Raw genomic sequence first — 55482 nt, forward strand, 5'->3', positions numbered from 1 at the left:
GCCGCCTCCGGTTCCCAGCATTTCCGCTGGTCTCCCTCTCGGCGACTTAGAAAACAATACACCCACCACGCCCCCACCGCAAACCCACCCCCACACACCCCCACCACCACCCCAAAACCCCCAAAACCCGCGGCCAAACGCGGGCCCGGGCACCCAATCCGGGGCTCCGGCGTCGTAAGTGAGAATTGTGCGGTGCGTCACCGTGGCTCGGGGCGGACACAGACCTCCGTGGTGGGGCAGGCGGCCACGCGGCAATTGGCAGCCGCCCCGGCCCGGGCGCCGGCCCACCATCGGCGTTAAACGCAAGAAGGGCCGGCAACCAAACGGTTGCCGGCCCTTCTCAAGCCACTGGCTTCAGGAGTACTGAATTACCAGGAAGACTTCGTGATGCCCGGGAGCTCACCGCGGTGAGCCATGTCGCGGAAGCGAACACGGGAGATACCGAACTTCTGGAAGGTACCGCGGGGACGGCCATCGATGATGTCGCGGTTACGCAGACGTACCGGAGAGGCGTTGCGGGGCAGCTTCTGCAGGCCGAGGCGAGCAGCTTCGCGTGCTTCGTCGGTTGCGTTGGCGTCAACCAGGGTCTTCTTCAGTTCGAGGCGCTTTGCAGCGTAACGCTCGACGATGACTTTACGCTGTTCGTTCTTAGCGATCATTGACTTCTTAGCCATGTGTTTAGCGCTCCTCTCGGAATTCGACGTGCTGGCGGATTTTGGGGTCGTACTTCTTCAGAACCAGGCGGTCCGGGTCGTTACGACGGTTCTTGCGCGTCACGTAGGTGTAGCCCGTGCCCGCGGTCGACTTCAACTTGATGATCGGACGTACGTCCTTATCCTTTGCCATTAGAGCTTCACTCCTCGTGCCAGGATTGCGGCGACGACTACGTCGATGCCACGTACGTCGATGGTCTTGATGCCACGAGCAGAGACCTGCAGCGTGACGTTACGGCGCAGGGACGGAACCCAGTAGCGCTTCTTCTGGATGTTCGGGTCGAACCGGCGCTTGTTGCGGCGGTGCGAGTGCGAAATGCTGTGTCCAAAGCCCGGCTCGGCTCCGGTCACCTGGCAGTGTGCTGCCATGACGACTCTCCTCAAAAAATAAATGAAACGGCTAACAGAGTTCCTGCTGACCGTGCGTTAGGCGGCGTCCGCATCCGGCTCCCTCCCCCAACCATCGGTTCCGCGGGATTCAGTCAGACGGCACAAACCGGCTGGTTCCTCACTGCGGCGAAGATTGTGGGCCACGGGCACTTGGCGTTGGCGGTCCGTGGACAGCCATTGCGAAGTGCCGGGATGCTGGGCGAAATACAGGAATGCGCGCAACTTGAGCCCCTAACTACCGGCCACCAAGACCGTCGATTTCTCAGACAGGTCCTGCCAACCGGAGCAATTGCACACGCTCCGCGCCACCTAGCGCCTACCAAGTCTACGAGTTCGACGAATTAAAGACCAATCCGGCGCTGAATGGTGTATAGGGACTGCCCCGCAGCCGGTCCGCACAGACGGCATGGTCTCTTCCCAGGTCATATGCCGGGCGAAGTATTTTCACAGCCAAATGATAGGCGGCGAGGAGATTCTGGCTCTATGAACACACAACTTCTGACGAGCCGTCCCGGGGTTCGCCGCAGCCCCCGTGGCGCTGTGAACCCGTTCGACGGGCAGCATCGGCGGCGGTTGCTGCGGGCGGATCTGCTGACAGTCCTCTTCTGGGCGTCCGTGGCCGGCGCGGTCGCATTGTGGCTGGCCGACGGCGGGGCCGCCGGCTTCACGTCGGCGTCCGGCTCCTTCACCGCGCTGGGGATTGTGGCGGGCCTCGCCGGGATGGACCTGGTCCTTCTCATGCTGCTGCTGGCGGCGCGGATTCCACTGATCGACAACACAGTGGGCCACGACCGCGCGCTGGAGTTGCATCGAAAGCTGGGAAAGCCCGCCTTGTACCTCCTGCTCGCCCACGGGATCCTCATCGCGATCGGGTACGGCATGGCCGAAGGGCTGGATCCTGTCAGTGAGGCGGTTGCACTGTGGGTCCTGGTGCCCGACGTGTGGCTCGCCTACATCTCCATGCTCCTGTTCATCGCCGTCGTGGTCACCTCCCTGGTGGCGGTCCGACGTCGGTTCCCTTACGAATTCTGGTACGCCGTCCACCTTCTGACCTATGCGGCTGTCCTGACGGCCCTCCCCCACCAGTTCAGCGTCGGCGGCCTCTTTGCCGAGGGCACCTGGCAGCGCTGGTACTGGCTGGCGCTGTGCATCGGGACCGGCGCCGCCTTGGCGTATTACCGGGTGGCCCAGCCCCTGGTGGCATCGTTCCGACACCAGCTGACGGTCAAACGGGTAGTTCCGGTGGCCCCAGGCGTGGTGAGCATCGAGATGTCCGGCCTGCGACTGGACCAGTTGGCGGGCAGCGGCGGCCGGTTCTTTATCTGGCGGTTCCTGGCTCCCGGGTTGTGGTGGCACCCGCATCCGTTCAGCCTGTCCGCCGATCCCGTGCAGCTCGACGCCGCCGGCCAGGGCACACTGAGGATCACGGTCCGCAACCTGGGCCGGGGTTCGGCCCAGCTCGCGTGGCTCAAGCCCGGCACCAAAGTGGCCCTGGAGGGCCCGTACGGGCTGTTCAGCACGGCGGCACGGAGCCGCAACCGTGTGGTCATGGTCGGCGCCGGGATCGGCATCACCCCGGTCCGCGCCCTGCTTGAGAGCACTCCGTTCCAGCCCGGAAACGCCACCGTCATTCTCCGCGGTCACAGCGAATCCGAGCTGTACCTGGGCCAGGAAATACTCGAACTTTGCCAGCGGCGCGGAGCCACGCTGTTCCACCTGACCGGCCCCCGCCCGGCCGGAGTCCGGACCTGGCTGCCGGAGAACTCCGCACGCGCCGGCCATCGGCTGGCCAGTTATGACCCCAATATCGCCGACGCCGACATATACGTCTGCGGCCCCGCCGCCTGGGCGCAAAGCGTGCTTGGGGACGCCCGCGCAGCCGGCGTCCGGGAAGATCAGCTCCACTACGAAAGGTTCGACTGGTGAGAACCCGCGCAGCAGTTTCAGCAGCCCTCGCCTCCGCCGGCATCCTCATTGCAGGCTGGCAGGCGGGCGTCCACGTTGCCGATACGGGCAGCACCGTCGCGAGCGCGGCGGCCGGCACTACCGGCAGCACCGGATCCACGGGATCATCCGGCTCGAGCGGAACGTCCGGCTCAACGGGTTCGTCCGGTTCAACGGGTTCGTCCGGTTCGTCGAGCGCGACCGGCACCACGGGAGCCTCGGCCAAGGCCGGGGGGACGTATGCCGGCTCCGTTGTCCAGACCCGGTTCGGCTCCGTCCAGGTTCAGATCACGGTTCAGGGCGGAAAGATCACTGACGTCACGGCGCTCCAGCTGACCGACGCTGAACGCAAGTCCGTGCAGATCAGCAACCGGGCGGCCCCGCTCCTGCGCGCCGAGGTGCTCCAGGCCCAGTCCGCGGACGTGCAGACCATCAGTGGTGCGACGGTGACGTCGGACGCGTATTTGAACTCCCTGCAGGCGGCCCTCGATGCAGCCAACCTCTGAGCGGGGCGGATCGGCCCTGAGGGCCAGGACTTTTGGCTCCATGGGCACCGTCGTCAGCCTGACCATTCCTGCCAGAGCCATCGGTGACCGCGAACTCGACGCCGCAACTGCCGCCGTCGAACGGGTGTTTGCCGGCTCGGATGAGACCTTCAGCCTGTACCGTCCCGATTCCGAGGCCAGTCGGCTGGCGCGCGGCGAGCTGTCGCTTCGGGACTCATCCGCCGGGATGCGGGACCGCTATGCGGATGCTGTGGGCTGGCGGCTCATGACGGAGGGCGCGTTCTCCCCGGAGCGGCCCGACGGCGTGCTGGACCTATCCGGGATTATCAAGGGCTACGCAATCGGGCAGGCCGGGGAGGCGCTGCGCATCCGGGGAATCACTGACTGGTGCCTGAATGCCGGTGGTGACGTGCTGGTGATGGGCTCGCCGGTTCCGGGCAGCGGGGCCTCGTGGGCGGCCGGAATTGCTGATCCGCTGGACCGCTCGGCGCTGCTGTCCGCCTGCGAGCTGGGCGGGCGGGGCGGCTGGAAAACAGGCACCCGGCGCGCCCTTGCGACGTCGGGCTCGGCGGAACGGGGTGACCACATCTGGACCGCGGGCTCCCGGGGCGCCGAGTTCATTCAGGTCTCCGTGGCCGCTGCAGACATTGTCACGGCCGACGTGCTTGCGACGGCGATCGTCGCGGGCGGGACCGAGATGCTACACCGGGCCACGGACGGCTGGGAGATCGATGTGCTGGCCGTCCGCCGCGGCGGGGAACTGCTCGCGACGCCGGGATTTCGTACCTAGCTTGCCGTTCTCTGACTTAGCGGTTTAGAGGTGTGTGAGCCGGCCGTATTTTGGCTCCAGGCCGTCGCCGGAGGACTTGCCGGTGACGCGCCGGACAACCCACGGGCCGGCGAATTCGCGCACCCACCGGGCATTCGCCCGGATGGCGTCCACCCGGCTCAGTTCGGGCACCGGGGTCATGGGCGGGACGTCGATCGAGTGCTCGTGCGCCAGGACGGTGAGGACGCGCTTTGCCATGTTCGCGTGGCCGGCCGGAGACATGTGCATCCGGTCCGTGGCCCACATGCCCCAGTCGTAGTACTCACTGAAGCGCCAGTAGTCGACCAGCAGGGCGCCGTGGTCCCCGGCGATTCCGCGCACCAGCTCGTTGTAGATGGCCGTGCGGCCGCGCATGGTGCCGAAAATCTTGGAGCCCCGCGCGTCGAAACCGGTGAACATCACCACGGTGGCGCCGGCGGCCGTGAGCTTGCGGATGCCGGCGTCGTACTCCGCCAGCAGGTCATCGATATCGACCTTGGGCCGGAGGATGTCGTTGGCGCCGGCGTAGATGCTGACCAGGGTGGGTTTGAGTGCGACGGCGGCATCCACCTGTTCGGCCATGATCTGGCGGAGTTTCCTGCCGCGGATGGCAAGGTTCGCGTACCCGAAGCCGGGATCGGCGGCGCCGAGCACCTCTGCCACCCGGTCCGCCCAGCCCCGCACGCCGTTGGGCCGGGTGGGGTCGTCGTCGCCGACGCCTTCGGTGAAGGAGTCGCCAAGGGCCACATAGCGGGACGTGAAATCCATGGGTCAAGTCTGCCAGCAGTTGCCGCGAGCAACAAAGACGGGACGGCCCGGCGGCGGCGTGCAGCTGCAGCGCTCAGCGTTCGCGCAGGATCCAGTGGTCGTCGTCGAGGCGGGCCACGATCTTCTCGCCGATCCGGGCCAGGTCCGCGACGTCTTTGGGACTGAGGGCATCCATGAACAAAGACCGGACGGCCTCCACATGGCCAGGGGCGAGCCTCACGATGGTCTGCATGCCTTCATCGGTCAGGTGAGCCGTCGTGACGCGGGCGTCGCCGGGGTGCGGCCGGCGCTCGAGCCAGCCGCGGTTCTGCAGCTTGGTGACCACATGGGAGAGCCGGGACAGCGAGGCGCTGGTGCGCGCGGCGAGCTCGCTCATGGGCAGGAAGCGCCCCTCGGCCTCGGAAAGCATCGCCAGCACGTTGTAGTCGAAGAGGGAAAGCTTGCCCGCGGCATGGAGCTGGGTGTCCAGGGCGGCCGGCAGCATGGTGTTGATGCTGAGCTGGGCGAGCCAGGCCCGGCGTTCATCGGCGTTGAGCCAGCGGGGTTCGGTCATGGCTACATTCTAGGAGACTGGAAGCTTGACGATTCAACTTCAAGCTGGGAATTCCTTAAATGTTCCCGCCTGTCCCCGGCCAGCTACCGGTAGGCTGGCCGCATGTACGTAGTCTCCCTGACCTACAAGGTCCCCGACGACATTGTGGAGTTCCATCTCCCGGCCCACGTTGAGTGGCTACAGGCGGCCTTCGACGACGGCGTCTTCATGGTCGCGGGGCGAAAAATCCCCCGCACCGGCGGCCTGTTGCTCTCCAATTCGGACCGGGCCAGCCTTGACGCCGCCTTGGCCAAGGACCCGTTCTACGTCAATGGCGTGGCCGACTTCGAGGTCATGGAGTTCCATGCCAACAGGGTGGCTCCGGGCTACGAGAACCTGCTGGATTCAGAGGCGCCCTCTTAAGCCCGGCGTCAAAACTTCGGCCCGGCGTCAAAGCTCGGCGCGTGACGCTTTCTCCATCAGCTTCTTCAGGCCGCCCTTCCGAGGGACCTTGACCGGCGACGGCCAGCGCGGGCTGAGCCGGTCGCCGAGGGTGACGCCGCGAAGCTTGCGGCCAAAGAGCGGCAGCACCCAATCGTGCAACCAGCGACGCTGCCGCCGTTCCCACTCCCGCAGGCTCAACCTGGCCGGCGGCTCCCAGTCCAGCGGGCTGATCTTATGGGGAACGCCCAGATGGTCCAGCACTTGGCCGGCGAGATATTTGTGGCCGGCCTTGGACATGTGCAACCGGTCCAAATCCCACATTCGCGGGTCGTGGAATGCGTCGAAGCACCAGTAGTCCACCAGCACGGCTTCGTACTTCGCCGCAATCTGCCGGACGCGCCGGTTATAGAGGGTGTTGCGTCTCTTCAGTGGTTCAAGGACGGCCGATACCTTGACGTCGAAGCCGGTGAACAGCACCACCGTGGCACCCGTCGCGGCGAGCCGGGCCACAAGCGCCTCATACTCGGCCATCAGCTCATCCATGTCGGTGCCAAAGTCGAGGATGTCGTTGCCGCCGGCGTACAGGGTGACCAGCGTCGGTTCCATGGCCAGGGCGGGCTCGAGCTGTTCGTCGATGATGTGGCGGAGCCGTTTGCTGCGGATGGCCAGATTGGCGTAATGCCAGCCCGGCTGTGCCTTGGCCAGCTTCTCCGCGACGCGGTCCGCCCAGCCGCGCACACCGTTGGGCAGCGTCTTACTCCGGTCCCCCACGCCCTCGGTAAAGGAATCCCCCAAGGCAACAAAGACCCGCCGCCCGCCTCGATCCGGAAGCAAAGGAAAAGAACCCACCCCGGCACCCTAGCGGCCGCAAAAAGCCGGAAGGGAAAGAGCGGATGAACCCAAGGTGACTGACCCGGGAGCCGCCTGAGGGTCTACAGCTCGGCTTTGCCCTGCCGCCAGTAACCCATGAACGCAACCTGCTTCCGGTCGATCCCCACGTCCCGCACCAGATACCGCCGCAGCTCCTTGACGGTGCCCGCTTCGCCGGCGATCCAGGCGTAGAAGGGAAGCGCCCCTGCGGGCTTGTCAGGGTTCTTGCCGGCTCCGATCGCCGCGGCGTCCATCCGTGCGGGGGTCTCCCAGAGGATGTCCTGGTCCACGTTGACGTCATCGGGTTCCGGGCCGGCGCCGCCCGCGGCAGCCTTGATGCCCACCCAGCCGGGCTCGGGAACAGCGGCGCGGACGGCTTCCTGCAGGAGTTCGCCGTGCGGACGCGAGCGGCCGATCGAGGCGCCACGCGCCAGCCAGGTGATTTCGACGCCGGCGTCCGACTTAAGGTCCAAGAAGTCGCCTCCCTCGGGGACCTCCAGGAACGCATGCCCGCTCATGTAGGACGGGAGGCTTTCCAGGATGGCGCTGATGGCCGGAACGGCCGTCTCGTCACCGGCGAGCAGTACCCGCTGGGCCAGGCCCGGCCGCCATTCGATGCCGGAGTAGGTCTCCGCCGTGACACAGTGCGCGGCCCGGTTGTTGGGGCCGATGATGGTGAGGGCGTCCCCCGGCCTGGCGCACACGGCCCAGTTCGCGGCGGGCCCGCCGTCGCCGGCGTCGTCGAAGTGCAGGACGAAGTCAACGTCGATCTCCGGGTAGACGGCGTCGAGGCGTTCCTCCCGCACTGTGTAGGTGCGCATGGAACCACGGGTTGCGGGATCCATGGCCAGCCATTCCTGGTACCAGCCGGACTGTTCCAAGGCGAACACGGGCAGCGGCAGGCGGGTGCCGTCCTCGGCGAGGGAGGGGATCATCAGCTTCACGCGAAGGTCCAGGGTGTCGCCGTGGACGCCGAAGTCTCGCAGGGAGTACCCGCCGAAGGTGATGCGGCGGAAGTTGGGGCTGAGCTCCTGCACAGCGGAGACTGTCACGTCGAAGGCCAGGGTCATTGGCTGGGTGGCAAGTTTGTCTCGTACCGCTGAATTCACGCGGGCTGCATTCGCACGGGTCAGATGTGCTCGGCTCGTCATGGGACCAACTCCAGGATTGTGGTTTCGGCTTTCGGGAAATCGGTGTGGTGCCGGCCTAGCGGAATGATCAGTGGCGTGCCGGAAACGGGGTCGGGAAGCACCCGCGATTCCAGGCCGAAGACGTCCCGGACCAGCTCCTCGGTGACCACTTCGGTGGAGGGCCCCTCGGCCACGATCCTGCCGCCCTTCATGGCGATCACGTGGTCCGCGTACCGGGCCGCCAGGTTCAGGTCGTGCAGAACGATTGCCACGGTGGTGCGGCGCTGCCGGTTCAGGTCGGTGACCAGGTCCAGGACTTCCACCTGGTGGGCCAGGTCCAGGTAGGTGGTTGGCTCGTCGAGCAGGAGCACGTCGGTTTCCTGGGCAAGCGCCATGGCGATCCAGACGCGCTGGCGCTGCCCGCCGGAGAGTTCGTCAACGTTCCGGTCGGCGAGCTCCAGCGTTTCGGTGGCTTCGAGCGCGCGCTGCACGGCCGCGTCGTCGGCTGCTGACCAGCTCCGGAAGAAGCCCTGGTGCGGGTAGCGTCCCCGGCCCACGAGGTCACGGACCAGAATGCCGTCCGGAGCGGTGGGATGCTGCGGGAGCAGGCCGAGGATGCGGGCGAGTTCCTTGGCGGGGCGGGAATGGATGTCCTTGCCATCCAGGGTCACGGCGCCGCCGGCCGGCTTGAGCAGCCGGGACAGGCCGCGAAGGAGCGTGGACTTGCCGCAGGCGTTGGCGCCAACGATCATGGTCACCTTGCCTTCGGGGATCTTCGCCGTAAGGCGTTCCACCACCCGGCGCTGGTCGTACTGCAGCGTCAGGTCCTGGGCTTTGAGAACCGCCATGTCAGGCGTCCTTTCGGTTGGCCGTGACCAGGAGCCACAGCAGGAACGGGGCGCCCAGCGCGCCGGTGACCACACCGACCGGAAGGACGGTGCCGTCAAGGAGCAAGGGGGCGATGTTGGCGGCGAAGTAGTCTCCGGCGAGGACAATCAGGGCACCAACGAACGCGCCGGCGGGCAGGCTCGCCTTGCCGGTGAACCGGCGGGCGATGGGTCCGGCCAGGAAGGCCACGAAGGCCACAGGCCCGGCTGCCGCGGTGGCGACGGCGGCCAGGGCGACGGCAGCAACCACCACGCCCAGCCGGGTGATGCCCACCCGGATGCCGAGTCCGGCGGCGGCGTCGTCTCCGAGTTCCAGGATCCGGAGCGGGCCGGCGAGGACGGCGACGGCGGGCACCAGGACCAGCAGCGCCAGCGCCAGCACCCCGGCGCGGTCCCAGCTGGCGGAGTTCAGCGATCCGTTCAGCCAGATCAGCGCCTCCGCGGCGGTGCGGATGTCGGCGCGGGTCATGAGGAAGTTGACCACGGCGTTCAGTGCCGCGGCGATGCCGATGCCGGCCAGGATGAGCCGGCTGCCGGCTGCGTTGCCCCGGTTGCCGCCCCCGGATCCGAGGGAACCGCTCCGGGAGATTGTGTAGATCACGGCCGCGACGGCCATGGCCCCGCAGAGCGCCGCGCCGGAAACTGCCGCCCCGGAGGCTCCGAAGACGACGATGGCGGTAACGGCGGCCGCGCTGGCCCCGTAGCTGATGCCGATGACATCGGGGCTGGCCAGCGGGTTGCGCAGCATGGTCTGGAACAGGGTGCCCGAGAGGCCGAAGGCGATCCCGATCATGGTGCCGATGACTGCCCGGGGCAGCTTGTTTTCCATCACGATGAAGCTGGCGCCGGGGATTTTCTCGCCGCCGGTCAGGTGGCCAATGAGGATCCTGAAGAAGTCCGGGATGGTGACGGTGTAGCTGCCCAGCAGGATGCTGACGGCGAGGAGCACCACGACGGCGATGGCCAGGAACCCGGTGCGGCTCCGGAAGAGTCCGCGAGATGGCAGATAACGGCGATGTTTGCGCGGATCACTGCCGCCAAGTGCCATCTCGGTGGAGGATTCCCGGGTCAGGTCTGCGTTGCTCACAGCCCGGCCCCCTTCCCGCGGCGAACCAGCCACACGAAGACGGGCGCACCCACGAGGGCGGTCATGATGCCCGCGGGGACTTCGCCGGGCAGCAGGATGACCCGGCCCACTACGTCCGAGAGCAGGAGCAGCACGGGCGCCAGGACCAGCGAGAAAGGCAGGATCCAGCGGTAGTCCGGCCCGGTCAGGAAGCGGACCGCGTGCGGAACCACCAGGCCGACGAATCCGATCGGCCCGGCCAGTGCAGTGGCCGAACCGCAGAGCAGCACAACGCCCAGCGCGGTAACGCCGCGGGCGAGGCCGACGCGCTGGCCCAGTCCGCGGGCGATGTCATCCCCCAGGGCAAGGCTGTTCAGGATCCTCCCGGTGAACAGGACGATCAGTGCCCCCGCGGCCAGGAACGGCAGCCCGGGCAGCACCACCGACCAGTCCCGGCCGGCGATCCCGCCGACCTGCCAGAACCGGAAACGGTCCAGGGTGTCCTGGCTGGAGACCAGGACGACGTTCATGAGCGAATACAGCCCCGCGCTCAGGGCCGCGCCGGCCAGTGCCAGCTTGACCGGCGTCGCCCCGTCGCGTCCCATGGATGCGATCAGGTAGACGACGACGGCGGCGGCGGCGGCGCCGATGAACGCGAACCAGATGTAGCCGGTCAGGGACGAAACGCCGAAGACGTAGATCCCGGTGACGACGGCGAGGGCGGCTCCCGCGTTGACGCCGATGATGCCGGGGTCGGCCAGCGGGTTGCGGGCCACACCCTGCATGGCCGCGCCCGCGAGTCCGAGGGCGCCGCCGGCGAGCAGCCCCAGCACGGTCCGCGGGATGCGGGCGTGGATGACGGCGTGGTTGCCGTCGGCGGGGTCGAATTGCGTGAGCGCCTGCCAGACCGTGCCGAGGGGAACCCCGCGGGCGCCGACAGCCAGGGACGTCGCGCAGACCAGAACAAGTACGGCGACGGCGGCCAGCAGCCAGGCCGCCTGCTTTGCGGGGGCTTTCCTCCCGGTGGGGGCCGGGAGTGCGGGCGCGCTGGCGGCGGGCGCCGTCGTCGTACTGTTCGTCATGGGAGGGTGTTACTTCGCCGCGGCAGCGACTTTGTCCGCCGCGCTGGCCAGCTGCGGCAGGAACGTGTCCAGGGACCACGGCAGGCTCAGCGGCGAGGAAGCGGAGATGGACAGCGTCAGGGTGTTGCTCGAGTCGGCTACCAGGGCGCCGGTCTTGATGGCCGGGATCTGGCCCAGCAGCGGGTCAGCCTTGATGGAGTCCGTGGTGGCCGCATCCGGGACCCAGGTCACAAAGATGTCCGAGCTGAGTTCGTTGGCCTTTTCTGCGGACCACGGGATGAAGAATTCCTTGGAGCCCTTGGACTTGTCCTCGACGACGGATGCGAGCTTCATGCCGATTTCGCTGAGGAAGCGCGGGCGGTTGTCGTTGGCCGTGTAGACGTTGACGCCGTCGCTCTTGTCCGGTTCCAGGTTGCCGTAGATGTAGGACTTTCCGGCGATCTGCGGGTACTTGGAGACCTTGTCCTTGATGGTGGCCTCGGTGTCGGAGACCAGCTTGGTGGCTTCGGCTTCCTTGCCCAGGGCCTTGCCGATGATGGTGGTGGAGTCCTGCCAGGAGGTGCCGTAGGCGACCTCCGGCTGGGCCACGACGGGGGCGATTTCGCTGAGCTTCTTGTAGTCCTCTTCGGTCAGGCCGGAGTAGGCGCCCAGGATGACGTCCGGGTTCAGCTTGGCGATCTCGGTGAAGTTGATGCCGTCAGCCTCGGAGAACTGGACAGGGGCTTTCTCCGTGCCGAAGCCAGCGCCGAGCTTCTCGAGCGCGGCGTCCTTCCACGGTGTGGAGCCCTTGTCGTTGCCGCCCCATTCGTTCTTGGGGATGCCGACGGGCACCACGCCGAGGGCGATCGCGACGTCGTCGTTGACCCACGAAACGGTGATGACTCGCTTGGGCTGTTCCTTGATGGTGGTCTCGCCGAAGAGGTGCTTGATGGTGACCGGGAAGGCGGCGCTGGCCGGCTGGGAGCTCGCGTCCGCCGCCGTCGAAGTTGCTGGTCCGGTGGAGCAGGCGGTCAGGGACAGCGCGACGGCGGCCAGAACAGCTGCGGCCCGCCCCGCGGTCGTGCGGAGGCGGCGGCCGGCAGGGCGGCCGGCGGAACGGGGGAAGACGGCGGAAGCCACGGAACTCCTTAGGTAAGTGATGCAAACCTAAGTAAGGCTAGCCTACCCTTTCAGTAATTAAGAAAGGTTTGAGTAACGTAATTGTCTCAATTGGCCTGTGACGTGCACGGAAGCATTGATGCGCGGTCGTGTTTTCCAGGGCGATGCCCTGCTGTTAGGTGCAACGCGGGGGCACTTACGGCCTATCACGGTGGTGTTTATCGGCCGTAGGTGCCCCCGCGTCGGGGGGCGGCCCAGTCGGACTCGCAGTACAGCCTTATGGGGCGATGGAGGTACTGCCTTGCCGGGCACTGCCGGCCCGCAGCCTCGCGGCGACGTCGATGGCGTCGCCGGCCGGCGCCGTGGACTTGGCGTCCGGGCGGGCCAGCAGGAGGTAGAGAAGGCCGGTGCCCGCCACCACGGCCAGGCCGAGCAGGACAGTCCAGTCGGTGACAAAGACGCCCGTGCTGCCGGGCCAAGCCAGCAGCACCATGGCAAAGATGCCGTAGGCCAGGGCGGCGGCATTGACCGCGAATCCCGCGGCCCCCAGGCTGAACGGCCCCGCCGGCCGCCAGCCCTTGAGGCGCTGGCGCAGGGCAGCCAGCACCACGGACTGGAAGGCAATGTAGATGCCCAGTACGGCAAAGGACGTGATCTGGGTGAGCAGTTCGTCCGAGCCCAGATAGATGATGATGCAGATGGCCAGGGGAATGCTGGCGGCGACGATCAGGGCGTTCGCGGGAACCTTGGCGGTACCGGAAACCTTGGACAGCCAGCGGTGTCCGGGCACCATGCCGTCACGGGCAAAGGAAAAGATCAGCCGGCTGGCCGCCGCCTGCAGGCTCAGCACGCAGGACAGAAACGCCGTGATCGCAACGACCAGGAAGATCTTGGCACCCACCGGGCCGAGGGCCGATTCCAGAATGGCGGGGATGGGGTCTGCATCCTGGCCGTTGACGATCTCCTGCAGGTTGGGCGCGGCCAGCACATAGCCGCCGAAGGAAAACAGCGCGGAGACGCCTCCCACCACAATGGTCATCATCATGGCACGCGGGATCCGCCGGGCCGGGTTGGCGACCTCCTCCGCCACGTCACCACAGGCTTCAAAGCCGTAGAAGAGGAACAGGCCGGCCAGGGCGGCGCCCATGAACGCGTTCAGGTAGCTGCCGTCTCCCTGCACGCCCATCGAGTCGAAAAACACGCCGAAGCTCTGTTTGCGCTGGAAAATCAGCAGGTACAGGCCGACGGCGATCACGCCGATCAGTTCTGCCGCCAGACCGATCCGGGCCACCCGGGCCATGGTTTTGGTGCCGGTGAAGTTCAGGACCAGCGCCACGAGAAGAAGCAGCACCGACAGGCCAAGCGTGCTTTCCCGGTTCAGCTCAATCTCGAACAGGCTGGCCAGGAAGCCGCTGCCAAATTCGGCCACGGCGGTGATGGTGACAATCATGGCCCAGATGTAGACCCAAGCCGCCATCCAGGCATAGCGCCGGCCCCAAAGCCGCCTGGTCCACGGATAGATGCCGCCGTGAATGGGATATTGCGACACCACTTCGCCGAATACGAGTGCCACCAGCATCTGCCCGGCCCCCACGATGAAGATCCAGAAGACCGACGGCGGCCCGCCGGCCGCCATGGCGACGGCGAAGAGCGAGTACACCCCCACCAGCGGCGAAAGGTAGGTGAATCCGAGGGCGAAATTGGCCCACAGGGACATGGACCGGTCAAAGGAATCCTGGTAGCCCAGGACGGCAAGATGTTCACTGTCGTTAAGCTCGGCGGTGTTGCGGGGTTCGGTAGACATGGTTTCCTTCCGACGACTTTGGCGGGAGATTCTGGGGGGCCGGCGCAGGACGCCGGTTGTGCTCGTGCCGGCGGCGGACGTGCCGGCGGCTGCGCTGCTTAGCCGATGTAGCTCATGACGTGCTTGATCCGGGTGTAGTCCTCCAGCCCGTACATGGACAGGTCCTTGCCGTACCCGGAGTGCTTGAATCCGCCGTGCGGCATCTCGGCCACGAGCGGGATGTGGGTGTTGATCCAGACGCAGCCGAAGTCGAGGCGCTTGGCGAACTGCATGGCCCGGGTGTGGTCCTTGGTCCACACCGAGGACGCCAGCCCGTAGTCCACGTCGTTGGCCAGGGCCAGGGCCTCGGCGTCGCTGGAGAACTTCTGCACAGTGACGATCGGGCCGAACACTTCGCTCTGGACAAGCTCGTCGTCCTGGTTCAGCCCGGACACCACCGTGGCTTCGTGGAAGTAGCCCACGCCGCCGTGGCGCTTGCCGCCGACTTCAACAGTGGCGTGCTCCGGCAGCCGTTCCAGGTATCCGGCGACGCGCTGGAGGTGGTCGGCGCTGCTGAGCGCGCCGTACAGGATCCCGTCCTCGGCGGGACCGCCGGTCCTGGCGTTCTGCCGCACTTCTTCGGCAAAAGCAGCCACAAACTCATCGTGGATGTCTTCATGCACCAGCAGCCGCGTGGCCGCGGTGCAGTCCTGGCCCGCGTTGTAGAAGGACGCCGGGACGATGCCCGCCACCGCGGTGGCGATGTCGACGTCGTCGAACACTATGACCGGGGCCTTGCCGCCCAGTTCAAGGTGCACGCGCTTGACGTCGGCGGCCGCCGCTCCGGCCACCTCCATTCCGGCCCGCACGCTGCCGGTGATGGACACCATCTCGGGGCCTCGTCCGCCACCAGGGCCTTGCCGGTCTCGCGGTCGCCCAGGACCACATTGAACGCGCCGGCAGGGAGGAAGGCGCTGGCCAGCTCGGCAAACAGCAGGGTGGAGCTCGGCGTGGAATCAGAGGGCTTGAGAACGACGGTATTGCCGGCCGCAAGCGCGGGAATGACCTTCCACGCCGCCATCATCAGCGGGTAATTCCACGGGGCCACCTGGCCGATGACGCCGATCGGCTCGCGCCGGATCGAGGAACTGTGGTCCGCCAGGTACTCGGCGGTGGCCCGGCCTTCCAGCGTCCGGGCGGCGCCGGCAAAGAAACGGATCTGGTCCACGAGGACGTCGATCTCATCCGGGACAATCCCCGCACGGGGCTTGCCGGTATCGGCGCATTCGAGGTCGGCCAGCTCATCAGCCCGGGTCTCGACGGCGTCGGCAATGTGCAGCAGCGCCCGCTGGCGCTCCGCCGGAGTGGTTTCGCTCCAGGTCTCAAACGCCGCCGCGGCTGCCGCGTAGGCGGCAGCGACGTCGGCGGCGGTGGATACGGGCGTTGTGGCGATGACCTCTTCGGTGGCCGGATTGTGGATCTCCAACCGGCTTGTGGAGGCCGAGTCAACAAACTGGCCGTTGACGAAGTTCCGCAAATTCCGCACGCTCATGGGGTTCCCTTCAGTGAATTGGGTGGGCCGGGCCGCGCAGCGGACCACGCCACAATGTGACCTGGTTCACGGCCACATGGTGAGACTACACCTTATTCATCTGAAATGGGATGTTTAATTAACGGGGCTGTTCCCACCATGATCTTCAGGTTGGTGCCGGGGCAGGCAATGGCGCCGCCCGGGCCCGGGCCGGCATTCGGGGCGGCCAGGGTCCCTACGGGGAGCGACGGATCGGTGGAGACAACCACCCTGCCCGCAGCGTTCGCCAGCACCGTCGGTGCCCCCACGGCGCGCATCAGCGGCAAGGCGTCCCGCTCCAGCCGGCGCACCAGAAGATCTGCGCCCACCACTCCTGCCATGGACCCGCCGACGCTGACGGGCGCGGTGAGGGTGAGGATGTAGTCGCACGTGCACAAGTGGTCGACATAAGGGCCGGTGATGTGGCGCACCCCCGTGGTTTCCGGCACCCGGTACCACTCCAGCGCACTGAGGTCCCGAAGATAGTCGGCGTAATCGCGCGACGCCAGATCCAGCCGGCTCGGTTCCGTGGTGGTGCCCAGGATCGGGTTATCCTCCAGCGGACCCAGCCACCAGGCAAAATGGAGACCCTTGCCCCGCACCACGCCCGGCGCCGCGATGAACCCGGCGCCGATCAGCAGCGGGTTGGCGGCCGTCAGCTCCGGTTCGACCATCGCATAGACGGCAGGGTCAATATCTCCCGCGCCCCAGGCGGTTGAGGCCTCGACCTGCCCCCGCCACCGCTGCAGGGTGTCGAAGACGCCGTTGAACAACGCTCCGGTGGCCGCGGCGCAGTCCCGCGCCCGGGCTTGGAGGGTATCCGCCGTGTCATTGTCAGCCATCAGCCGTTGCTCCTTGCTCAAACCGTTCCTTGGCGGCCAGCAGCCACACGGAAAGCTCGCTGATCTGCGCCCGGACCGAGGCGCGGGCCGCGGCGGCGTCGCGGGCGGCGATCGCGACGGCGGTGCGCTCGTTTTGCGCATAGACCCGCGCCCGCATGGCGGGGTCCGTCAGGCACAACCACAGCATGGGGCCGAACTCCGCCTGGAGGCGGATCTGCTCGCGCACAAGCCGCGGTGACTGGCTGATCACGGCTATTTCGAGGTAGAAACCGCCGGCGTTCCGGCCGGAATCGCTGGCGGAACCAAAGTCGGCCCCCTGTAGCCAGTCGGTCAGCCGCTGGGCTTCATCGATGGACGCCAGCTCGGCCGCCCGTTCTGCGCAGCCGGCCGCCAGCACGCCAAAATAGGCGGCGAGATCGGCAATCTCCACCTGCGAGAGTCCGCGCAGCCGGGCCCGCAGGAGCCGCTCCGGCGTTTGCTCGGCGGCCAGCACAAAGCTCCCGCCCTCGCGGCCGCGCCGGGTTTCCACCAGCCCGGCCTCGCGAACAGCCCCCAGGCCATCGCGCGCCGTCACCAGGGCCACACCAAACCGCTTGGCCAGCTCCGCCTCGCTGGGTAGCCGATCGCCCGGAGCCAGCACGCCCAACAGAATGGCGTCGGTCAGCCGCTGGGCCACCTGCTCAGATCTGCCGACGCCGGTCAGTTGGGCGAAGACCGCGGCCCGGGCACCGCGCGACGGCGCGGCGGCGGCCGGTTCCTGGCTCACCGCAGCGCCCTTGGCCAGCTGCGTTCCCGGCGGGACCGAACCGAAGGATCTGCTTCCATAGCGCCACTCTATCGGCCCCGCTACCGCGGGGTCCGCCGCGGCCGCACCCTCGCGCCGGAATGCGATTGTGCGGAGCGGCCAAAGCTTGGATGATTCATCCAATGATCGGTCGACTGCGCCTTGTTAGGCTTCGAATCCTTGATCAGGTATCCCGGGGCACGGCGATGTGCCGCGGGAATGCACGAAGGGACTCCCCATGACTTCGACGCCCGGCCCGCAACCCGGTTCCGCCGACCGGGACGCCGCCCAAGAACCCCGGGACATGCCCGCCGGACCGTTGTCCGGACTGTTCGTGGCCGATTTCTCCCGCGTCCTGGCCGGCCCGCTGGCCACCATGACCCTGGCCGATCTGGGCGCCCGCGTGGTCAAGGTGGAACGCCCCGGCACCGGCGATGACACCCGCACCTGGGGACCGCCGTTCTCGGCTACCGGGGCCACCTACTTTGAGAGCGCGAACCGGAACAAGGAATCGGTCTGCCTGGACCTCACCGACCCCGGCGATTTGCAGCTGGCCAGGGAGCTGGCCCTGCGTGCCGATGTCCTGGTGGAAAACTTCAAGCCCGGCGGCATGGCGAAACTGGGCCTGGGCTACGCGGAACTCTCCGCCGCCAACCCCGGCCTGATCTATGCCTCGATCACCGGGTTTGGCAGTGCCGGCGGAGCCAACCTGATGGGTTATGACTTCATCGTCCAGGCCCTGGGCGGGCTGATGAGCATTACTGGCGAGGAAGACGGCAGTCCCACCAAGGCAGGCGTCGCCCTGGTCGACGTCCTGACAGCCAAGGACACCGCCATTGGCGTCCTTGCCGCCCTGGCGGCCCGGAACGTCTCGGGCCGCGGGGCCCATCTGGAGCTCAACTTGCTCTCCAGCCTGCAGGGTGCGCTGGCCAACCAGGGCCAGGCCTTCCTGGGCGCGGGTAAGGTGCCGCACCGCATGGGCAGTGCCCATCCCTCGATCGTGCCGTACCAGTTGCTCGAGTGTGCGGATGCGCCGCTGGCAGTGGCCTGCGGCAACGACGGACAGTTCGCCAAGCTGACCCAGGTTCTGGGCATTGCCGGGCTGGCCCGTGACCCGCGCTTTGCCACCAACAACGCGCGAGTGGAACACCGCACGGAGTTGGTGCCGCTGCTGGAGGATGCGCTGTCCACGTCCTCTGCCCTCATCTGGCAGGACAAGCTCATCGACGCCGGCGTCCCGGCCGGCCATGTGGCCGGCATCGATGAGGGTCTTGACTATGCCGAGTCGCTGGGACTTGAACCGACCATCGAGGTCCGCAACGCCGCGGGCCAGCCCGTCGGGCGGCAGATCCGCCATCCAATTACCTGGACACCGGCGTTCCCGGCACCCGTGGCGGCCCCGCCGTCGCTGGGCGAACATGGCGACGGCATCCGCGCGTGGCTGGCCGCCGCCGGGAGTGCGGACTCCGCGCGTGGCTGGGCGGCGGCGGGAGTGCCGGCGTTGACCGGTGCGGCGCTACACCCAGCGCAGGGCCAGCCATAGGTTAGCGGCCACATCGGGATCATCCGGATCCGCCTGCAGCAGTTCGGCGGCGATTCCCATCCGGTGGCGCAGCGAGTTTCGGTGGATCCCCAATTCACGGGCAGCGCCCTCCCACTGGCCTCGGTGCCTCAAGTAGGCGCGCACGGTGCCGATCAGGTCCGCGCGCTGGTAGCTGCGCAGTGCCGCCACCCAACCTTGGGCACGCGGGTCCAGTGCCCCGGCGGGGACCTCGAGAACCTGCCCGGTCTCCAGTGCACGCACCATGGCAGCCAGTTGACCCGCCTCATCGTGGACACGTTCCAGCGGCATCGGCCGGCTCAGCGCCGCAGTGACCGTGCTGGTGCCGGCGGCGACGTCGTTCGGGTGCGCCGGGGCGGCGCCTGCGGCGGTGCCGGAAGTGCGGGCGTCGTGCTCCGCGTCCAGCAGGTAATAGCTCAGGCCGCCAGCCTCATGGCGCAGGCGGCAGGATCGCAGGGCACCGGCGGCCTGCGGCCAACCGGCCCAGCCCGTTCCGGCGCGCAGCCGAGACTCCAGCTCCCCGAAGGCCGCCGCCGAATCTGCCCCGGCATCTGTTTCGCCGCGCACCACAAGGACCCGCACCGGCCCGGTGGGCGCGATGATGCCCAGGTCCGGGGCCAGGGCCCGGCCGGCGTCAACATGTCCGGTCAGGAAGAGCTTGGTCACGGCCGAGCCTAGCGCGGCGGCGGTGGCGGCGCTCTCCTGCTGCTGGGCGGCCTTGAGCGAGAGCAGGACGCACACGGTCATGATGATCTGCCGGTCGGCCCGAGTCAGTTTTCGCCCGGCACCGATGGCCAGGAAGCCGGCCGTCCGCCGCCCCACCAGGACCGGATACTCCACGACGTCGGTGCCGTGAATCTGGAAGGTGGAGGCCGAATGCGTCACCGCCATGTCCAGCCGCGACGCCTCAAGGCGCAGCTGCCCCACAATCGTGTGGTTGTCCTCCGGCCAGAGCGTTTCCGCCCCGTTGTCTGCCGGGAGGTAGGCGACCCAGCCGCCCAGTGCCTGGGCCAGCGCCTTGACCACGGATGGGAGCGCATCCGGCTGCGTCGCCGCACGGGCCAGCGCTGTCTGCGTGCCGAGACTGGCGCTCAGGTCAGCCTGGCCCTCCCTGCCCACGAGGTCCCAGTAGGCGCGGGACACGTTCATGAACGGCGTGCCGTCGGGCACCACCAGCAGCTCCAGCCCCTCCGAGGCACAGGCGGCAATCAGCGCGGGCGGCACCTCATCCACACCGGCGCCCAGGCCAAGTCCCAAGGCTGCGATGTTGCGCTCCACCAGACGCCGGACATAGGCCGCCACCTTGGCGTCTCCGCGCGAAACGGGGATGCCCGTGGTGAGAAGGAGCTCACCGCCCTCCAAATAGGGAGTGGGATCGTCGAGCTCGGAGATGTGCACGCCCGAGATCTGCCGGCGGGCCACGGGACCCCCGGCCACCGTGCTGAGATCGCTGCCGAGTTGGCTGTGCAGCTGGGCCAGACTGATCACGCGGCCGCCCTTTCCGGGTAGACATGAATCCTTTGGATATTCTAACCAAATAAGGCTCGAACGAGGACAAACCATCCAATGTCAGCCGGGAGCTGGCCCATTACCTTATCTACATGACGCGATCCACAGACAGCCTCCCCCAGTCCCGCCACGTTGCCACTGCCATTCCCGGCCCCGCTTCCATAGCGCTGCAGCGAGAGCGCGAAGCGCATGTCAGCTCAGGCTTCGGCGTGACCCTGCCCGTCTTCATCAACCGGGCCTCCGGCGGAATCCTGGAAGACGTGGACGGCAACCGCATCATCGACTTCGCGTCCGGCATCGCCGTGACCAGCGTGGGCGCCGTGAACGCCCACGTCCAGGCGCAGGTGGCCGCTCAGATGGCCAGGTTCACCCACACCTGCTTCATGGTGACCGAATACGATTCCTTCACGCAGGTGGCCGCATGGCTGAACGCCCACGTCCCGGGAGACTTCCTGAAGCGCACGGCGCTCTTCTCCACCGGTGCCGAGGCCGTGGAAAACGCCGTCAAGATTGCCCGCGCCGCCACAGGCCGGGAGCGGGTTTTGGTCTTCGACGACGCCTACCACGGCCGCTCGCTCCTCACGATGGCCATGACCGCCAAGGTGAATCCGTACAAGAAGAATTTCGGCCCGTTCCCGGGCGAGGTCTTCCGTGCTCCCACGGCCACCCGGCTGTGGGCCCAAACCGGCGGGGACGGTGCGGCCGCCACCGCGCTGGCTGGCGTTGAGTCGCTGCTGCTCGAGAACGATCCCCGGACGTTCGCGGCCATGGTCATTGAGCCCATCCAGGGTGAGGGCGGGTTCCTGGTTCCAGCGCCCGGCTTCCTGGCCGGGCTGCGGGAGCTGGCCACCAAATACGGCATTGTGCTGGTGATGGACGAGATCCAGACCGGCATGGGCCGCACCGGCAAGCTGTTTGCGAGCGAGCACGACGGCGTCGCCGGCGACCTCACCCTGACCGCCAAGGCCCTGGCTGGCGGCCTGCCCCTGAGCGCCGTCACCGGGCGGACCGAGCTCATGAACGCTCCGCACGCCGGAGGCCTGGGCGGGACCTACGCCGGAAACCCGGTGGCCTGCGCCGCTGCGCTGGGAGTCTTCGAGGCCTTCGAGGACGGCACGCTCCTGGCCAACGCCCGGGCCATCGAGGCAACCGCCCGCGAGGTGCTGCAGCCCCTCGTGGACAGCACGGCCATCATTGCTGAATTCCGCGGCCGCGGCGCCATGCTGGCCGTCGAATTCGCGGACAAGGACACCCTGGAGCCGCGCGCCGATCTTGCCGCCCAGGTGGCGGCCGCCTGCCACCGGCAGGGAGTCCTGGTCCTTGTCTGCGGCACATACGGCAACGTGATCCGGCTGCTGCCGCCCCTGGTCATTGGCCCGGAGCTGATCCGCGACGGCCTGGACGTGCTGCGCAGTGCCATCCTGACTGCAAATGACGCCCAGACAAACACCGCCAGCGCCGCGGCACTGTCCGCCGCCTAAGTCCCACCCTGATAACTCTTGGAGACCACCATGAACGAATCCTCTGACCTGCTGAACCCGTCTGACCTGCTGAACATCGATTCCCTCTTCAGCCCCGAAGAACTGGCCATGCGGGACAAGGTGCGGTCCTTCGTGGACAGCACCATCCGGCCCAATATCGCCGCCTGGTACGAGCAGGCCATCTTCCCGGTGAAAATCATCAAGGAGATGGCCGGGCTGGGCCTGCTTGGCATGCACTTGAAGGGTTACGGCTGTCCCGGCCGTTCCGCCGTCGAATACGGCATCGCCGCCATGGAACTGGAGGCAGGCGACTCGGGCCTGCGCACCTTCGTCAGCGTGCAGGGCTCGCTCGCGATGAGCGCCATCTACAAGCACGGCTCCGAAGAGCAAAAGAACCAGTGGCTGCCGCAGATGGCCGCCGGCGACGTCGTTGGCTGCTTCGGCCTGACCGAGCCCACCGCCGGCTCCGACCCGGGCAGCATGAAAACCTTCGCCCGCCGCGACGGAGACGGCTGGGTCATCAACGGCTCCAAGCGCTGGATCGGTCTGGCCTCGATCGCCCAGATCGCGATTATCTGGGCCATGACCGACGACGGCGTACGGGGCTTCATCGTGCCCACCGACACCGCCGGGTTCAAAGCCACCCCGATTGAGCCCAAACTCTCCATGCGGGCCTCCATCCAGTGCGACATTGAACTGAGCGAGGTCCGCCTTCCATCCACCGCGCTGCTGCCCAATGCCAAGGGACTCCGCGGCCCGTTCGAGTGCCTCAATGAAGCCCGGTACGGCATTATCTGGGGGGCCATGGGGGCCGCGCGTGACAGCTACGAGACGGCGGTCAGCTACTCGCAGGAGCGCCTGCAGTTCGACAAGCCGCTGGCGGGATACCAGCTGACCCAGGAGAAGCTGGTCAACATGGCCCTGGAGATCAACAAGGGCATGCTCCTGGCTCTGCAGATCGGCCGGCTCAAGGAAGCGGGCCAGCTCAAGCCACACCACATTTCCGTGGGGAAGCTCAACAACTGCCGCGAGGCCATCCAGATCTGCCGCGACGCCCGCGCCATGCTGGGCGGCAACGGCATCACCCTCGACTACTCGCCGCTGCGGCACGCGAACAACCTGGAATCGGTGCGCACCTATGAGGGCACCGACGAGGTCCACACACTGATCCTCGGCAACCACATCACGGGCATCCCGGCCTTCCGCTGAGGCGCGGCGAGCAAAGGAATACAGCAATGACCACAGCAGTCGAACTGCAGCATTACATCTCGGGCACCTGGTTTCAGGGCGACGGCGGCATCATCACCTCCGTCAACCCCGCCCGCCCGGCCGAAACGGTGGCGCAGGGCCTGCAGGCCGGACCGGCCGACGTCGACCGCGCCATGGCAAGCGCCGTAGCGGCGAAGCATGGCTGGGCCCGCACCCCTGCCCACGAACGCGGCGCGGTGCTGCTGCGCACGGCGGCGATCCTCGAAGCTAACTCGCAGGCCTGGGGCCTGGAACTGGCCCGCGAGGAGGGAAAGACCCTGGCCGAGGGCCAGGGCGAGGTCCTGCGCGCCGCGCAGATCTTCCGCTACTACGGCAACGACGGCGACCGCGAGGCCGGCGCGGTCTACTCCTCCCCGCGGCGGGGCGAAAAGATATTCGTCACGCGCAAGCCCCTGGGAGTAGTGGGCGTCGTGACGCCCTTCAACTTCCCCATCGCCATCCCGGCCTGGAAGATCGCCCCCGCACTGACGTACGGCAACACGGTGGTCTGGAAGCCGGCCAGCACGGTACCCCTGCTGGCCATGCGGCTGACCCAGGCGCTGGAACAGGCAGGGCTGCCCGCCGGCGTCCTGAACCTGGTCATTGGCCCCGGCGCCATCGGGACCGCGTTGGTGGAGCATCCCGCGCTGGACGGGCTGTCCTTCACCGGCTCCACCGGCGTGGGCCGCACCCTGGCCGCCGCGGCGGCAGCCCGGGGTGTTCCGATCCAGGCGGAGATGGGTGGAAAGAACGCCGCCATCGTCCTGGCCGACGCCGACCTTGAACTAGCCGCCGAACAGGTCATGCTGGGCGCATTCCGCTCCGCAGGGCAGAAGTGCACGGCGACGTCGCGGCTGATCGTAGCGGACGCCGTCGCCGATGAATTCCTCGCCGGGCTGGCCGCCAGGGCCCGGGCCCTGCTGGTGGGCGACCCCGCAGATCCGTCCACCCAGATGGGACCCGTCGTCAGCGCCGACGCCCGCACGTCCATCCAGCGCGGCATCGCCACCGCGTTGGACCAGGGCGCCGGGCTGCTGACGGGAGGCCTCCCCTATGAGGACGCGGCGCGGGCCGACGGCCACTTCATTGCCCCCACGATCCTGGAGCTCACGGGGGCAAGCCACGCTGATGTCTGGCGCGATGAGCTCTTTGGCCCCGTGCTCAGCGTCCGCCGGGCAGCCTCAACCCAGGAAGCCTTTGACCTGGCGAATGACAGCGACTTCGGGCTCTCCGCAGCACTGTTCACGCAGGACGTCACCCTGGCACTGGAGGGAATGGAAGAGCTGGACGTTGGCATCCTGCACGTGAACTCCGAATCCGCCGGCGCCGACCCGCATGTGCCCTTCGGCGGGGCCAAGAAGAGCGGCTACGGACCCAAGGAACAGGGCCAGAGCGCCAAGGAGTTCTACACGCACACCACCACCGTCTACCTCCGCGGCGGCCAGGTCGCCAGCCACCGCGGAGCCAGCGCCTAGGACCCGGAGAAACCGTGCAACCCACTACCTCCATCACGCGTGTCCTCGTTGTCGGCGCCGGCGCCATGGGGTCCCAGATTGCCCTGACAGCCGCCCTGGCCGGATACACCACCACCGTGCAGGACGTGTCACCGGGCCAACTGGACGCCGCCGCGGCCCAACTGCGCGAACGCACCCACAAAATGGTGAAATCCGGAAAACTGGCCGCGGAACGGGCCGAGCGCGCCCATGACCGGCTGGAATTCAGCACTGACCTGGACGCGGTGGCGCCCTCTGCAGACTTTGTCATTGAGGCCGCTACCGAACGGCTGGAAACCAAGAAGGCCATCTTTGCCCGGCTGGGCCAGCTCGCCCCGCCGCATGCCATCCTGGCCACCAATTCCTCCACGATCGGCTCCTCCGCCGTGGCCGGGGCCAGCGGCCGGCCCGGGCAGGTGTGCAACATGCACTTCTTCAACCCCGTGCTGGTCATGGAATGCGTGGAAGTGGTCAGGCACGCCGGAACGTCCCAGCAAACCGTGGACACTACCGTGGAACTGGCCCGGCGCCTTGGCAAGACACCGGTGCTGATCAACCGGGAGGTTCCGGGCTTCGTTGCCAACCGGCTGATGGGCGCCGTGCAAAAGGAGGCACTCGCGCTGCTGGCCGGCGGCGTGGCCAGCATGGAAGACATCGACGCCACGGCAAAGACCGCACTGCGGCACCCGATGGGACCATTCGAGCTGATGGACCTGGTGGGACTGGATGTTGTGGACTACATCGCCCAGGCCACCTATGCGGCGACTGGCGATCCGGCCGACGCCCCGGACGAGTCCGTTGCAACCCTCGTCAGGGCCGGAAAGCTGGGCCGCAAGTCGGGCGCCGGGTGGTACAACTACTCCTGTTGAACCGGCTCCGCCGTCCTCAGCGCCGACCCAAGCAACGCGGGGTCAGCGCAGGACGATGTCCACGGGGTTCGCCTCGGACCGCCAGGTGCCCTCGGTCCCCGCACGCGGGGCAATCACCGGTGCGGTCAGGACGCCGGAGCGGTTGGTCCGCTTGTCCCGGAGGATCTCGGTCACGGACCCCAGGTGCCGGGAAAGGTCGATCACGTTCTCCGGCGCGGCCAGCAGGAGCTGGAAGCCGAACTCGTGCAGCGCCTTGATGCCGGCGCCGGCGAATTCCTCCGAGGCGAGCACGAAGGCCTCGTCCATCATGACGGTGCCGTAGGTGGTGAAGCCCTGTTCGGCGATGCCCAGCTGGTAGCTCAGCGCCGCCGCCATGATGAACGCGGTGAAACGCTGCCGCTCACCGCCGGACATGGAGCCGGTGTCCGCGTGCATGAAGACCTCGGTCTTCCTGGCGCCCTTCGCGGCCCCTTTGGCGCCGGTACCCTTGGCGCCAATACCCTGCACTTCGCGGTGCTCCTTGCACTGGATGAACAGGTGGCCGCGGACATCCAGCACCTCGGCACGCCAGCGCCGGTCCTCGGGGGTCTGTGAGCCGAGCCGCTTCACGAGCGTTTCGAGCGACTTGTAGCGGGTGGTGAGCTCGGCGTCGTCGTCCGACTGGGCACCCGGCGCCGCCGCGGCGGACGCTGCTGTGACCGTCTTCCCGGGCCGGGTGTGCCGGACCTTGAGCGCGTTCTGGATGGCGTCCTTGAACTGCTTGGCCGTCGCGGGCAGCGTCTGTTTGATGTCCAGTTCCAGGAAGCTGCCCTCGTGGAAATTGACCTCGGACAGGATGCCGTTCAGCGGCAGGATGCGGCTCGTGATGGCGCGGCGTTCCTCGTCCAGCAGGTGCAGCAGGGTGGAAAAGGACTCGTGGGTCCGCTGGTTGAAGAACTGCCGGAACTCGGCCTCCTGCGCCGGCAGCCCATCGCTGACAATCGCGTGGTAGCGGGATTCGAACTCCCCTGCGGCGCCGATCGAGGTGCCGTGGTCCGCGGAAATCGCCGTGCCCCACTCGCGGACGAAGCCCTCGAAAATACGGGTGAGGCGCTCCGAAGTGGCCTGCCCGCGGGACTCGGCACCGTGCAGTTCGGCGAGGAGCCGGGTGCGGACCTGGTTGGCGAGGTTGTCGAGCTCGTGCATCTCCAGGATGTCGCCGAAGCCGGTGAAGTACGGTTCCAGCGCGGCGATGCTGGCGTCCGACGGCGGCGCCTGCGCGAACCTGTTGCGGGCGGCATCGAGCAGCTGATCGGCGGCGGTCATGCGCGCGTCGAGGGCCTTGTACTCGCTCTGCAGCACGGCCGCCGTTTCGGTGCTGGACTGGTGCTTATGCCGCGCGCCCTCGATGCTGGCGCGCAGCGGTTCGAGGTCGGCCTGCGCGGCGAGGGCGTCCTTGAGCCGCTGCTCGATCCTGGCGAGTTCCTCTGCGGCCACGGCGGCCGAGACCTGCTCCCAGGGCCGGTGGTCGTCGGCCACACGGCGCAGGGCCTCGAGCTGCCGGGTCATGCCCTGGTGCGACTCTTCGCGGCTTCGCGCCAGTTCGGCGGCTTTGGCCAGTTCCTGTTGCAGGTCCTCGACCTGGGCCGCCACGAGCTCCAGCTTGGCGGCGTTGTCGAAGCCGAGGACGTAGTCCTGCCGGGAGGTGAAACGGTCGTCCTTTTCCACCGTGTGGGGGTTTCGCTTGACCACGCCGCCCAGGCTCAGGCCCTTATCCAGGCCGGCGAGCTCGTCCGCGTCCTCCACGCAGGGATAGGCGAAGTCGACGGCAATGCGTTCGCGGAGCCAGGCGCTGGCCTCCGCCACCGCCCGGGCGTGAGCGCCGTCGGCCAGGCCGGCGTCGGTGAGGAAACTGAGCTTGGTCAGCAGGTCGCCGTCGGCCACGTCCTCGACTGCCAGCGCGCCGCCGGGCAGGGGGCGTGAGACGTCTACTGCGCGCAGGGCCCCGCGCACGGAGTGGTCATTGAGGTACCGGGTGACCGCGGCGAAGTGCTCGCCAGGCACCAGCAGCGTGGTGGCCAGGCTCCGCAGCGCGCGCTCGGCGGCCGGCCGCCACTGCTCCTGGCCCTCGGCGAGGTCGATCAGTTCGCCGCCGAAGGGCATGTGTTCTTCCGGCACCCCGGTGGCCGCCGCGATGGCTCCGCGGTTTTCAATGCTCGACGGCGGCAGCAGCGACTTGCGCGTATTCAGCGAGACGAGCTCCTGCTGGGCTGCGGCGAGCTCGCGCTTCCTGGTCGCGTGGCCGTCGAAGGCCTCGAACCGCAGTTCCTTGAGCGCCTCGGAGTCGTTCTGGAGCTCGGCAGAGCGGGCCGCGGCGTGGGCGTGCGCCTGTTCCCAGCCTGCGGCCGACCACTGCAGGTCCAGCCCTGCGTCGGTCAGGGCCTTGCGGGTCGATTCCTCCACGTCCTGCCGGAGCTTGAGGCCCACCCGGGCGTTCTCCAGGGACTGCTCGATCGCGGAAATCGCGTTGCCGCCCTGGTTGTTGTACTCCCCCTCAAGCTGACGGAGCTCCTTGGCGAAGCCGTCGCGGACAGCGCGTTCGGCGGCGAGGTCGCTGGCCTTCGCCTGGGCGAGCTCCTTGAGCCGGGCCAGGGTCTTCTCATGGACAGAAACGGCAAGCTGCTGCTTGTAGGCCTCGAATTCCTCTCCCGAAAGGTCCCGCAGCCGGTTCGCGTCCAGCAGCGCCTGCGCGTACTCCTTGTTCAGCCCGGGAACGGGAGCCAGCTGGTCGCGCTGCTGCCGGACGTCCTCGAGGCGCTGCCGGATGGACATGAGGTTGCTGAATTCCTCGACGACGTCGTCCGCTGCGGCCAGCGTGGCCGGGGCGTCAAGGACCTGGTCGCGGAAGAACGTGTTGACGCTGCCGCCGAGTCCCTTGCCGGCCTGGATGACGCGCAGCAGCGGCAGGGCCTGGTCCGAGTTGATCCCCAGGAGGCGGCGGAAGCGTTCGGCGAACGCCTTGTGGACGTCGAAGATCTGGGCGTCCGGGAAGACCGCGTCGAGCGCGGACTTGGTGAACCGCTTGTCCGCGATGCCCTCGATCGCCGCGAGATCCAGCGGCTTGTTGTCGATCACGTAGTACCGGCCGACGCTGGATTCCGTGCCGTTCTTGGGCAGATCGAACAGCGCCGAGACCGTGACCTTAGTACCGGCGGCGTTATCGAACGTCAGGGCGACAGCGGACCAGGTGGCTCCGGGCCGCTGGAACGCACTCGCCGAGCCCTCGCCAACTGCCTTGTCGCCCACTTTGCCGCGCATGTACGTGAACGTGGTGCGCTTGTCCTCGACAGCGCCTCCGGCCCGCTGGGCAGCCGCTTCGTTGGAGCGCGGGCGGGCGTCGAAGACCCGAAGCATGGCATCGAACAGCGTGGACTTGCCGACGCCCGAATTGCCGGTCAGCAGTGTGCCGTTGCGGTCCACGTGCATCGAGTGGGCGCCATGGAACGTGCCCCAGTTGACCACCTGGACGAGGGCGAGGCGCATCTGGCCCGGGTTGGTGAGCTCGCCCATCGGCAGCATGGTTGCGATGCTCACTTGGCTTCTCCGTTCGTGTCCGTGGTTGCGTCAGTTGTGGTTGCGGGGGACGCCGACGGCGATGCCGCCCCCGCCCTGGTGTGGTCGGGTGACGCCGACGGCGATGCCGCCCCCGCCCCTTCGCCGGACAGCAATCGTCCTGCGGACGATGCTGCCGGCTCCGACAGGCCCGATGCCACTCCCGGGGCGGCATCGCCGTCGTCGTCTTGGTCGTCATCGTCACCGGTGGCGACATCGGCGTCGTCGTCGCTGGTCGGCTCACTGTCTGCGTCGTCTTCGGCTTCGCCAGTGGCTACGGTGTCGGCGTCGAGCTCCAGCAGCGGTTCTGTTCCTGACTGGTCTGTGCTGGCTGCGACGAGGGCTTCGATTTGGGCCGGGATGTCGCCGATATTTTCGAACGGGAGCGCCAGCGGGAGGGCGTTGGAGATCGTGTAGACCTCGTCCAGGCCTGTGGTGAGGAGGAGCTGGCGGGCCAGGAGCTTGGTAATGGCGCGATTGACGACGTCGGCGTCGCGCAGGGCGTCCTGCTGGCCGGTGGGCTGGTAGTGGGCGACGAGTTCGGCGATTTCCTCGCGCGTGATGGTGGGGTCGGTCTGGGCGGTGACGTGGCGGTCCAGGAGGAGGCGCAGTCGGAGCAGGACAATGGTCTCGACCCTGCTCAGGGCTCGCTGCTGCCGCAGGATGCTGGACCGGGTGCTGCCGCCGATCGCCTCGGGGTCCACGGGGCGCAGGACTGCCACCTTGCGTTCGTGGTCCAGCTGCAGGGTGAGGAACAGTTCGGAGAGGCGGCTGCGCAGGATCAGCTGGTTGTCCAGGAGCGTGGTCCACAGTTTTTCGTCGCGGCCGCCGTCGATGTACGGGCCTTTAAGAAGCTTCACGAGCGCCTGCCGGACCTTCATCGGAAGCACGCCGGTATCGCCCGGGAAGAGGGCGGCGCCGTCGACGAACGTGTCCCGGGGAGTGACGGTGAAGGGGTCGCTCCGGACGTGGTCGCCCTCGTTCTCGGCCGGCGCAGCATTCTCGGCGGCAGTCTCGGTCACGGTCTCGGTCTCGGTCTCTGTCGCGGTCTCTTCAGTCATGGTCAATCCTTCGCGAGCGTGACGACGGGCAGGTAAGCGGTGCGGGTGGTGCCGTCGATTTGTTCGAATTCGATGGGGCCCCAGGTTCCGCGGTCGAAGCCGGCGCCCTCGTGGAGGGTCTGCGAAAGCAGGGCCCGGATGGAGTTGATGTGGCGTTCCCCGGCGGGAAGCTGCTCCCACGCCTCGGTGAGGGTGGAGGCCCCGGCCAGCGCAGCGCGGATGGCTTCCGGCTTGGCCTTGGCGGTCCGGGGTGAACGCGCGCGGTCCGAGTCGGAGAACGCGATGGGGTCCGCGAGCTTGGGCGGCGCCGCGAACTCGTCGGGGTCGAAGAGCTTGACCATGGCAAGGGATTCGAAGCCGGCGCTGAACAGCACCGGGCCGCGGACCAGTCCGGGCCGTTCGCGCTCGTAGGGCAGGGAGCGGATCGCCTGCTCGGCCTCCCGCAAAACCTTCCGGAGCCGGACCGACTGACGGAAGTCATCGCTTTGGACGTACGTGTTGAGGCTTTCGCTGAGCTTGCCGTAGATCCTCTGGATCTGGCTGTGCTGGCTGCGGAGTTCGGCCACCAGGTTCTTGAGAGTCTCGCGCTCGTCATGGCTGAGCTCGTCCGCGAACTGCCGGCTCAGCACCTCGCCGATCGCCGAGCGGAACCTCAGCTGCTGCTGCGGATCCTCCAGGAACGCGGTGAACGACCGGAACGTGCGGCCTTCGGGGCTCTGCCGGAGCCGCTTGTCGGCCTCCAGCACCTGGGCCATGGTGGCGCCCTTGCTGAGGGATTCCTCGATGATCTGGTTGCGCAGCTCCCCCACGAGCTCTTCGATCCGGTCACGCATTTTCTTGTAGTCCGCGGGCAGACTCGCGGCGAGGTCGAGGATGTTGCCGGCGGCCTCCACGGCCTCGTCGTCGTCGAGCAGTCCGTCGAAGTCCCCGGAGCTGATGTCCTCCATCAGTTGGCGGCGCTCGTCGATCTCCTCCTCGAGGGATTCAATCCGGGCGCTCTGGTCCGGGTTGGTCTCGTTGGCGAGTTTCTCCACATCGCCGAGCAGTGTGCCAAGCCGGGAGCCGTTCAGCGTGGAGCGTTCGCTCGAGAGGCTGTCCAGGAAAGCCAGGACACGGGCAGCGGGTTCGGTGACTTCGTAGACGATCTGGCCGGACTGGTTCCGGCGGGTCAGGAAGTTCTTGCGGGTCCATTCGTCCGCATATTTTTTTCCTGATAGCGCGCCGCTAGCCGAGCCGCTCTGCTGCTCCCCCGCGCCGGGGTCCTGCCGGCGGAGCTGTTCGAGGAAGGCGTCGACGTCGGCGTGGAACTCTTCCAGCGGAAGCTGGGCACGGGTTCGGGTGAAGGAGGCCTGGAGCACGGCGATCACCCAGGGCGCCGAGCGCGTCAGCGCCCAGGCCGGACCTTTGGTGAGGAGTTCGAGGTCCCGGAGCCGGGCGCTGATGGCGTCGGCTGATGACACGGCGGAGCGGGACACGCACTCTCCTTCGGCTGCCAGCGGATGGGTTGGGATGGTGTTGCGGGGCAGCGGATTCGCAAAACTGCCAGCTACAAGGTTAACGCAGGGCTCACGCCGCATTCATCGTTGTCTGCTTCCTTCCGTGGGAGCACACTGGAATGACCAGCTGAAAGGAGACGATCATGCGGAAGAGAACGATGTGGATCGCGGGGGCGGCCTCTGCAGCGGTGATCCTGGGCGGGGCGTCGATTGCGGTCGGGGCCACCCAGCAGGCCCGGGATTTTCGGCTCGGAACCCTGGGCGGCCTGGCAGCCAGCATCGGGAGCCTCGATGACGATTCCGACGGACCGGCGCTCACCGACGCCGACCGCGCCATGGCATCAAGCGCCGCGCTGGCGAAAGTAGGCCAGGGCACCGTCACCGAAGTGGAGCGCGACGGCTCCGGCGCAGCCTACGAGGTTGAAGTGCGGCTCAGCGACGGCACGCACGTTGACGTCGCCCTCGGAGCGGACTTCCAGGTCATGAGCCAGAGCGCCCCCGAACACGACGACGACTGACGGGTTTTGCGGCACTAACTTCAAGGCACATAAGCGGCACACATAAGCGGTGCGACACCCGGGATTGGTGAGGGTGCCGCAACCGCGCCGTGACCTACGCCCCGGTAGCATTTCGATCCCATATCAAGAGGCCACGAACGCTCAAAGGCCCCTAGTTGAGCACCTCTCCGGCACCCTACGCTCGGGCTACTGGTTCAACCGAAGCAATGGTGCAGGGGGAAGAATGCAGTTCGACCTAAGCGCAGTGGAAACGGGCACGATGGTGGTCATGGGAACCCTCGTGTTTGCCCTGATGATCGGTGCCTTCATGATGGTGTCCGCCTTCGCCGCCATGGTTCTGGTTGGGGTGGGACGGCTCGCCTGGTACCTCGTGGCCGGCGCCCTGGTTGGCCTGGTCCACGGCATCAACCACGCATGGGACCGGCTGGTGCACCACGCCTCAACAGTGGAGCTTCCCGGCGACTTCCAGGTCGACTTTGGCACGGACATTCGGGCCGAGTATCAAGGGCAGGCTGCCCCTAGCACAGGCACTTACCCGCGAGTAGTATTGCGGGACAGCTGAAGGGTCCTCCACCCGCGGCGGATCCAGGGCTCAAGCCGGCCACCCGGTTAGAGGAGATGCCCAGTGAGCTCCGCCATTGAAGACCCCGCCGCACCCACCACCCCAACACCCGGCACCCCAACGCCAGCGACCGATGCGCCAGAGGCCGCGGGGGCTCCGGGCCACATCGGCTCCGATGCCACGGCCGCCGACGCCCGCGCCATTGCCGAAGCCGCCCGCGAGACCAGTTGGAAGCAGCCCAGTTTCGCGAAGGGCCTCTACCTGGGCAACTTCGATCTGGGCCTGATCCACCCATGGCCCGAGGCCCCGGCCGACGACGTCGAACGCGGCGAGGCGTTCATCGCCCGGCTGACCGACTACTGCCGCACGATGTCAGGGCGCACCATCGAGCGCGACGACCGGATCCCGGACGACTATCTCAAGGGGCTCGCCGAGCTCGGCGCGTTCGGCATGAAGATTCCCCGCGAATACGGCGGACTGGGCCTGACACTCGTCTACTACGGCCGCGCACTGGCCCTGCTTGGCTCGGTGCACCCAAGCCTCGGCGCCCTGCTGTCCGCGCACCAGTCCATCGGCGTTCCGGAGCCGGTCAAAGTCTTCGGCACGCCGGCCCAAAAACAGGAATACCTGCCCCGCTGCGCCGCCGGAGCCATCACCGCTTTCCTGCTGACCGAGCCCGACGTCGGCAGCGACCCCGCCCGGATGGGCAGCACCGCCGTCCTCTCCGACGACGGCGAGTCGTACGTCCTGGACGGCGTCAAGCTATGGACCACGAACGGCGTCATCGCCGAACTCGTCGTCGTCATGGCGCTCGTGCCGCCGCACACCGACGCGGACGGCACCGCCCACAAAGGCGGCATCAGCGCGTTCGTGGTGGAAATGGACTCCCCGGGCATCACCGTGGAAAACCGCAACACCTTCATGGGGCTCCGCGGGATCGAAAACGGCGTCACCCGCTTCCATCAGGTCCGGGTCCCGGCCGCCAACCGGCTGGGCCGGGAAGGACAGGGCCTGAAGATCGCCCTCACCACCCTCAACACGGGCCGGCTCTCGATCCCCGCGCTGTGCGTCGCCACGGGTCGGTGGAGCCTGAAGATCGCCCGCGAATGGTCCAACGCCCGCACGCAGTGGGGTCGGCCGATTGGCCAGCATGAGGCCGTCAGCAAGAAAATCGCCTTCATCGCGGCCAGCGCCTTCGCCCTGGACGCCGTGTTTGAACTCTCCGCGGAAATGGCCGACGCCGGGCAGAAGGACATCCGGATCGAGGCGGCCCTGGCCAAGCTGTGGTCCACGGAGATCAGCTGCCTCATCGCCGACGAACTCGTGCAAATCCGCGGCGGCCGGGGCTTTGAAACGGCAGACTCGCTCGAAGCCCGCGGCGAGCGCGCCGTCGCCGCGGAACAGCAGCTCCGCGACATGAGGATCAACCGGATCTTCGAGGGTTCCTCGGAAATCATGAAGTTGCTGATCGCCCGCGAAGCCGTGGACGCGCACCTGGCGGCCGCAGGAGACCTCGCCTCGGAGGACGCCCGCCTCTCGGACAAGGCGAAGGCCGCCGTCGGCGCCTCCGGCTTCTACGCCAAGTGGCTGCCCAAACTCGTGGCCGGCGCCGGCATGGACCCGCGGTCCTACAGCGACTTCGGCCGGCTCGCCAAACAGCTGCGCTACGTGGAGCGCTCCTCCCGGCGCCTGGCGCGGCAGACGTTCTACGGCATGGGCCGCTGGCAGGCGAAGCTGGAGCACAAGCAGGCGTTCCTGGGACGGATTGTGGACATCGGCGCCGAGCTGTTTGCCATGGCCGCGTGCTGCTCCCGAGCCGAGATGCTGCTGCGGACTCATCCCGAACGCGGGGCCTCCGCATACGAACTCGCCGAGGCCTACTGCGAACAGGCCCGCGTTCGCGTGGACGAATATTTCGACCGGCTGTGGCGGAACACCGACGACGCCGACCACGTCCTGGCCCGCCAGACCCTCGCCGGCGACTATGCCTGGCTTGAGGCCGGAGTCCTTGACCAGTCAGAAGGGACCGGCCCGTGGATCGCGGACGCCAGCCGGCGCCCCTCCGTCCGGGAGGACCTGCACCGCAAATACCGCTGAACGGACCCCGCGAGACCGCCACAGCCGATAATAAGCACCCTTGCTAACCGGAATCCGCCATGGTTAGGTTTACGGGAGACCGTCACCCCTACGGTGCCGGACATCCGGCGAAAGTGAGCAGTCCGCATGAGCAGCACCGCAGGCCCCGACGACAAAACGACGCGCCACACCACGCAGGCGGACGGCGCAACCGCGCCGGTGACGGCAGTCCGCCACGATGATCCCGTCCGCGACGCGCCTGTCCGTGACACGCGTGCCGGCGACACGGTTGTCGACGAGATCCCGACCCGCCAAACCGTCGTGGCCCGTGAGAAGGAACAGTTCGGCGGCATCCAGGTCGGCTCGGCGTTCTTCGGCTGGCTGGCCGCCACCGGCACGGCCGTCTTGCTCACCGCGCTGGTCGCGGCCGGCGGCACCGCCGTCGGGCTCGCCACCAACACCGACGTGAACGACGCCGTCAACCAGGCCTCCAACAACCAGACGATCGGGCTTGCCGGCATCATCGTGCTGCTGGTGATCCTCCTGGTCGCCTACTACTGCGGCGGGTATGTGGCCGGCCGGATGGCCCGCTTCAACGGCGCCAGGCAGGGCTTCATGGTCTGGATCTGGGCCCTGATCGCAGCGATCGTGGTCGCGGTGCTGGGCCTGGTCGCCGGGCAGCGCTTCAATATCCTGGCCAATCTGAACAGCTTCCCGCGCATCCCGGTCAACGAGGGCCAACTGAACACCATGAGCATCATCGCGGCGGTGGTCGTGGCCGCCGTTGCCCTGGTTGGTGCCGTACTGGGCGGCCTCGCGGGCATGCGCTTCCACCGCAGGGTGGACAAGGCGGGTTTCAGCCCGGCACCGGTGGAGGATCAGGCAGACACGACGCCGTCGACGTAGTACCAGCGCCGGTCCACCCGCGCAAAGCGGCTGGTTTCGCGCTGCACGCCGCGTTCGCCGTCGTGCCGGAAGTGCGCCGCGAATTCCACTGTGCCTTCAGCGTCCAGCGGGCCGCCGCGGCCGGTGGACAGGATGTCCAGGCGGCGCCACTGCATGCCCGAATCCAACTCCAGTTCAGCGGGTCTCGTGTCCGGATGCCACGTCCGCAGCAGGTATTCGGCGTCCAGCACCACGAAGGCACTGTACCGGGACCGCATGAGCTGCTCCGCCGTCGGCGCGTCGGCATCCCCGCGATGGAAACGGCCGCAGCACTGGGCATACTGCTCGCCGGACAGGCACGGACAGTTCCCCTGGTACGCGGCGGCAGAACCACTCCCGGAACTGCCAGCGGCAGACGTGCCCGCGGGTTCAGAATCGGCGGCTGCGGCGTGCGTCACAAGATGTCCTTCCGGCGGGCCGGACAACGCCGGCGGGGCTGTCTTTGACTATAGACGCCCGGCCAGCGGCGGCGCGCCCCGCCGGCGGATAACGGCTTTGACACATCTTCGCCAGGACCGCGCGGGTCGGCGCGGGGCGGCCGAAAAGTACGTATTGTTAAGAGCGGCTCCTGCCCCGCCACATGCTTGCGGCCGGGAACCCGCTGCAGCAGGCCGGCAAGGAGAGGTGACATGGAAGATCCAACAACCATTGCGCTGAACTTGACCTTTTTCGGGACCCTCGGCGTGGCGTTCGTGATGTTCCTTGGCCTCTTCATGGTTTTCGCCGCCACCCTCGTGCTCGCGGGGATCGGCCGGCTCGCGGCATTCGTTGTCCTGGCCGTCACCGGGCTCCTCAGCGGTGGTCCCGGGGTGCGGGACGAGCGGCCGCGGGAACTGCCGACGCGGGACGAACCGGCCAAGGCACCGAAGCCCGCAGTCCCGGCCCGGATGACCACACCGCGCCGCCCCGCCCGGAACGCAAGCAAGAAGGAACCGGCGCTGTCGCCCGAATGGGCAGCCGCCGTGGCCCGGGCAGATGCCCGCGCCGCCGCGAGGGCCAAGGCCGAAGCCGGACCGGCCGTCCGGGTCAAGGTCCGGGACCTGCCCAACCCTTCCGCATCGGCCCGGGACATCACGGAAGTCTCGGCCCTGGTGGAGTCGGCCACGGACACCAATGGAACCCTCGGCGCGATCCCGCTGGCCTTCAAGAAGCCCGCCATGCCCGCCGCGAAGTCCCTGCTGGACACCGGCTCACTCGTGTCCTTGCGGGGTCTGCCGACCGCGAAGGCCAAGCAGCCGGCCCAGGAGCGCAAAGCCGGCTGAGCCCTTACCCCGGGCAGGCAAGTCCGCTACGTTGGAACCCATGGAATTCAGATACCTCGGGAACAGCGGCTTCAAGATTTCAGAAATCACCTTTGGCAACTGGCTGACCCATGGCTCCCAGGTGGAGAACGACGTCGCCACCCAGTGCGTCCGTGCCGCGCTCGACGCCGGCATCAGCACCTTCGATACGGCGGACGTCTACGCCAACACGGCCGCGGAAACGGTCCTGGGCGCAGCCTTGAAGGACGAGCGCCGGGAATCCCTGGAAGTCTTCACCAAGGTGTTCGGCCCCACCGGACCCAAAGGCCACAATGATCTGGGCCTGTCCCGCAAACACATCATGGAATCCATCAACGGCTCCCTGAGGCGGTTGCAGACCGACTACGTGGACCTCTACCAGGCGCACCGCTATGACTACGAGACGCCGCTGGAAGAGACCATGCAGGCCTTCGCGGACATCGTCCGGCAGGGCAAGGCCCTGTACATCGGGGTCAGCGAGTGGACGGCCAACCAGATCCGCGACGGCCATGCCCTCGCCAAGGACCTGGGATTCCAGCTGATCTCCAACCAGCCGCAGTACTCCATGCTGTGGAGGGTGATCGAGGCCGAGGTGATTCCGGCGTCGGAAGAGTTGGGCCTGTCCCAGATCGTCTGGTCCCCGATGGCGCAGGGCGTGCTGAGCGGCAAGTACCACCCGGGCAAGCCTGCTCCCGAAGGCAGCCGCGCCACGGATTCCAAGGGCGGCTCGCGAATGATCGAGCGCTGGATGTCCAACGAGGTCCTCACCGGCGTGCAGCAACTCAAGCCGATTGCGGAGGAGGCCGGGCTGACCATGGCCCAGCTCAGCATCGCCTGGGTGCTGCAGAACAAGAACGTGGCCTCGGCCATCATGGGCGCGTCCCGGCCGGAACAGATCGAGAAGAACGTCGCAGCCGCGGGCCTGAAGCTGGATTCCGTGATCATGGACAAGATCGATTCCGTCATCGGCTCGCTGGCCGAACGCGACCCCGCGCAGACCAAATCACCCGCCTCCCGCGAGGCCTAATCCCATGCCCAACGTGCCCGAGCTCGCCGTCACCGGATCCACCGGCAACCTGGGCGGTGTGGTGGCCAGGCTGCTGGCCGCGGCCGGAAGCCCACAACGGCTCCTGGTCCGGGACGCCGCCCGGGCGCCCGAGCTCGAAGGCGCCGTCCCGTTCGTGACCACCTACGCGGACCAGGAGCGGGCCAAGGAGGCGCTGACGGGGGCGAAGACCCTGTTCATGGTCTCCGCGGCCGAGGCCGAGGACCGGCTGCAGCAGCACTACGCTTTTATCGATGCGGCGGCAGCGGCCGGCATCCAGCACATCGTGTACACCTCGTTCTTCGGCGCGGGGCCGGACTGCACGTTCACCCTGGGCCGGGACCACTTCGCGACCGAGGAGCGCATCAAGGCCTCCGGCATGGACTACACGTTCCTGCGGGACAACTTCTACCTGGACTTCCTGCCGCTGCTGGCCGGTGACGACGGCGTCATCCGCGGCCCCGCCGGGACCGGCGTCATGGCGGCCGTGGCGCGGGCGGACATAGCCCGTTCGGCCCTCACCGTGCTGCGGGACCCTGCCCTGCACGTGGGACGGACCTACAACCTGACCGGCCCGGAGAACATCTCGCTGGCCCGCGGCGCGGAACTCCTGACCGCCGGAACCGGCCGGGCCATCACCTTCCACAACGAGACCCTGGAGGAGGCCTACGCGTCCCGCGCCTCCTACGGGGCGCCGCCGTGGCAGGTGGACGCCTGGGTGAGCACCTATACGGCCATCGCGGCCGGCGAACTGGCCGGCCCCACCTCGGCCGTGCACGAGCTGACCGGCCGCGAACCGCTGGGCCTGGAGCAGTTCCTCGCGGAGGCGCACACCCTGTAGCCCGCGCGGCGGACACGACAGGGCGGGCCAGCCCGGGACAGGCCGGCCTGTCCCGGTGTTGACGGTTTCCGGGCCGCGGCGTAGACCTGATTCCAGGTGACACCGGCCAGCACCGGGCCGGTGCGGAGAAGAATCGCAAGGCCATGCCAAAGCAAATGTCCCGCCACTCCGCCGTCCTGAAGAGCCCGCGCCGGCAGGGCCGGAAACTCGCCCCACATTCCGGCGAGCCGAGCTATGGCCCGTTGACCACCGACGAGCTCCAGCTTGCCGTGCGGAATCATTCCATGCCGCTGGAGGCCCTGCGGAGCGATACCACCCCACCCGGGCTGCACTATGTGCTCACCCACTTCGACATCCCGTTCATCGACGTCGAGCACTGGCATCTGCAGCTCGGCGGGGCGGTGCAGCGGGCTGTGGAGCTGAGCCTGCGGGCCCTGCGCCGGGCACCGAGCATCAGCCTCCCGGTCACGCTGGAATGCGCCGGCAACGGCCGGTCCCTGCTGCGGCCCCGCCCGTTGAGCCAGCCCTGGATCCTGGAGGGAGTCGGCACCGCGGTGTGGACCGGCGTCCCGCTCGCCTACCTGCTGACCCAGGCCGGCGTGGACGAGGACGCCGTGGAGGTGCTCTTCACCGGGGCGGACAGCGGCGTCCAGGGCGGCGTCGCCCAGCACTTCGCCCGGAGCCTGCCGATCAGCGAGGCCCTGCGGCCCGACGTGCTGCTCGCCTACCAGATGAACGGCGCGGACCTGCCGCCGCAGCACGGCTATCCGCTCCGGCTGGTGGTGCCCGGCTGGTACGGCATGGCGAGCGTAAAGTGGCTGTCCTCGATTAAGGTCCTGACCAAGCCCTTCGGCGGCTTCCAGCAGTCCGTGGCGTACCGCTACCAGCAGGATGCCGAGGACCCCGGCACCCCGGTCTCCTGGATCAAGGTCCGCTCACTCATGGTTCCTCCGGGCGTCCCGGATTTCTTCACCCGGAACAGGATCCTGCCCCGCGGACCGGTGATGCTGACCGGCCGGGCGTGGTCCGGGCAGGGCAGCGTGGAGCGCGTCGACGTCGGGATTGACGGAAAATGGGCCCCGGCCCATCTGGAGCACCCGGCCGCGCCGTTCGCGTGGTGCGCGTGGTCGATGCCGTGGGTGGCCGATCCCGGCGAGCACGAGCTCAGTTGCCGTGCCACGGATGCCAGCGGCGCCGTGCAGCCGCTGGAACCGGCGTGGAACTACCAGGGCATGGGGAACAATGTGGTGCAGCGGATCAAGGTCAGCGTGGAGTAGCTCCCGAAACCTGGAGTAGTGCCCGAAATTCGGGGCTCAGCGGCTGCGCCGCAGGTGCTCAGCGTTCAGTTCGTCGAGTTCCTCATCCGTGAGGTCATCGAAGCCGCGGGCCTCGCGCTTGTCGCTGCGCGAGAAGCGGATGAACATCAGGATGATCAGGGGCAAATCCACAATTTCGCAGATGAACCACAAGACATCTCCGGCCAGTTGCTGGTCCCGCAGGGCGTTAGGAAACCAGCCCAGCGGGGAGGGCGTCGTGGTGACGTGATCGAGGACCTGGCCGTTGAGGCGCAGGAGGATCCCGGGCACGGCGTCGACCAGCAACTCAATGAAAACGAATACGAACTCCACGACGAAGAACGCGCTGGACCGGCGGAAGTCTGCCTCCTCGATGATCGGCAGGGCCATCATCATGCCCAGCAGCGGAACCCCGACGGTCAGCAGCGCCCCGGCCAGCGGGTCAGTGCGGAGGGTGTAAAAGGCGGGCGTGAGGAAGGTCGAGAAGAGCGCGAGGCCCAGCAGCGGGGCGGCCATCGAGTTGCCGGCCAGCCGCACCATACGGTGTGAGAGCCCTTTGTTCAGCCGGTCGACGCCCCGCGGTGGGAGGGCCGCGCGGGCCAGCGAAATGGGTTTTCCCAGGCCGATCAGCAGCGGCACCACGAACAGCAACAGGGAAATCTTGAGCGTGAAAGCCCACCGGAGCTGCGCGCTGTAGACGCCCGGAAAGCCGCACGTCAGCACTGTCAGGAACCCCAGGCCCAGGAAATAGAACGCCAGCGTCCGCCACAGGGGATGGCGGTGGCCGCGCGCCGCCGCGGATTTGAGGCCAAGGGCATACAGCAGCGCCGAACCGCCGATCAGGGCGGCGGCGGCCCAGTCGATCTGCCAGGCGGTGAGGATTGCTTCAAGGGGCGGCACGGGCCTATGTTAGGCGCCTTTCCTTGGAGGACCCCGGACACCGCCTCAGCAGCCCTCGAAGTCGGTGAGCACCTTCACCTTGTCCGCCGAGGCGGAGGACGGATCAAAGGTGTAGCCGATCCATTCCCGGGCGAGCCGCCGTGCCAGTTCCAGCCCCACCACGCGCTGGCCCATGGTGAGGACCTGGCAGTCGTTGGACAGCACCGAACGCTCCACACTGAAGGAGTCATGGGCTGTGGCGGCCCGGATGCCGTCGACCTTGTTGGCGGCAATGGCGACGCCGATTCCCGTGCCGCAGAACAGGATGGCGCGGTCCGCCTGCCCGTCCCGGATGAGCTCCGCCGCGATGCCCACGTACGGGTAGGGCTTGGCGAACTGCTCGGGGGCGTCGCCGCGGTTGACGCCGATGTCGATGACTTCTGCCACCCGCGGGTCCGTCCGGAGGTCAGCGAGGATCTGGTCCTTGTAGTCCACCCCGGCCTCGTCCGCGCCAACAATGAGCCGGATCCCGGCCGCCGGGCTCATGAGCGTGCCCCGGCAGCCTGCTGCGCACCTGCAATTTTCACATCGGCAGTATTCACACCGGCAAGGTGTGGGCCGAACACGGTGAAGACCATCGCCAGGGACGTCGCCCCCGGGTCGGGTGTGCCGACGCTCTTCTCCGCCAGGGGTCGGGCCCGGCCCTTCAGCGGGCGCAGGGCCGCGGTGGCCTGCGCCGCAGCGGTGGCCTCCCGTGCCGCTTCCGTCCAGCCAGCATCCGCGCCGGCCCCTTCGCCGGCCAGCCGGCTGAGAGTCCCGGTAAACGGGACAAGCGCGTCCACCATGGTCTTGTCCCCGACGTCGGCCTTGCCGAGTTCGGCGATCCGGGCGGCAAAGGCTGCCACCGCCGCCGCGAGTTCGGCAGCACTGGGCGCGTGGTGGTTGCCGAGGGACTCGCCGAAGGCCCGCAGGCCGGCGCCCCACAAGACGCCGGAGGTGCCGCCGGCGTTATCTGCCCAGGCATCCCCGGCGGTGGTCAGCACGGATCCCGCGCCGGCACCGCGGGACGCAGCCCCTGCGGCGGCGTCAGAGGCCGCATCGATGCCGCGGACCATGCCGCGCCCGTGGTCCCCGTCGCCGGCGATGGCGTCGAGGTCGCCAAGGAACTTCTCGGCGTCGTGGAGTGCCTCGCGGGCCGCCGCCAAAGCGGCGACGCAGTGCCCTGCGTAGTCGCGGGAAGCCTCTGCCGCGGCGAAAGCCTCCGGTGCGGCCGCGTCCTCCCCATGCTCCGATTCGTCCGTCTCGACGCCGGGGAGGGCTGCGTTCCCGCGCCGGTAGGCGGGGGTTTCGGCGGGAGCGGTCCAGAGCGGCTCGAGTTCGTCATCGAGCCACGTCACGGTCAGTGACACACCGGCCATGTCCAGGCTTGTGACGAGTTCGCCGACTTCCGGCATCACCAGGGTGTAGCCGGCGGCGCGAAGCAGCGGTGCCACGCTGAGCCAGAGGACGAAGAGTTCCTCGTGCTTGGTGGAGCCGAGCCCGTTGAGAATGACGGCGAGGCGGTCCCCCGCACCCTGCGGCGTCTCGGCCAGCAGCCGGGACACGAATTCCTGGCCCAGTTCCTTCGCGGGCGGCAGGTCCGTGTCGAACAGGCCTGGTTCGCCGTGAATGCCCAGGCCCAGTCCCATCTGCCGGTCCTTGAGCGTGAACAGCGGAGCCTCGGCGCCGGGGAAGGTGCAGCCGTGGAAGGCGCTGCCGATGGTGCGGGTCAGGTCGTTGGCCTTCCGGCCCAGGCGCACCACCCCGGCAAGGTCAGCGCCCGCTTCGGCGGCCGCGCCCATGATTTTGAAGACCGTGAAGTCACCGGCGATGCCGCGGCGTTTTTCCACTTCCGACGGCGGCGCGCTGGCGACGTCGTCGGTCACCAGGACGTTCTCCACTGCGATCCCCTCGGCGGCGAGCCGTTCGCTGGCCATACCGAAGTTCATGACGTCGCCGGCGTAGTTGCCGTAGGTGAAGACAACGCCGGCGCCGGAATCCGCGGCCTTGGCCACGGAGTACGCCTGCTGGGCAGATGGCGAGGTGAAGATGTTCCCGACGACGGCGCCGTCGGCCAGCCCGGTGCCGATCAGCCCTGCGAAGGCCGGGTAGTGCCCCGAGCCGCCGCCGGCCAGCACGGCCACCTTCGGCTCGCGGGGCCGGTGCCGGCGGACAGCGCCGCCGGGGACCTGGCGCACCAGGTTCGCGTGGACGTCGCAGAAGCCGGCGAGGGCTTCCTCGGCGAAATCTGACGGGTCGTTAAATATTCTGGTCATCGTGGGCTCTCTCGGCTGCGCTCGGTCTGGTCGGCGTGGCTGCTAGTGGATGTGGCTTCCGCCGTTGATGTCGATGGTGGTTCCCGTGAGGTAGGCGGATTCCTCGGAGGACAGGAACGTGATGACGGCGGCGATTTCCTCGGTGCTGGCGTTGCGGCCCAGGGGAATGCCGGCGTTGATGGCGGCTTCCTGTTCTTCGGTGCTGCCGACGCGGATGTTGGTGTCCACCGCGCCGGGGGTGATGGCATTGACGGTCACGCCGGTGCTGCCGATTTCGCGCGCCAGGGCCTTGGTGAAGCCCAGGATGGCGGCCTTAGCTGCGGAGTAGGGGACCTTGCCGAAGACGCCGCCGCCGCGCTGGGCGGAGACGGAGGACATGTTCACGATCCGGCCCCAGCCGCTGGCGATCATGTCCGGCAGGAAGGCGCGGGTGACAAGGTAGGTTCCCGTGGCGTTGACGGCCATGACCTTGTTCCAGAGGTCCAGCGTGGTCTCAAGGAACGGCACCGGGGAGGTGATGCCGGCGATGTTGGCCAGGGCGCCGACGGCGGGGAGGCTGCCGGAGCGGACCTCGGCGGCCACGGCGTTGTACGCGGCTGTCACGGAGTCCTCGTTGGCGACGTCAACCTCGTGGCCAAACGCGGGAACGTTGAATTCGTTGCCGATCTCCGCAGCGACCTTGGCGGACTTCTCGCCGTCGAGATCCAGGATCACCACGGCCCAGCCCTGGCTGGCGTAGCGGCGGGCGGTGGTGATGCCGATGCCCCGGTCCGAGGTTGCCCCGGTGAGGACGGCGGTGCGCTGGATGGTGGTCATGATGCTCCTTGAATATGCATGGTGTGTTGATTGATGGAATCGAGTGCTCGGAAAACGCCGTTTTGACTGTTCAAAAGGGCGGTTACGGAGCAATCGACGGATCGATGAGGTCGGTGATGAAGCTGGCGGCCTTGGCGGCCGCGGCGGGGCGTTCCTCGTGGGTGACGTCCCGGGTCTCCAGTTCCAGGGAGAAGTGGCCGGTGTAGCCTCCGGCCGCGAGGGCGCGCAGTCCGGCGGCGAAATCGGCCTGGCCGTTGCCGATGCTGAGGTTGATGTTCCCCGGCACGGCGTCGCGCAGGTGGACGTGGGCCACCCGGCCCTGGTGCCGCTCGAGGTATTCCAGCGGGTCCTCGCCGGCGGCCACGATGTGGCTGAAGTCCATGACGATCCCGACGCCGGAGCCGGCCAGCCGCTTCGCCAGCAGTTCCGCGCGCTCCAGGTTCCAGCAGAACCGCAGGAAGTGCAGTGATTCGGTCCAGAGCTCGACGCCGAACGTGTCCGCACGCCGCTTGGCTGCGATGAGCTGGGCGGCAACGGTGTCCAGGTCCTCGTCGAGGCTGCGGACCGGGTCGTGGCCAAGGGCGCCGCAGGGCAGGACCAGGGCCTTGGCGCCGGTGCCGGCCGCAAGGGTGAGGAGGGCGTCCAGGTGCCGGTTCCGGGCGGACTGCGTGTCGGCGTTGAGCACGGCGTTCAGGTCCCCGATGTCCCCGTTGACGGACCGCACCCGCAGTCCGGAGGCGACGACGTCGGCCGTCACGGTGGCGACGGCATCGGCGTCGAGGTCGTAGGGGACGTGGTCGCATACCCCGGGGAGGGCGCCGAGGTCTATTTCCTCAAAACCGAGGCCGCTGATGGTCCGCAGGGCGGTCGGCAGGTCCTGGTGACGGAAGCTGATGGACGAGCAGCCGAGTCGGGAATTGAACATCGTCGTTGATCCTCTGGTCGTGCCCCGAGGGCGGTAGTGATAGGGACCACACTACAAAGTCGACTGTCAACAGTCAACCCTTGAAGTTGACTGTTGACAATTACTTATGGCGCGGGTCACACTGGCGTATCATCTGTTAACAGTCGACAGTGTTGGTGCGGAAGCGCCGGCAGCTCTCTTCGAAAGGGATTGACATGAGCAACGAAGCTCTCACCATGCGGGGCCCGGTGCATGGCACCAAGGAAGCGAAACGCGTCGCGATCGGTTCCAGCGTCGGGGCAGTGATCGAAACGTACGACTTCATTGGCTTCGGCACGGCTGCGGCCCTGTACTTCGGCACGGCGTTCTTCCCCACCGGTGATCCGGTGACGGGAACGCTGGCCGCGTTCGCCACCCTCGGCGTCGGCTTCGCGGCCCGGCCGATCGGCGGCATCATCGGCGGCCACCTCGGTGACAAGCTGGGCCGCAAGCCCGTCCTGGTGGCCTCCCTGATCCTGATGGGCGTCGCAACCTTCGTGATCGGCCTGCTTCCCACCTACAGCCAGGTCGGTCTCCTGGCTCCTGCCTTGCTCGTGTTCGTCCGGATCGTACAGGGCCTGGCCTTCGGCGCGGAATGGGGCGGCGCCATCCTCATGAGCTACGAGCACGCGCCCTGGAAGTCCAAGGGCAAGTACACCGGCATGGTCCAGGCCGGCTTCCCGGTCGGGCTGCTGCTGGCCAACCTCGTGTTCCTCTTCAGCGTCCAGCTCGGCGGCGAACTCGCCTGGCGCATTCCGTTCCTCGCCAGCATCGTGCTGGTCGTCGTCGGCCTGATCATCCGCTCCAAGGTCCCCGAATCCCCGGTCTTCGACGAGGTCAAGGACAGCGGCGCCATCGTGAAGTCACCCATCGTCGAGGTCCTCAAGACGGACTGGCGCAATATCGTCAAGGGCATCGGCCTCCGCATCGCCGAGACCGCAGGCTACGCCGTGTCCATCACCTACATGATTTCCTACCTCAACAGCCAGCATCTGGCCGACAAGACCCAGACCCTCGTGGCGCTTTGCATCGCCTCCGCGATCGGCATCTTCGCCACCCAGGCCTGGGCCCGCCTGACTGACAGGATCGGCCGGCGCCCGCTCTACATCTGGTCCTGCGCCTTCGCGGTGGCGTTCGCCGTGCCCATGTTCCTCCTGGTCAACACCGGCCTGTTCATCTTCATCATCGCCACCCTCGTGATCTCCTACGCCGTGTGCCAGAACTCGCTCGCCGGCGCCCAGGGCGCCTGGTTCCCGGAGCTCTTCCAGGCCAAGACCCGCGCCTCAGGCGCCTCGCTGGCCTACCAGATCTCGGCAATGGTCTCCGGGTTCACCCCTTTCATCACCACCCTGCTCTTCGTCAGCTTCGGCTGGATGGGACCGGCACTGCTCTTCGGCACGTACGCCGCAATCGGGCTCTGGGCCGCCGTCGTCACCCGCGAAACCTGGGGCCGGCGCGAACGCCAGCTGGCGGATGAGGCCACCAAAAACACACCCGCCCACGTGAGCGCCTGATGGCCACGACAGAAGAAGCCCAAATGACCGCCACCAAGGAAACCGTGACCACCACCCCAACAGAACGCGTCGAGAGCGTTTCGGCCGCGGCCTACCGGATCCGGCACCATGCCCTGAACATGGGCGAGGTCCAGGGCCAGGGCTATGTGGGCCAGGCCCTTGGCGCCGCGGACATACTGGCGGTTGTCTATGCGGACCAGCTCCGGTTCCGTGCCGAGGATCCCGCCTGGGAAGAACGGGACCGGTTCCTGCTTTCCACCGGCCACTACGCGATCGGCCACTACGCGGCCCTCGCCGAGGCCGGAATCATCCCCGTCAAGGAACTGGAGACGTACGGCTCGGACGATTCCCGGCTGCCGATGTCCGGGATGTCCACCTACACCCCCGGCATGGAAATTTCCGGCGGCTCCCTCGGCCACGGCCTCTCGATCGCCGTCGGCGCCGCCCTGGGCCTGCGCTACCAAGGCTCCGACGCCCGGGTCTACAACTTCCTCTCCGACGGCGAACTCGACGAAGGCTCCACATGGGAGGCTGCGATGGGCGCCCACCACCACCAGCTTGGCAACCTGACTGCCATGGTGGACATCAACGCCCTGCAGGCCGACGGCAAGACGGACACCGTGCTGCGCACCGAGCCCGTCACCGAGAAGTGGGAAGCCTTCGGCTGGTACACCCAGCGCGTGGACGGGAACGACGTCGGCGCTCTGCTGGCCGCGTTCGACAACGCGGCCGCCCAGGCGGCCGCCGTCGGACGTCCCTCCGTGATCCTGTGCGACACGAAGGTGGGCCGCGGAGTTCCGCTGCTCGAGGACCGCGAAAAGGCGCACTTCATGCGCATCGAGGAACACGAATGGCAGCTCTGCCGCGAGCAGCTGACTGCAGGATTCAAAGGGAAGGCCGCACGATGAGCACCGCCACTGATTTGAAGGGCACTGCCCCCAAGCTGAAGACCTCGGCCATGATCGCCTCCTTCGCGGATCCGGGCCAGAAGACCGCGTCCGCGCCGTTCGGACACGCACTGGTCAAGGCGGCCCAGGGGAACGAGAAGATCGTGGGACTGACCGCGGACCTGGGCAAATACACGGACATGCACATCTTCGCCCAGGCCTTCCCGGAACGCTTCTTCCAGATGGGCATGGCCGAGCAGCTGCTCTTCGGCGCCGCGGCCGGCCTGGCGGAGACCGGGCTGGTCCCGTTCGCATCGACCTACTCGGTGTTCGCTGCCCGGCGCGCCTACGACTTCCTGTGCCTGGACGCCGCCGAGCCGAACCTGAATGTCAATATCGTCGGCGGCCTCCCCGGACTGACCACCGGCTACGGCCCAAGCCATCAGGCCACCGAGGACATGGCGATCTTCCGGGGCATGCCCAACCTGACCATCGTGGATCCCTGCGACTCGATCGACATCGAGCAGGCAGTCCCTCAGCTGGCCGCCACCGACGGGCCCACATACCTGCGGCTGCTCCGCGGCAATGTCCCCACGGTGCTGGATGAGTACGGCTACACCTTCGAACTCGGCAAGGCGAAGGTCCTGCGCGGGGGCAACGACGTCGTCTTTGTCTCCAGCGGGCTCATGACCATGCGGGCGCTCCAGGCGGCCGAGGCGCTGGCGGCGCACAATGTGGACGTCGCCGTCGTCCATGCCCCCACCATCAAGCCGTTCGACACCGCGACAGTCCTCGCGGAGCTGAACACGGACCGCCTCGCGGTCACGCTGGAGAACCACAGTGTGGTGGGCGGCCTGTTCGAGACCGTCGCCTCGGCCGTGGTCACCGCGGGCCTGGGCAAACGGGTGGTGCCGGTGGCCCTGCCCGACGAATTCCTCGATGCCGGCGCGCTGCCCACCCTGCATGAACGGTACGGGCTCTCGGTGCAGCGGATCGTCGCCAAGGTGCTCGCCGAACTTGGCTGAAGGTGCGCGGGGGCGGCTGCTGCCGGCCCCGCGCACGTGGCGTACCATCAACTGTTAACACACCAACTGTAAACAGTTGACCACTGACGGTGAGGACTAACCATGGCCGGAGCAACAGCCCCGCTTCTCGGACTGGAAAAGAAGAGCCTCCGCGAGCAGGCGCTATCCGCCTTGCGCACGGCCATCACGAGCGGCGAACTGGAGCCCGGGCGGCATCTGGTGGAGACCGAACTGTCCGACATGCTCCAGATCAGCCGCGGCACGCTGCGCGAGGCCCTGCGCCAACTGGAGCAAGAAGGACTGCTGTCGGCCGGACCGCGCGGCAGGCTGTCCGTGCGTCACCTGGACGGCAAGGAGATCCGGGACATTTTCGCCGTCAGGGCGGCCCTGGAATCGCTCGCGGTCCGGACGCTGTGCGAATTGCCGGACCGGGCCTCTGTGATCGCGTCCCTGCGTTCGGCGGTCGATGCCATGGCCGCGGCTGCCGAGGCGAGCCTGGAAGAACGGATTGAATCCGACCTCGAGTTCCACCGGACGCTGTGCCGGCTCACTGGAAACGAGACCCTGCTGCACTCCTGGGAGTCCCTTGAGGGCTCCATCCGGATGTCGATCATGTTTGCCGGGATTGAGCGGGCCGTCAAAAACATGAGCGTGGACCGCCACCACGACATCGTCGCGGCGATCGAAACCGGGAATGCGGTACTGGCCCGCACAACGGTCCTCGAACACATGGATGTTGCCGCGGCCAACCTGGTGGCCTAGCCGGCGTCAGTAGTCCACGATCGCGCCGGCGGAGATGTTGACGGTGGCGTCGGTGATGGCCGCCGCCTTGTCCGAGACGATGAAGGAGGCCACGTTTCCGACGTCCGTCAGCGTGGCTGTGCGGTTCAGGTGCGCGGCCCTGGCGATCTCCACCACGATCTCCTCGCGGCCTTCGGCCTGCCACGGGATGGTTTCGATAATGCCTCCGGTGACCATGGTGACCACCCTGACGCCGTGTTTTCCCAGCTCAAGCGCCCACTGCCGGCGCAGCCCTTCCATCGCGTCCAGCGCCACCTTGAATCCGCCCAGGCCGGGGATCGTCTGTGGACCCGAACCGCCGAACATGAGCACCACACCGGAGCGCTGCTTGACCATGTAGCCGGCGGCCGCGCGGGTGGTGAGGAAGTGCGTGCGCGCGGCGAGGGCGATGGGACGGGTGAAGTCATCGACGTCAATCTCCATGAGCGGCTGCTGGACGTCGCCGAACGAGATCACATTGAAGGAGATGTCGATCCTCTTGCTCTTCTTCGCCACCCGGTTCACGAAGGCATCCACTTGCTCTTCGTCCAGGGCGTCGACGACGGCGGTTTCGGCCGTGCCTCCGGCCTCGCGGATGTCATTGGCCACTTTCTCCAGCCGCGATTCGGTCCTCCCGGCGATATGGACCGTGGCGCCGTCGGCCGCCAAGGCTCTGGCCACCGCCCCGCCCACTGCCCCGCCGCCGCCGTAGATCAGGGCAGTCTTGCCGTGCAGTAAGCCGTGTTCCTCAATCCCGATGTTCACCATGGTCGCCTGCCTAGTGCCGCGGAGTTCGTGAATTCCCTCAACTATGTTCTTGCGCAGGGCCGGTGGCAAGAGGACGGGCGGGACCACCGCGACGCCGGGACCCGGCCAGGTGTCCCCCCAATTGCACACTCCTGGCCGAACCACGACGATGCGGGCGGACTGCTGCCGCCCCTACAGCGAGTAATTGGACACGTCCAATTTCTCGCCCTGAGCGTACCCGGAACAGATTAGACATGTCCAATCTGCTAAACTCGCTGGCGACCTGAAGTTTTGTGACAAGCCGCGGCTGATGCAGCCCGGCCGATGAAGGAAGCCATTGTGAGCGACGACCAGCCGACCTCCGCGCCGGGTCTAGCCCTGGCCCGCAAGCTGAACATCCTCCTGGACAGCGCCGAGGCCGAGGGCCGGAAAATCACGTTCAATGACGTCCGGGATGCCATGTCCGCTGCCGGGACGCCGCTCTCGCGGGCCAGGTGGCACTACATGCGATCGGGCTCGGGACCGGCCGTCAAGAAAGTCGAACTCCTGCAGAACCTGGCCAAGTTCTTCGGCGTCAGCGAGAACTACCTGATCGACGGTGATGAAGAACTTCCGCCCCGGGTCGAGGCGCAGCTCGAATTGCTCGCCTCCATGCGGGCCAACAAGGTACGCAACTTTGCCGCCCGCCAACTGGACGGACTCTCCCCGGAGACCCTGCTCCAGATCCGGGACCTGATCGATGAGCAGCTCTCCCGCGAGGATCCGGATCAGCGGTGATTCCCCGGCGTCGGGAAGCCGCAAGTTGGTGCTCCTTGACCCGCTAACCGCCCTTTGACCTGCACTGATAGGATTCTGGCGAGGTTTGGCCGTCAGGAAGTGGCGTGTCCACGCTGACGCTCTATCAACAGCCAAGGACTCGGTACATGGATTACGACGCCGCCCGTTCGCGGGCACGGGAAGCAGAAGCCGGCCTCTGCCTCAGCGAGCCGGTCTCGCTGGCTTCTCTCCAGCGGCACCTTGAACGGCTGCGGGACCGCAAGATCGTCATCAACCCCATCGAAGGGGCCACCGATAAGGTCTGCGGTCTGTGGTTCGGGCTTGACCATATGGACCTGATCCTGCACGCACGGGCAGCCTCCGAGGTCCATCGGCAGCAGATTGTCCTCCACGAATTCGCCCACATGATCCTGCGCCACGAGCAGGACATTGTGTCCGCCGAATACGCCGCCACGTTCTTCCCGGACCTGGATCCGGAGCGCGTCGTCAGGGCGCTCAAGAGGGCTGATTTCCTCAATGAGTTCGAGGTCGCAGCGGAGCTCCTGGCCGACCGTCTCGCCGCGCGTATCCGCAGCTCCCAGGACCGCTCCGGCGGCCAGCCGGGCAACTTCGGCTCAGTGTTCGGATGATCCAGCTCCTGACGGCCGCTGTTCTCTTTGTTCTGGCCACGGTTCGCATCCCGGCCGTGGTCCGGAACCGCCGGGACACCGTGTTCCTCGCGGCAGTGTTCGCCGGGATCGCGTCGGTGCTGATGTCGCCGGCCGTGTACGCCACGATCGATGCCCACATCGGCGGCGTCAACATCGCAAAGCTCGCCCTGCATTCCTCAGTTATCCTCAGTCTCTGGTACCTCCGGCGCGCCGTTCTTGAGGCGATAATGCCGGCCGACCCGCGCCGGGCCGTGATCCGCACGCTGCCGCTAACGCTCACGTTAGCGCTGGAGTTCATGCTGTTTGTCCTGACAGGCCCCACTACCACCACGGACAGCTGGGGCCTCTACCACGACCGCCTGCCAGCGGCCCTGTTTTCCGCCGTGCTTGTCGGATTCATAGGTTGGATCTGCTGCGGCGGCGCCGTCGTGTGTTTCCGGTATGTCCCGCGGATGCGCCGGTCTTTCAAAGCCGGCTTCACCATGGCCGGCGCCGGTTGCGCCCTCGGCCTCGTCGTCACGATCAAGTTCACGATCGGGCTGCTCTCGATCCGCTTGCCGGCGTTCGCGGCCGTTCCGCTCCCCTCCGACTCAGTTATCCGAGTCGTGGAGATGCTCGCCTTCATCCTGGTCGGGGCGGGTCTGTTGCTGCCAGCCCTGGCAGGCCGGAGCGGACGAAAACGCCGGGCCCGCTGGGAGGCCAAAACCCTCGCCGGCGTCGAACCCATCAGGGAACGGGTCCTGCACAATGTCGATCCCGGACGCCTCCTCGAAAGCGACCCCGCCGCGCCGGCCCGGGAACGGCTGCACCGGATGATCGTCGAGGTCTGGGACGCTGAGCTCGCCTCCGGCGGAACCCTGACCGGGCAGGAGCGCACGTTCCTCCTGGCCGCCGAAGAGCAGCTCGACCTGAACCGGCTCCCGTGACTCCGTCGCTCACCCACCCGGGCGGATATACGCTGGATCAGATCGGGTCCGGCACCCCGGTCAACGAGGCACGGCACTAGCTCCGGAGGCGGGCAAGGGCACGTCGCCCGGATCGACGGGACCCATGTCGAGGTGGAACGGCGGATATTCGTCCCGCATGAGGGCAACGTAGGCGATGACGCGGTAGATCCAGCGGTTCAGGCCGAGCAGGAGGTCGAAGATCCCCCGCCAGTATTGCCCCGTGAACAACAGGATCACGCCCGCGATGAGGACCAGCAGCCCCATCAGGGAGATGCCTACGCCATACTGAACCCACTGGCCGTCACGGTACTCCCACGCCCTCGCCGTCCCCGTCAGGATGCTGATAATCAGCAGATGCGGAATGGCCAGCAGCCACGATTTCACCAGCACCAGGCCGCGGGACAGCCGTGCGGGATAGTCGACGTCGAAGTCCGCCGGGTAGTCGGTGCGCGCCAGGGTGAAGGGCGGGTAGGCGTCCGTGCCGATCGCGCTGAAGGCGTAGTAGGCCACGCGCCAGTTCCAGCGGATCACGCCGACGCTGAAGTTGAACAGCGAGCGGGGGTAGTGCGCCGTGAAAAGGATCGCGAACCAGGCCACGATCGTGACCACGGCGAAGGCGAACCACAGGAAGAACAGGATGATGCAGTGCGGGATGGCCAGGAACCACTTCACCAGCCACATCCAGCGCGACAGGTTCGGGTCCAGGTAGCCGTGGAGGCGCGCGGGGTACACGTAGGCTGTCGTCGCGCCCGGCGTCATCGGATAGGGAGTTCCCGGCGCGGCGGCGTAGGCGGCTACAGCGCCTGCCGGCGCAGCCATGTTGTAGGAGGCAGCCACGTTGTGTTGGCCAGGGGCGGTCCCGGGCGCGTACGGGCCCACCGGGTACGGCTGGCCGGCCTGGGGTGGCAGCTGGCCGGGAGGGACGCCGCTGCCGGGGCCGCCCTTGCCCGCAGCGCGGCCGAGCCCCGCGGCGCCCAGCACTATCAGCGGCACTCCGATCAGCAGCATCACCAGGCCGCCGATCAGCAGGCCGATGAACACAGGCAGGAGCAGACCGGAACGTGCCCCTGCCTGCAGGTTCACGCTTACCGGGGCACTCGCGTCGGCGTTCATGACCACTACGGCCCAGTCTCCGGACCGAAGGTCCCAGGTGAGGTCCTGCTCACCCGGGCCCGTGGCGGTCGCGGCCCAGAAGTTCTGCTGCGCCGGATCGGAGGGGATGCTGGCGCCGGGCACATCGCGGTACAGGACCCGGAAGGGGTTGACCCTGATGTTTGCGATTTCGGTGTGACGGACCCCGGCCAGATAGGCTGCGACGTCAGCCTGCGGCCCAACGCCGATGAAGATGTCCTTGCCGGGATCGGTGGTGGAACCACGGAGCAGCACGCTGCCCGCAAAACCCGGCGGGACGCCGTCGCGCATGCCGCCCCCGGTCCCGAAGTCCAGCCCGGGCGTGGTCAGCGCGTAGGAATTGGCGGTGAACGGCGCCGGCTGTGTGATGAAGTACCTGCCGTCGCGCTGCTGGTAGTTGACCCAGCCCGCGACCCCGGCGCCGGCCAGCAGCCCCAGCCCGAGCATCGCGCACAGCGCGCCGATCACCAGCATGACAATCCGGCCTGCTTTCATGGCCGCCACCGTCCTCTCAGAAGGTCCCTTTTCAGAAGGTCCCTTTCAGATGGTCCCTTTTCAGAAGGTCCCTTTCAGATGGTCCGCCTCAGATGCTCGGACCACTTTTACGCCGTGATCACCACTTTGAGGGCTTTGGTCTCCGCCGCGCGGGCGAAGGTGTCGTACGCCTCCATGAACTCGTCAAAGATGAAGTGGTGGGTGGCGAATCTGTCCGCCGGGATTTTTTGCTGTGCCACGAGCTTGAGCAGCATGGGGGTGGTGTTGGTGTTTACCAGGCCCATGCTGATGTTGATGTTCCGGATCCAGAGGTCTTCGACGTGCAGTTCCACGGCCCTGCCGTGCACGCCCACGTTGGCGACGTTGCCGCCGGGCCGCACGATGTCTGTACACATCGTGAACGTCGCCGGCACGCCGACCGCCTCGATCGCGACATCCACGCCCTGCCCGTCGGTCAGGACCATCACCTGTTCCCTCCAATCGGCGTCGCTGGAGAGCACCACATCCGTGGCACCGAATTCGCGCGACTTTTCGAGCCGGTTCGCGTCGAGGTCGACGGCGATGATGGTCGCGGCGCCATAAAGTCCGGCGGTACAGATCGCGGCGAGCCCAACGGGACCGGCGCCGATTACGGCCACCGTGTCGCCGGGCTTGACCCGGCCGTACTGCACGCCGATCTCAAAGCCGGTGGGAAGGATGTCGGAGAGCATGACGGCTTGTTGGTCGCTTACTCCTTCCGGCAGGAGGTGCAGGGAGTTCTCGGCGTACGGGACGCGGACGAACTCAGCCTGGGTGCCGTCAATCAGATGCCCGAAAACCCAGCCGATGCCCGAGGTTCCTTCCTCGCCGAGGCAGTGTGAGTACAGTCCCGTCTTGCAGTTGGCGCAGTGCCCGCAGGACTTGATGCAGGAGATGATGACGCGGTCCCCGACTTTGAGGCTGGTCACGGAAGCGCCGATCTCCGTGATGGTGCCGACACCTTCGTGGCCAAGGATCCGGCCCCTGGCTACGGTCGGGACGTCGCCCTTGAGGATGTGCAGATCCGTACCGCAGATAGTGGTGGTGTCCACTTTGACGATCACATCGCTGGGGTTCTGAATTCTAGGGTCGGGGACCTCGGTCCACGACTTCTCTCCAGGCCCGCCGTAGACGAGGGCTTTCATACGTGTTCCTTGGCTTTGAGAATGACTAGTGGGTCCACCAGGCGCAGGCGGCATGGCGTCTCGGTGCCGTCGATCCCCGAATACAGCAATGAGACGCGGGCGCGCTCACGGAGTTCCTCGATCGCCGCGGCCGAGACGCGGGCATGCGCAAGGTCCAGCACGAGTTCGAACCCGGGGAGCTTGCCCGAGACGCGGCGGCACACAACGTAGAGTGCCCGCACGTTGGCTGCGGTCACGATGCCGTGTACCTCGATCCGGGCTGATTCGGCGTCGGCGTTAAGGCGGATGAGAACTTTGAGTTTAGGGTCCCCCGAATGGTGGTGCA

At 67.4% G+C, this 55482-nt stretch carries 51 protein-coding genes and 2 pseudogenes (1 of these 53 only partly in view); 24 read left to right on the plus strand and 29 right to left on the minus strand.

Going from position 1 to position 55482, the window contains the following annotated elements:
• Window positions 1-368: 368 nt before the first annotated feature.
• From rpsN to rpmB, 3 genes are read right to left on the minus strand one after another with little or no spacing between them, the layout of a single operon-like run.
• Window positions 369-674 (minus strand): 30S ribosomal protein S14, encoded by a 306-nt coding sequence (gene rpsN / locus AC1DDO_RS20980; protein ID WP_441411515.1) that lies wholly within the window; start codon window positions 672-674, stop codon window positions 369-371.
• A gap of 4 nt (window positions 675-678) precedes the next feature.
• Complete coding sequence (gene rpmG / locus AC1DDO_RS20985; protein ID WP_003798558.1) at window positions 679-846, minus strand: 50S ribosomal protein L33; 168 nt, start codon at window positions 844-846, stop codon at window positions 679-681.
• Window positions 846-1082: a 50S ribosomal protein L28 gene (gene rpmB, locus AC1DDO_RS20990; RefSeq protein ID WP_011693744.1), complete on the minus strand. Its 237-nt coding sequence runs from the start codon at window positions 1080-1082 to the stop codon at window positions 846-848. The genes rpmG and rpmB overlap by 1 nt, the downstream gene beginning before the upstream one ends.
• Window positions 1083-1586: 504 nt before the next feature.
• Here rpmB and AC1DDO_RS20995 point away from each other — a divergent pair.
• The 3 genes from AC1DDO_RS20995 to AC1DDO_RS21005 are packed head-to-tail and all read left to right on the plus strand — an operon-like array spanning window position 1587 to window position 4343.
• Window positions 1587-3029 (plus strand): ferredoxin reductase family protein, encoded by a 1443-nt coding sequence (locus AC1DDO_RS20995; protein WP_476867511.1) that lies wholly within the window; start codon window positions 1587-1589, stop codon window positions 3027-3029.
• Entirely contained in the window at window positions 3026-3553 is a 528-nt protein-coding gene (locus tag AC1DDO_RS21000) for an FMN-binding protein (RefSeq protein ID WP_476867510.1), read from the plus strand. Before AC1DDO_RS20995 ends, AC1DDO_RS21000 begins: the two co-directional genes overlap by 4 nt.
• Before the next feature lie 40 nt (window positions 3554-3593).
• Complete coding sequence (locus tag AC1DDO_RS21005) at window positions 3594-4343, plus strand: FAD:protein FMN transferase (protein ID WP_476867516.1); 750 nt, start codon at window positions 3594-3596, stop codon at window positions 4341-4343.
• 24 nt (window positions 4344-4367) lie between these two features.
• On the opposite strand, the gene AC1DDO_RS21010 is transcribed toward AC1DDO_RS21005, so the two are convergent.
• Both AC1DDO_RS21010 and AC1DDO_RS21015 read right to left on the minus strand, forming a co-directional pair.
• Window positions 4368-5129, minus strand: coding sequence for an SGNH/GDSL hydrolase family protein (locus tag AC1DDO_RS21010; protein ID WP_476867509.1), 762 nt, complete (start codon window positions 5127-5129; stop codon window positions 4368-4370).
• Between the two features lie 73 nt (window positions 5130-5202).
• The gene (locus AC1DDO_RS21015; RefSeq protein ID WP_441411510.1) at window positions 5203-5682 is read right to left on the minus strand and encodes a MarR family winged helix-turn-helix transcriptional regulator; all 480 of its coding nucleotides are present in this window, start codon (window positions 5680-5682) and stop codon (window positions 5203-5205) included.
• Between the two features lie 102 nt (window positions 5683-5784).
• On the opposite strand from AC1DDO_RS21015, the gene AC1DDO_RS21020 reads away from it, so the two are divergent.
• Window positions 5785-6084: a YciI family protein gene (locus tag AC1DDO_RS21020; RefSeq protein WP_441411509.1), complete on the plus strand. Its 300-nt coding sequence runs from the start codon at window positions 5785-5787 to the stop codon at window positions 6082-6084.
• Between the two features lie 27 nt (window positions 6085-6111).
• Here AC1DDO_RS21020 and AC1DDO_RS21025 read toward each other — a convergent pair whose 3' ends face one another.
• The 10 genes and pseudogenes from AC1DDO_RS21025 to AC1DDO_RS21070 form a co-directional block, all read right to left on the minus strand.
• Entirely contained in the window at window positions 6112-6954 is an 843-nt protein-coding gene (locus AC1DDO_RS21025) for an SGNH/GDSL hydrolase family protein (protein WP_476867508.1), read from the minus strand.
• Between the two features lie 83 nt (window positions 6955-7037).
• The gene (locus AC1DDO_RS21030) at window positions 7038-8045 is read right to left on the minus strand and encodes a siderophore-interacting protein (RefSeq protein ID WP_476867515.1); all 1008 of its coding nucleotides are present in this window, start codon (window positions 8043-8045) and stop codon (window positions 7038-7040) included.
• Between the two features lie 77 nt (window positions 8046-8122).
• The gene (locus AC1DDO_RS21035; RefSeq protein ID WP_476867507.1) at window positions 8123-8953 is read right to left on the minus strand and encodes an ABC transporter ATP-binding protein; all 831 of its coding nucleotides are present in this window, start codon (window positions 8951-8953) and stop codon (window positions 8123-8125) included.
• 1 nt (window position 8954) lies between these two features.
• A complete protein-coding gene (locus AC1DDO_RS21040) occupies window positions 8955-10040 on the minus strand; it encodes a FecCD family ABC transporter permease (RefSeq protein WP_476867514.1) in 1086 nt (361 codons plus the stop codon).
• A 35-nt stretch (window positions 10041-10075) separates the two neighbouring features.
• Window positions 10076-11140 carry a FecCD family ABC transporter permease gene (locus tag AC1DDO_RS21045; protein ID WP_476972709.1) on the minus strand — a complete coding sequence of 355 codons (1065 nt, stop codon included), beginning with the start codon at window positions 11138-11140 and terminating at the stop codon, window positions 10076-10078.
• 9 nt (window positions 11141-11149) lie between these two features.
• Entirely contained in the window at window positions 11150-12259 is a 1110-nt protein-coding gene (locus tag AC1DDO_RS21050) for an iron-siderophore ABC transporter substrate-binding protein (RefSeq protein WP_476867505.1), read from the minus strand.
• 256 nt (window positions 12260-12515) lie between these two features.
• Entirely contained in the window at window positions 12516-14042 is a 1527-nt protein-coding gene (locus AC1DDO_RS21055) for an APC family permease (RefSeq protein WP_476867504.1), read from the minus strand.
• A gap of 98 nt (window positions 14043-14140) precedes the next feature.
• A pseudogene (locus AC1DDO_RS21060) lies at window positions 14141-15573 on the minus strand (aminobutyraldehyde dehydrogenase).
• Window positions 15574-15665: 92 nt separating this feature from the next.
• Window positions 15666-16433 carry a cache domain-containing protein gene (locus AC1DDO_RS21065; protein WP_476867503.1) on the minus strand — a complete coding sequence of 256 codons (768 nt, stop codon included), beginning with the start codon at window positions 16431-16433 and terminating at the stop codon, window positions 15666-15668.
• Entirely contained in the window at window positions 16426-17199 is a 774-nt protein-coding gene (locus AC1DDO_RS21070; protein ID WP_476867502.1) for a FadR/GntR family transcriptional regulator, read from the minus strand. The genes AC1DDO_RS21065 and AC1DDO_RS21070 overlap by 8 nt, the downstream gene beginning before the upstream one ends.
• Before the next feature lie 322 nt (window positions 17200-17521).
• On the opposite strand from AC1DDO_RS21070, the gene AC1DDO_RS21075 reads away from it, so the two are divergent.
• Window positions 17522-18760 carry a CaiB/BaiF CoA transferase family protein gene (locus AC1DDO_RS21075; protein ID WP_476867513.1) on the plus strand — a complete coding sequence of 413 codons (1239 nt, stop codon included), beginning with the start codon at window positions 17522-17524 and terminating at the stop codon, window positions 18758-18760.
• Here the strand turns inward: AC1DDO_RS21075 and AC1DDO_RS21080 are convergent.
• Window positions 18734-20266 carry a PucR family transcriptional regulator gene (locus AC1DDO_RS21080; protein ID WP_476867501.1) on the minus strand — a complete coding sequence of 511 codons (1533 nt, stop codon included), beginning with the start codon at window positions 20264-20266 and terminating at the stop codon, window positions 18734-18736. The genes AC1DDO_RS21075 and AC1DDO_RS21080 overlap by 27 nt on opposite strands.
• A gap of 113 nt (window positions 20267-20379) precedes the next feature.
• Between AC1DDO_RS21080 and AC1DDO_RS21085 the strand changes: the two genes are divergently transcribed.
• The 4 genes from AC1DDO_RS21085 to AC1DDO_RS21100 are packed head-to-tail and all read left to right on the plus strand — an operon-like array spanning window position 20380 to window position 25378.
• Complete coding sequence (locus AC1DDO_RS21085) at window positions 20380-21768, plus strand: aminotransferase class III-fold pyridoxal phosphate-dependent enzyme (protein ID WP_476867500.1); 1389 nt, start codon at window positions 20380-20382, stop codon at window positions 21766-21768.
• 30 nt (window positions 21769-21798) lie between these two features.
• Entirely contained in the window at window positions 21799-22977 is a 1179-nt protein-coding gene (locus AC1DDO_RS21090; protein ID WP_476867499.1) for an acyl-CoA dehydrogenase family protein, read from the plus strand.
• 26 nt (window positions 22978-23003) lie between these two features.
• On the plus strand, window positions 23004-24491 hold the full coding sequence (locus AC1DDO_RS21095) for an aldehyde dehydrogenase family protein (protein ID WP_476867498.1): 1488 nt from the start codon (window positions 23004-23006) through the stop codon (window positions 24489-24491).
• A gap of 14 nt (window positions 24492-24505) precedes the next feature.
• Window positions 24506-25378 carry a 3-hydroxyacyl-CoA dehydrogenase family protein gene (locus AC1DDO_RS21100; RefSeq protein WP_476867497.1) on the plus strand — a complete coding sequence of 291 codons (873 nt, stop codon included), beginning with the start codon at window positions 24506-24508 and terminating at the stop codon, window positions 25376-25378.
• A 42-nt stretch (window positions 25379-25420) separates the two neighbouring features.
• Here AC1DDO_RS21100 and AC1DDO_RS21105 read toward each other — a convergent pair whose 3' ends face one another.
• The 3 genes and pseudogenes from AC1DDO_RS21105 to AC1DDO_RS21115 form a co-directional block, all read right to left on the minus strand.
• The gene (locus AC1DDO_RS21105; RefSeq protein ID WP_476972710.1) at window positions 25421-28951 is read right to left on the minus strand and encodes an ATP-binding protein; all 3531 of its coding nucleotides are present in this window, start codon (window positions 28949-28951) and stop codon (window positions 25421-25423) included.
• 236 nt (window positions 28952-29187) lie between these two features.
• Window positions 29188-30030: pseudogene (locus AC1DDO_RS21110) on the minus strand (DUF4194 domain-containing protein); the annotation flags it as partial.
• Between the two features lie 2 nt (window positions 30031-30032).
• Complete coding sequence (locus AC1DDO_RS21115; RefSeq protein WP_476867495.1) at window positions 30033-31505, minus strand: DUF3375 family protein; 1473 nt, start codon at window positions 31503-31505, stop codon at window positions 30033-30035.
• A gap of 164 nt (window positions 31506-31669) precedes the next feature.
• Between AC1DDO_RS21115 and AC1DDO_RS21120 the strand changes: the two genes are divergently transcribed.
• The 4 genes from AC1DDO_RS21120 to AC1DDO_RS21135 all read left to right on the plus strand — a co-directional run bounded on the left by AC1DDO_RS21120 (window position 31670) and on the right by AC1DDO_RS21135 (window position 35588).
• Window positions 31670-32044 carry a PepSY domain-containing protein gene (locus AC1DDO_RS21120; RefSeq protein ID WP_441411103.1) on the plus strand — a complete coding sequence of 125 codons (375 nt, stop codon included), beginning with the start codon at window positions 31670-31672 and terminating at the stop codon, window positions 32042-32044.
• 223 nt (window positions 32045-32267) lie between these two features.
• Window positions 32268-32606: a hypothetical protein gene (locus tag AC1DDO_RS21125; protein ID WP_476867494.1), complete on the plus strand. Its 339-nt coding sequence runs from the start codon at window positions 32268-32270 to the stop codon at window positions 32604-32606.
• A gap of 63 nt (window positions 32607-32669) precedes the next feature.
• Window positions 32670-34703 carry an acyl-CoA dehydrogenase family protein gene (locus AC1DDO_RS21130; RefSeq protein ID WP_476867493.1) on the plus strand — a complete coding sequence of 678 codons (2034 nt, stop codon included), beginning with the start codon at window positions 32670-32672 and terminating at the stop codon, window positions 34701-34703.
• Window positions 34704-34829: 126 nt separating this feature from the next.
• Complete coding sequence (locus tag AC1DDO_RS21135) at window positions 34830-35588, plus strand: hypothetical protein (protein WP_476972711.1); 759 nt, start codon at window positions 34830-34832, stop codon at window positions 35586-35588.
• Here AC1DDO_RS21135 and AC1DDO_RS21140 read toward each other — a convergent pair.
• Window positions 35561-36025: a YchJ family protein gene (locus AC1DDO_RS21140; RefSeq protein ID WP_476867491.1), complete on the minus strand. Its 465-nt coding sequence runs from the start codon at window positions 36023-36025 to the stop codon at window positions 35561-35563. The two genes, AC1DDO_RS21135 and AC1DDO_RS21140, sit on opposite strands and share 28 nt — an antisense overlap.
• Window positions 36026-36256: 231 nt before the next feature.
• On the opposite strand from AC1DDO_RS21140, the gene AC1DDO_RS21145 reads away from it, so the two are divergent.
• The 4 genes from AC1DDO_RS21145 (at window position 36257) to AC1DDO_RS21160 (ending at window position 40070) form a co-directional block, all read left to right on the plus strand.
• Window positions 36257-36889 (plus strand): hypothetical protein, encoded by a 633-nt coding sequence (locus AC1DDO_RS21145; RefSeq protein WP_476867490.1) that lies wholly within the window; start codon window positions 36257-36259, stop codon window positions 36887-36889.
• A gap of 40 nt (window positions 36890-36929) precedes the next feature.
• On the plus strand, window positions 36930-37934 hold the full coding sequence (locus tag AC1DDO_RS21150) for an aldo/keto reductase family protein (protein ID WP_476867489.1): 1005 nt from the start codon (window positions 36930-36932) through the stop codon (window positions 37932-37934).
• Window positions 37935-37938: 4 nt separating this feature from the next.
• Window positions 37939-38793, plus strand: a complete 855-nt coding sequence (locus AC1DDO_RS21155) for an SDR family oxidoreductase (protein ID WP_476867488.1) — start codon at window positions 37939-37941, stop codon at window positions 38791-38793.
• A gap of 155 nt (window positions 38794-38948) precedes the next feature.
• On the plus strand, window positions 38949-40070 hold the full coding sequence (locus AC1DDO_RS21160; RefSeq protein ID WP_476867512.1) for a sulfite oxidase: 1122 nt from the start codon (window positions 38949-38951) through the stop codon (window positions 40068-40070).
• 36 nt (window positions 40071-40106) lie between these two features.
• Here the strand turns inward: AC1DDO_RS21160 and AC1DDO_RS21165 are convergent, their stop codons facing one another.
• The 5 genes from AC1DDO_RS21165 to AC1DDO_RS21185 form a co-directional block, all read right to left on the minus strand.
• Complete coding sequence (locus tag AC1DDO_RS21165) at window positions 40107-40988, minus strand: cytochrome c oxidase assembly protein (protein WP_476867487.1); 882 nt, start codon at window positions 40986-40988, stop codon at window positions 40107-40109.
• Window positions 40989-41033: 45 nt separating this feature from the next.
• Entirely contained in the window at window positions 41034-41513 is a 480-nt protein-coding gene (locus tag AC1DDO_RS21170) for an RpiB/LacA/LacB family sugar-phosphate isomerase (RefSeq protein WP_476972712.1), read from the minus strand.
• Entirely contained in the window at window positions 41510-43282 is a 1773-nt protein-coding gene (locus AC1DDO_RS21175) for a dihydroxyacetone kinase family protein (protein WP_476867486.1), read from the minus strand. Before AC1DDO_RS21175 ends, AC1DDO_RS21170 begins: the two co-directional genes overlap by 4 nt.
• 42 nt (window positions 43283-43324) lie before the next feature.
• Window positions 43325-44098, minus strand: coding sequence for an SDR family NAD(P)-dependent oxidoreductase (locus tag AC1DDO_RS21180; RefSeq protein WP_476867485.1), 774 nt, complete (start codon window positions 44096-44098; stop codon window positions 43325-43327).
• 82 nt (window positions 44099-44180) lie between these two features.
• Window positions 44181-45023: a sugar phosphate isomerase/epimerase family protein gene (locus AC1DDO_RS21185; protein ID WP_476867484.1), complete on the minus strand. Its 843-nt coding sequence runs from the start codon at window positions 45021-45023 to the stop codon at window positions 44181-44183.
• A gap of 194 nt (window positions 45024-45217) precedes the next feature.
• On the opposite strand from AC1DDO_RS21185, the gene AC1DDO_RS21190 reads away from it, so the two are divergent.
• The 4 genes from AC1DDO_RS21190 (at window position 45218) to AC1DDO_RS21205 (ending at window position 49229) form a co-directional block, all read left to right on the plus strand.
• Window positions 45218-46555: an MFS transporter gene (locus AC1DDO_RS21190; protein WP_476867483.1), complete on the plus strand. Its 1338-nt coding sequence runs from the start codon at window positions 45218-45220 to the stop codon at window positions 46553-46555.
• A gap of 23 nt (window positions 46556-46578) precedes the next feature.
• On the plus strand, window positions 46579-47463 hold the full coding sequence (locus tag AC1DDO_RS21195; RefSeq protein WP_476867482.1) for a transketolase: 885 nt from the start codon (window positions 46579-46581) through the stop codon (window positions 47461-47463).
• The gene (locus tag AC1DDO_RS21200) at window positions 47460-48467 is read left to right on the plus strand and encodes a transketolase family protein (RefSeq protein ID WP_476867481.1); all 1008 of its coding nucleotides are present in this window, start codon (window positions 47460-47462) and stop codon (window positions 48465-48467) included. Before AC1DDO_RS21195 ends, AC1DDO_RS21200 begins: the two co-directional genes overlap by 4 nt.
• Before the next feature lie 102 nt (window positions 48468-48569).
• Window positions 48570-49229: a GntR family transcriptional regulator gene (locus tag AC1DDO_RS21205; RefSeq protein WP_441411116.1), complete on the plus strand. Its 660-nt coding sequence runs from the start codon at window positions 48570-48572 to the stop codon at window positions 49227-49229.
• Window positions 49230-49235: 6 nt separating this feature from the next.
• On the opposite strand, the gene AC1DDO_RS21210 is transcribed toward AC1DDO_RS21205, so the two are convergent.
• Window positions 49236-50015, minus strand: coding sequence for an SDR family NAD(P)-dependent oxidoreductase (locus tag AC1DDO_RS21210; RefSeq protein WP_476867480.1), 780 nt, complete (start codon window positions 50013-50015; stop codon window positions 49236-49238).
• Between the two features lie 318 nt (window positions 50016-50333).
• Between AC1DDO_RS21210 and AC1DDO_RS21215 the strand changes: the two genes are divergently transcribed.
• The 3 genes from AC1DDO_RS21215 (at window position 50334) to AC1DDO_RS21225 (ending at window position 52347) form a co-directional block, all read left to right on the plus strand.
• A complete protein-coding gene (locus AC1DDO_RS21215; protein WP_476867479.1) occupies window positions 50334-50771 on the plus strand; it encodes a hypothetical protein in 438 nt (145 codons plus the stop codon).
• A 146-nt stretch (window positions 50772-50917) separates the two neighbouring features.
• Entirely contained in the window at window positions 50918-51400 is a 483-nt protein-coding gene (locus AC1DDO_RS21220) for a hypothetical protein (protein ID WP_476867478.1), read from the plus strand.
• Window positions 51397-52347 (plus strand): hypothetical protein, encoded by a 951-nt coding sequence (locus AC1DDO_RS21225; protein ID WP_476867477.1) that lies wholly within the window; start codon window positions 51397-51399, stop codon window positions 52345-52347. Before AC1DDO_RS21220 ends, AC1DDO_RS21225 begins: the two co-directional genes overlap by 4 nt.
• 60 nt (window positions 52348-52407) lie before the next feature.
• Here AC1DDO_RS21225 and AC1DDO_RS21230 read toward each other — a convergent pair whose 3' ends face one another.
• The 3 genes from AC1DDO_RS21230 to AC1DDO_RS21240 form a co-directional block, all read right to left on the minus strand.
• On the minus strand, window positions 52408-53994 hold the full coding sequence (locus AC1DDO_RS21230; RefSeq protein WP_476867476.1) for a DUF4389 domain-containing protein: 1587 nt from the start codon (window positions 53992-53994) through the stop codon (window positions 52408-52410).
• A 107-nt stretch (window positions 53995-54101) separates the two neighbouring features.
• Window positions 54102-55157: a zinc-dependent alcohol dehydrogenase family protein gene (locus AC1DDO_RS21235; RefSeq protein WP_476867475.1), complete on the minus strand. Its 1056-nt coding sequence runs from the start codon at window positions 55155-55157 to the stop codon at window positions 54102-54104.
• Window positions 55154-55482, minus strand: the 3' portion of a protein-coding gene (locus tag AC1DDO_RS21240; RefSeq protein ID WP_441411123.1) for a hypothetical protein. 7 nt of this gene lie beyond the right edge of the window; the window shows 329 of its 336 coding nt (coding positions 8-336); its start codon lies beyond the right edge, outside the window; it ends in the stop codon at window positions 55154-55156. The genes AC1DDO_RS21235 and AC1DDO_RS21240 overlap by 4 nt, the downstream gene beginning before the upstream one ends.

The organism is Arthrobacter sp. 10N43 (assembly GCF_056394525.1).

What these genes read in the sequence shown, in the direction of transcription:
- AC1DDO_RS21230 (WP_476867476.1), bottom strand. Translation starts at nt 53,994, where the DNA reads ATGAAAGCAGGCCGGATTGTCATGCTGGTGATCGGCGCGCTGTGCGCG.
- AC1DDO_RS21220 (WP_476867478.1), top strand. Translation starts at nt 50,918, where the DNA reads ATGGATTACGACGCCGCCCGTTCGCGGGCACGGGAAGCAGAAGCCGGC.
- AC1DDO_RS21040 (WP_476867514.1), bottom strand. Translation starts at nt 10,040, where the DNA reads ATGGCACTTGGCGGCAGTGATCCGCGCAAACATCGCCGTTATCTGCCA.
- AC1DDO_RS21075 (WP_476867513.1), top strand. Translation starts at nt 17,522, where the DNA reads ATGCCCGCCGGACCGTTGTCCGGACTGTTCGTGGCCGATTTCTCCCGC.
- AC1DDO_RS21090 (WP_476867499.1), top strand. Translation starts at nt 21,799, where the DNA reads ATGAACGAATCCTCTGACCTGCTGAACCCGTCTGACCTGCTGAACATC.
- AC1DDO_RS20995 (WP_476867511.1), top strand. Translation starts at nt 1,587, where the DNA reads ATGAACACACAACTTCTGACGAGCCGTCCCGGGGTTCGCCGCAGCCCC.
- AC1DDO_RS21190 (WP_476867483.1), top strand. Translation starts at nt 45,218, where the DNA reads ATGAGCAACGAAGCTCTCACCATGCGGGGCCCGGTGCATGGCACCAAG.
- AC1DDO_RS21235 (WP_476867475.1), bottom strand. Translation starts at nt 55,157, where the DNA reads ATGAAAGCCCTCGTCTACGGCGGGCCTGGAGAGAAGTCGTGGACCGAG.
- AC1DDO_RS21005 (WP_476867516.1), top strand. Translation starts at nt 3,594, where the DNA reads ATGGGCACCGTCGTCAGCCTGACCATTCCTGCCAGAGCCATCGGTGAC.
- AC1DDO_RS21125 (WP_476867494.1), top strand. Translation starts at nt 32,268, where the DNA reads ATGCAGTTCGACCTAAGCGCAGTGGAAACGGGCACGATGGTGGTCATG.
- AC1DDO_RS21195 (WP_476867482.1), top strand. Translation starts at nt 46,579, where the DNA reads ATGACCGCCACCAAGGAAACCGTGACCACCACCCCAACAGAACGCGTC.
- rpsN (WP_441411515.1), bottom strand. Translation starts at nt 674, where the DNA reads ATGGCTAAGAAGTCAATGATCGCTAAGAACGAACAGCGTAAAGTCATC.
- rpmG (WP_003798558.1), bottom strand. Translation starts at nt 846, where the DNA reads ATGGCAAAGGATAAGGACGTACGTCCGATCATCAAGTTGAAGTCGACC.
- AC1DDO_RS21030 (WP_476867515.1), bottom strand. Translation starts at nt 8,045, where the DNA reads ATGACCCTGGCCTTCGACGTGACAGTCTCCGCTGTGCAGGAGCTCAGC.
- rpmB (WP_011693744.1), bottom strand. Translation starts at nt 1,082, where the DNA reads ATGGCAGCACACTGCCAGGTGACCGGAGCCGAGCCGGGCTTTGGACAC.
- AC1DDO_RS21175 (WP_476867486.1), bottom strand. Translation starts at nt 43,282, where the DNA reads ATGACCAGAATATTTAACGACCCGTCAGATTTCGCCGAGGAAGCCCTC.
- AC1DDO_RS21210 (WP_476867480.1), bottom strand. Translation starts at nt 50,015, where the DNA reads ATGGTGAACATCGGGATTGAGGAACACGGCTTACTGCACGGCAAGACT.
- AC1DDO_RS21055 (WP_476867504.1), bottom strand. Translation starts at nt 14,042, where the DNA reads ATGTCTACCGAACCCCGCAACACCGCCGAGCTTAACGACAGTGAACAT.
- AC1DDO_RS21180 (WP_476867485.1), bottom strand. Translation starts at nt 44,098, where the DNA reads ATGACCACCATCCAGCGCACCGCCGTCCTCACCGGGGCAACCTCGGAC.
- AC1DDO_RS21010 (WP_476867509.1), bottom strand. Translation starts at nt 5,129, where the DNA reads ATGGATTTCACGTCCCGCTATGTGGCCCTTGGCGACTCCTTCACCGAA.
- AC1DDO_RS21170 (WP_476972712.1), bottom strand. Translation starts at nt 41,513, where the DNA reads ATGAGCCCGGCGGCCGGGATCCGGCTCATTGTTGGCGCGGACGAGGCC.
- AC1DDO_RS21020 (WP_441411509.1), top strand. Translation starts at nt 5,785, where the DNA reads ATGTACGTAGTCTCCCTGACCTACAAGGTCCCCGACGACATTGTGGAG.
- AC1DDO_RS21065 (WP_476867503.1), bottom strand. Translation starts at nt 16,433, where the DNA reads ATGGCTGACAATGACACGGCGGATACCCTCCAAGCCCGGGCGCGGGAC.
- AC1DDO_RS21045 (WP_476972709.1), bottom strand. Translation starts at nt 11,140, where the DNA reads ATGACGAACAGTACGACGACGGCGCCCGCCGCCAGCGCGCCCGCACTC.
- AC1DDO_RS21160 (WP_476867512.1), top strand. Translation starts at nt 38,949, where the DNA reads ATGTCCCGCCACTCCGCCGTCCTGAAGAGCCCGCGCCGGCAGGGCCGG.
- AC1DDO_RS21095 (WP_476867498.1), top strand. Translation starts at nt 23,004, where the DNA reads ATGACCACAGCAGTCGAACTGCAGCATTACATCTCGGGCACCTGGTTT.
- AC1DDO_RS21120 (WP_441411103.1), top strand. Translation starts at nt 31,670, where the DNA reads ATGCGGAAGAGAACGATGTGGATCGCGGGGGCGGCCTCTGCAGCGGTG.
- AC1DDO_RS21205 (WP_441411116.1), top strand. Translation starts at nt 48,570, where the DNA reads ATGGCCGGAGCAACAGCCCCGCTTCTCGGACTGGAAAAGAAGAGCCTC.
- AC1DDO_RS21145 (WP_476867490.1), top strand. Translation starts at nt 36,257, where the DNA reads ATGGAAGATCCAACAACCATTGCGCTGAACTTGACCTTTTTCGGGACC.
- AC1DDO_RS21085 (WP_476867500.1), top strand. Translation starts at nt 20,380, where the DNA reads ATGACGCGATCCACAGACAGCCTCCCCCAGTCCCGCCACGTTGCCACT.
- AC1DDO_RS21200 (WP_476867481.1), top strand. Translation starts at nt 47,460, where the DNA reads ATGAGCACCGCCACTGATTTGAAGGGCACTGCCCCCAAGCTGAAGACC.
- AC1DDO_RS21225 (WP_476867477.1), top strand. Translation starts at nt 51,397, where the DNA reads ATGATCCAGCTCCTGACGGCCGCTGTTCTCTTTGTTCTGGCCACGGTT.
- AC1DDO_RS21135 (WP_476972711.1), top strand. Translation starts at nt 34,830, where the DNA reads ATGAGCAGCACCGCAGGCCCCGACGACAAAACGACGCGCCACACCACG.
- AC1DDO_RS21185 (WP_476867484.1), bottom strand. Translation starts at nt 45,023, where the DNA reads ATGTTCAATTCCCGACTCGGCTGCTCGTCCATCAGCTTCCGTCACCAG.
- AC1DDO_RS21155 (WP_476867488.1), top strand. Translation starts at nt 37,939, where the DNA reads ATGCCCAACGTGCCCGAGCTCGCCGTCACCGGATCCACCGGCAACCTG.
- AC1DDO_RS21035 (WP_476867507.1), bottom strand. Translation starts at nt 8,953, where the DNA reads ATGGCGGTTCTCAAAGCCCAGGACCTGACGCTGCAGTACGACCAGCGC.
- AC1DDO_RS21015 (WP_441411510.1), bottom strand. Translation starts at nt 5,682, where the DNA reads ATGACCGAACCCCGCTGGCTCAACGCCGATGAACGCCGGGCCTGGCTC.
- AC1DDO_RS21150 (WP_476867489.1), top strand. Translation starts at nt 36,930, where the DNA reads ATGGAATTCAGATACCTCGGGAACAGCGGCTTCAAGATTTCAGAAATC.